The organism is Lacticaseibacillus kribbianus (assembly GCF_020180945.1).
GTDB lineage: Bacteria > Bacillota > Bacilli > Lactobacillales > Lactobacillaceae > Lacticaseibacillus > Lacticaseibacillus kribbianus.
Window position 1 is genome coordinate 346,030 of sequence record NZ_JAIPUL010000002.1, and the last position, 57,408, is coordinate 403,437.

Annotated in this window: 37 protein-coding genes, 30 tRNA genes, 6 rRNA genes, 1 pseudogene, 1 riboswitch and 1 other annotated feature (2 of these 76 cut by a window edge); of the genes and pseudogenes, 62 read left to right on the forward strand and 12 right to left on the reverse strand. The window is 61.3% G+C overall.

The window, feature by feature from the left end; all coding sequences use genetic code 11:
- Positions 1-1,708: the 5' portion of an ABC-F family ATP-binding cassette domain-containing protein gene (locus tag LE416_RS08865; protein WP_225048142.1), read on the reverse strand. 236 nt of this gene lie to the left of the window's left edge; only the first 1,708 of its 1,944 coding nucleotides appear in the window; the start codon lies at positions 1,706-1,708; its stop codon lies beyond the left edge, outside the window.
- A gap of 206 nt (positions 1,709-1,914) precedes the next feature.
- Here LE416_RS08865 and LE416_RS08870 point away from each other — a divergent pair, with 206 nt between their 5' ends.
- The 4 genes from LE416_RS08870 (at position 1,915) to LE416_RS08885 (ending at position 5,472) form a co-directional block, all read left to right on the forward strand.
- Positions 1,915-2,571, forward strand: coding sequence for a redox-sensing transcriptional repressor Rex (locus LE416_RS08870; protein WP_225048143.1), 657 nt, complete (start codon positions 1,915-1,917; stop codon positions 2,569-2,571).
- A 248-nt stretch (positions 2,572-2,819) separates the two neighbouring features.
- Positions 2,820-3,389 carry a hypothetical protein gene (locus tag LE416_RS08875; protein WP_225048144.1) on the forward strand — a complete coding sequence of 190 codons (570 nt, stop codon included), beginning with the start codon at positions 2,820-2,822 and terminating at the stop codon, positions 3,387-3,389.
- Between the two features lie 9 nt (positions 3,390-3,398).
- On the forward strand, positions 3,399-3,791 hold the full coding sequence (locus tag LE416_RS08880; protein WP_225048145.1) for a hypothetical protein: 393 nt from the start codon (positions 3,399-3,401) through the stop codon (positions 3,789-3,791).
- Between the two features lie 169 nt (positions 3,792-3,960).
- Positions 3,961-5,472 (forward strand): flotillin family protein, encoded by a 1,512-nt coding sequence (locus LE416_RS08885; RefSeq protein ID WP_420844382.1) that lies wholly within the window; start codon positions 3,961-3,963, stop codon positions 5,470-5,472.
- A gap of 112 nt (positions 5,473-5,584) precedes the next feature.
- On the opposite strand, the gene LE416_RS08890 is transcribed toward LE416_RS08885, so the two are convergent.
- Both LE416_RS08890 and LE416_RS08895 read right to left on the reverse strand, forming a co-directional pair.
- Positions 5,585-6,652 carry an LCP family protein gene (locus LE416_RS08890; RefSeq protein ID WP_225048146.1) on the reverse strand — a complete coding sequence of 356 codons (1,068 nt, stop codon included), beginning with the start codon at positions 6,650-6,652 and terminating at the stop codon, positions 5,585-5,587.
- A 554-nt stretch (positions 6,653-7,206) separates the two neighbouring features.
- On the reverse strand, positions 7,207-7,833 hold the full coding sequence (locus tag LE416_RS08895; RefSeq protein WP_225048147.1) for a CPBP family intramembrane glutamic endopeptidase: 627 nt from the start codon (positions 7,831-7,833) through the stop codon (positions 7,207-7,209).
- A 152-nt stretch (positions 7,834-7,985) separates the two neighbouring features.
- On the opposite strand from LE416_RS08895, the gene groES reads away from it, so the two are divergent.
- From groES to LE416_RS08920, 5 genes are all read left to right on the forward strand, one after another.
- Positions 7,986-8,270, forward strand: coding sequence for a co-chaperone GroES (groES, locus tag LE416_RS08900; RefSeq protein WP_225048148.1), 285 nt, complete (start codon positions 7,986-7,988; stop codon positions 8,268-8,270).
- 36 nt (positions 8,271-8,306) lie between these two features.
- Positions 8,307-9,935, forward strand: a complete 1,629-nt coding sequence (gene groL / locus LE416_RS08905) for a chaperonin GroEL (RefSeq protein WP_225048149.1) — start codon at positions 8,307-8,309, stop codon at positions 9,933-9,935.
- Between the two features lie 635 nt (positions 9,936-10,570).
- On the forward strand, positions 10,571-11,260 hold the full coding sequence (locus LE416_RS08910) for a YutD family protein (protein ID WP_225048150.1): 690 nt from the start codon (positions 10,571-10,573) through the stop codon (positions 11,258-11,260).
- Positions 11,261-11,273: 13 nt separating this feature from the next.
- Positions 11,274-12,050: a TIGR01457 family HAD-type hydrolase gene (locus LE416_RS08915; RefSeq protein ID WP_225048151.1), complete on the forward strand. Its 777-nt coding sequence runs from the start codon at positions 11,274-11,276 to the stop codon at positions 12,048-12,050.
- Between the two features lies 1 nt (position 12,051).
- Positions 12,052-12,666, forward strand: coding sequence for a TIGR01906 family membrane protein (locus LE416_RS08920; RefSeq protein ID WP_225048152.1), 615 nt, complete (start codon positions 12,052-12,054; stop codon positions 12,664-12,666).
- Between the two features lie 48 nt (positions 12,667-12,714).
- On the opposite strand, the gene LE416_RS08925 is transcribed toward LE416_RS08920, so the two are convergent.
- The 3 genes from LE416_RS08925 to LE416_RS08935 form a co-directional block, all read right to left on the reverse strand.
- A complete protein-coding gene (locus tag LE416_RS08925; protein WP_225048153.1) occupies positions 12,715-13,362 on the reverse strand; it encodes a VTT domain-containing protein in 648 nt (215 codons plus the stop codon).
- Positions 13,363-13,463: 101 nt separating this feature from the next.
- Entirely contained in the window at positions 13,464-13,967 is a 504-nt protein-coding gene (locus LE416_RS08930) for a phosphatidylglycerophosphatase A family protein (protein WP_225048154.1), read from the reverse strand.
- A 241-nt stretch (positions 13,968-14,208) separates the two neighbouring features.
- Positions 14,209-15,192 carry an NAD(P)/FAD-dependent oxidoreductase gene (locus LE416_RS08935; RefSeq protein ID WP_225048195.1) on the reverse strand — a complete coding sequence of 328 codons (984 nt, stop codon included), beginning with the start codon at positions 15,190-15,192 and terminating at the stop codon, positions 14,209-14,211.
- Between the two features lie 161 nt (positions 15,193-15,353).
- Between LE416_RS08935 and LE416_RS08940 the strand changes: the two genes are divergently transcribed.
- The 42 genes from LE416_RS08940 to LE416_RS09145 all read left to right on the forward strand — a co-directional run bounded on the left by LE416_RS08940 (position 15,354) and on the right by LE416_RS09145 (position 36,319).
- Positions 15,354-15,932, forward strand: a complete 579-nt coding sequence (locus tag LE416_RS08940; RefSeq protein ID WP_225048155.1) for a peptidylprolyl isomerase — start codon at positions 15,354-15,356, stop codon at positions 15,930-15,932.
- Between the two features lie 66 nt (positions 15,933-15,998).
- The gene (locus tag LE416_RS08945) at positions 15,999-16,376 is read left to right on the forward strand and encodes a CvfD/Ygs/GSP13 family RNA-binding post-transcriptional regulator (protein ID WP_225048156.1); all 378 of its coding nucleotides are present in this window, start codon (positions 15,999-16,001) and stop codon (positions 16,374-16,376) included.
- Between the two features lie 480 nt (positions 16,377-16,856).
- Positions 16,857-18,424, forward strand: a 16S ribosomal RNA gene (locus LE416_RS08950).
- 201 nt (positions 18,425-18,625) lie between these two features.
- A 23S ribosomal RNA gene (locus LE416_RS08955) occupies positions 18,626-21,542 on the forward strand.
- 81 nt (positions 21,543-21,623) lie between these two features.
- Positions 21,624-21,740: ribosomal RNA gene (gene rrf / locus LE416_RS08960) — 5S ribosomal RNA — on the forward strand.
- The 16S, 23S and 5S rRNA genes sit together here with 23 tRNA genes alongside, the layout of an rRNA operon.
- 9 nt (positions 21,741-21,749) lie before the next feature.
- Positions 21,750-21,822 (forward strand) — tRNA-Val (locus tag LE416_RS08965).
- Positions 21,823-21,853: 31 nt separating this feature from the next.
- Positions 21,854-21,925, forward strand: a tRNA-Gly gene (locus tag LE416_RS08970).
- Positions 21,926-21,951: 26 nt separating this feature from the next.
- A tRNA-Arg gene (locus LE416_RS08975) sits at positions 21,952-22,025 on the forward strand.
- 5 nt (positions 22,026-22,030) lie between these two features.
- Positions 22,031-22,104: transfer RNA gene (locus tag LE416_RS08980), tRNA-Pro, on the forward strand.
- A gap of 38 nt (positions 22,105-22,142) precedes the next feature.
- A tRNA-Met gene (locus LE416_RS08985) sits at positions 22,143-22,216 on the forward strand.
- 7 nt (positions 22,217-22,223) lie between these two features.
- A tRNA-Ile gene (locus LE416_RS08990) sits at positions 22,224-22,297 on the forward strand.
- Between the two features lie 42 nt (positions 22,298-22,339).
- Positions 22,340-22,413, forward strand: a tRNA-Met gene (locus LE416_RS08995).
- A gap of 2 nt (positions 22,414-22,415) precedes the next feature.
- A tRNA-Asp gene (locus LE416_RS09000) sits at positions 22,416-22,489 on the forward strand.
- Between the two features lie 5 nt (positions 22,490-22,494).
- Positions 22,495-22,567: transfer RNA gene (locus LE416_RS09005), tRNA-Phe, on the forward strand.
- Between the two features lie 12 nt (positions 22,568-22,579).
- Positions 22,580-22,650 (forward strand) — tRNA-Gly (locus tag LE416_RS09010).
- A 14-nt stretch (positions 22,651-22,664) separates the two neighbouring features.
- A tRNA-Ile gene (locus tag LE416_RS09015) sits at positions 22,665-22,738 on the forward strand.
- Positions 22,739-22,756: 18 nt separating this feature from the next.
- A tRNA-Ser gene (locus LE416_RS09020) sits at positions 22,757-22,844 on the forward strand.
- 6 nt (positions 22,845-22,850) lie between these two features.
- Positions 22,851-22,922: transfer RNA gene (locus tag LE416_RS09025), tRNA-Glu, on the forward strand.
- An 11-nt stretch (positions 22,923-22,933) separates the two neighbouring features.
- Positions 22,934-23,023, forward strand: a tRNA-Ser gene (locus tag LE416_RS09030).
- A gap of 12 nt (positions 23,024-23,035) precedes the next feature.
- Positions 23,036-23,109: transfer RNA gene (locus LE416_RS09035), tRNA-Met, on the forward strand.
- A gap of 19 nt (positions 23,110-23,128) precedes the next feature.
- Positions 23,129-23,202 (forward strand) — tRNA-Asp (locus LE416_RS09040).
- Between the two features lie 5 nt (positions 23,203-23,207).
- Positions 23,208-23,280 (forward strand) — tRNA-Phe (locus tag LE416_RS09045).
- A gap of 8 nt (positions 23,281-23,288) precedes the next feature.
- Positions 23,289-23,369, forward strand: a tRNA-Tyr gene (locus LE416_RS09050).
- A 5-nt stretch (positions 23,370-23,374) separates the two neighbouring features.
- Positions 23,375-23,445, forward strand: a tRNA-Trp gene (locus LE416_RS09055).
- A 14-nt stretch (positions 23,446-23,459) separates the two neighbouring features.
- Positions 23,460-23,532 (forward strand) — tRNA-His (locus tag LE416_RS09060).
- 6 nt (positions 23,533-23,538) lie between these two features.
- A tRNA-Gln gene (locus tag LE416_RS09065) sits at positions 23,539-23,610 on the forward strand.
- A gap of 7 nt (positions 23,611-23,617) precedes the next feature.
- A tRNA-Cys gene (locus LE416_RS09070) sits at positions 23,618-23,689 on the forward strand.
- A gap of 37 nt (positions 23,690-23,726) precedes the next feature.
- Positions 23,727-23,810 (forward strand) — tRNA-Leu (locus tag LE416_RS09075).
- Between the two features lie 258 nt (positions 23,811-24,068).
- Positions 24,069-25,274: a glycosyltransferase family 4 protein gene (locus tag LE416_RS09080; protein WP_225048157.1), complete on the forward strand. Its 1,206-nt coding sequence runs from the start codon at positions 24,069-24,071 to the stop codon at positions 25,272-25,274.
- 2 nt (positions 25,275-25,276) lie between these two features.
- On the forward strand, positions 25,277-26,314 hold the full coding sequence (locus LE416_RS09085) for a glycosyltransferase family 4 protein (protein ID WP_225048158.1): 1,038 nt from the start codon (positions 25,277-25,279) through the stop codon (positions 26,312-26,314).
- Positions 26,307-27,338 carry a lysylphosphatidylglycerol synthase transmembrane domain-containing protein gene (locus LE416_RS09090; RefSeq protein WP_225048159.1) on the forward strand — a complete coding sequence of 344 codons (1,032 nt, stop codon included), beginning with the start codon at positions 26,307-26,309 and terminating at the stop codon, positions 27,336-27,338. Before LE416_RS09085 ends, LE416_RS09090 begins: the two co-directional genes overlap by 8 nt.
- An 87-nt stretch (positions 27,339-27,425) precedes the next feature.
- Positions 27,426-27,668: a YkuJ family protein gene (locus LE416_RS09095; RefSeq protein ID WP_225048160.1), complete on the forward strand. Its 243-nt coding sequence runs from the start codon at positions 27,426-27,428 to the stop codon at positions 27,666-27,668.
- A gap of 280 nt (positions 27,669-27,948) precedes the next feature.
- Positions 27,949-30,099, forward strand: coding sequence for an LTA synthase family protein (locus LE416_RS09100; RefSeq protein ID WP_225048161.1), 2,151 nt, complete (start codon positions 27,949-27,951; stop codon positions 30,097-30,099).
- A 94-nt stretch (positions 30,100-30,193) separates the two neighbouring features.
- Positions 30,194-30,664: a Fur family transcriptional regulator gene (locus tag LE416_RS09105; RefSeq protein ID WP_225048162.1), complete on the forward strand. Its 471-nt coding sequence runs from the start codon at positions 30,194-30,196 to the stop codon at positions 30,662-30,664.
- A gap of 350 nt (positions 30,665-31,014) precedes the next feature.
- Positions 31,015-32,582, forward strand: a 16S ribosomal RNA gene (locus LE416_RS09110).
- Between the two features lie 201 nt (positions 32,583-32,783).
- Positions 32,784-35,700, forward strand: a 23S ribosomal RNA gene (locus LE416_RS09115).
- Between the two features lie 81 nt (positions 35,701-35,781).
- Positions 35,782-35,898 (forward strand): 5S ribosomal RNA (gene rrf, locus LE416_RS09120).
- A 5-nt stretch (positions 35,899-35,903) separates the two neighbouring features.
- Positions 35,904-35,975 (forward strand) — tRNA-Asn (locus LE416_RS09125).
- Positions 35,976-35,981: 6 nt separating this feature from the next.
- Positions 35,982-36,070 (forward strand) — tRNA-Ser (locus tag LE416_RS09130).
- Positions 36,071-36,079: 9 nt separating this feature from the next.
- A tRNA-Glu gene (locus tag LE416_RS09135) sits at positions 36,080-36,151 on the forward strand.
- A gap of 7 nt (positions 36,152-36,158) precedes the next feature.
- Positions 36,159-36,231 (forward strand) — tRNA-Val (locus tag LE416_RS09140).
- Positions 36,232-36,245: 14 nt separating this feature from the next.
- Positions 36,246-36,319, forward strand: a tRNA-Asp gene (locus tag LE416_RS09145).
- A 30-nt stretch (positions 36,320-36,349) separates the two neighbouring features.
- On the opposite strand, the gene LE416_RS09150 is transcribed toward LE416_RS09145, so the two are convergent.
- Entirely contained in the window at positions 36,350-36,985 is a 636-nt protein-coding gene (locus LE416_RS09150; RefSeq protein WP_225048163.1) for a hypothetical protein, read from the reverse strand.
- A gap of 93 nt (positions 36,986-37,078) precedes the next feature.
- Positions 37,079-37,161, forward strand: a riboswitch (SMK box riboswitch).
- Here LE416_RS09150 and metK point away from each other — a divergent pair.
- Positions 37,159-38,346, forward strand: a complete 1,188-nt coding sequence (gene metK / locus LE416_RS09155; protein WP_225048164.1) for a methionine adenosyltransferase — start codon at positions 37,159-37,161, stop codon at positions 38,344-38,346. (Overlaps the previous riboswitch by 3 nt.)
- A gap of 60 nt (positions 38,347-38,406) precedes the next feature.
- Positions 38,407-39,870, forward strand: coding sequence for an MDR family MFS transporter (locus LE416_RS09160; RefSeq protein ID WP_225048165.1), 1,464 nt, complete (start codon positions 38,407-38,409; stop codon positions 39,868-39,870).
- A gap of 112 nt (positions 39,871-39,982) precedes the next feature.
- Here LE416_RS09160 and LE416_RS09165 read toward each other — a convergent pair whose 3' ends face one another.
- Positions 39,983-40,669, reverse strand: a complete 687-nt coding sequence (locus LE416_RS09165) for a phosphatase PAP2 family protein (protein ID WP_225048166.1) — start codon at positions 40,667-40,669, stop codon at positions 39,983-39,985.
- A gap of 86 nt (positions 40,670-40,755) precedes the next feature.
- Positions 40,756-40,946: a binding site (T-box leader), on the forward strand.
- A 49-nt stretch (positions 40,947-40,995) separates the two neighbouring features.
- Here LE416_RS09165 and leuS point away from each other — a divergent pair.
- The 3 genes from leuS to LE416_RS09180 all read left to right on the forward strand — a co-directional run bounded on the left by leuS (position 40,996) and on the right by LE416_RS09180 (position 46,236).
- Positions 40,996-43,407, forward strand: a complete 2,412-nt coding sequence (gene leuS / locus LE416_RS09170) for a leucine--tRNA ligase (protein ID WP_225048167.1) — start codon at positions 40,996-40,998, stop codon at positions 43,405-43,407.
- A gap of 470 nt (positions 43,408-43,877) precedes the next feature.
- A complete protein-coding gene (locus tag LE416_RS09175; RefSeq protein ID WP_225048168.1) occupies positions 43,878-45,515 on the forward strand; it encodes a putative polysaccharide biosynthesis protein in 1,638 nt (545 codons plus the stop codon).
- Between the two features lie 4 nt (positions 45,516-45,519).
- The gene (locus LE416_RS09180; protein ID WP_225048169.1) at positions 45,520-46,236 is read left to right on the forward strand and encodes a pseudouridine synthase; all 717 of its coding nucleotides are present in this window, start codon (positions 45,520-45,522) and stop codon (positions 46,234-46,236) included.
- A 202-nt stretch (positions 46,237-46,438) separates the two neighbouring features.
- Here LE416_RS09180 and LE416_RS09185 read toward each other — a convergent pair whose 3' ends face one another.
- Positions 46,439-47,269 carry an NAD(P)H-hydrate dehydratase gene (locus LE416_RS09185; protein WP_225048170.1) on the reverse strand — a complete coding sequence of 277 codons (831 nt, stop codon included), beginning with the start codon at positions 47,267-47,269 and terminating at the stop codon, positions 46,439-46,441.
- A 105-nt stretch (positions 47,270-47,374) separates the two neighbouring features.
- On the opposite strand from LE416_RS09185, the gene LE416_RS09190 reads away from it, so the two are divergent.
- From LE416_RS09190 to LE416_RS09210, 5 genes and pseudogenes are all read left to right on the forward strand, one after another.
- A tRNA-Leu gene (locus LE416_RS09190) sits at positions 47,375-47,458 on the forward strand.
- A gap of 441 nt (positions 47,459-47,899) precedes the next feature.
- A tRNA-Leu gene (locus LE416_RS09195) sits at positions 47,900-47,983 on the forward strand.
- A gap of 255 nt (positions 47,984-48,238) precedes the next feature.
- Positions 48,239-49,951 (forward strand): annotated as a pseudogene (locus LE416_RS09200) (ABC transporter ATP-binding protein).
- A 1-nt stretch (position 49,952) separates the two neighbouring features.
- Entirely contained in the window at positions 49,953-51,743 is a 1,791-nt protein-coding gene (locus tag LE416_RS09205) for an ABC transporter ATP-binding protein (protein WP_225048171.1), read from the forward strand.
- Positions 51,744-51,820: 77 nt separating this feature from the next.
- Positions 51,821-52,393, forward strand: a complete 573-nt coding sequence (locus LE416_RS09210) for a PepSY domain-containing protein (RefSeq protein WP_225048172.1) — start codon at positions 51,821-51,823, stop codon at positions 52,391-52,393.
- A 55-nt stretch (positions 52,394-52,448) separates the two neighbouring features.
- On the opposite strand, the gene LE416_RS09215 is transcribed toward LE416_RS09210, so the two are convergent.
- From LE416_RS09215 to rsgA, 3 genes are all read right to left on the reverse strand, one after another.
- Positions 52,449-53,780 (reverse strand): metallophosphoesterase, encoded by a 1,332-nt coding sequence (locus LE416_RS09215; protein ID WP_420844383.1) that lies wholly within the window; start codon positions 53,778-53,780, stop codon positions 52,449-52,451.
- Positions 53,781-53,891: 111 nt separating this feature from the next.
- Positions 53,892-55,586, reverse strand: a complete 1,695-nt coding sequence (locus LE416_RS09220) for an ABC transporter ATP-binding protein (RefSeq protein WP_225048174.1) — start codon at positions 55,584-55,586, stop codon at positions 53,892-53,894.
- On the reverse strand, positions 55,583-56,611 hold the full coding sequence (gene rsgA / locus LE416_RS09225) for a ribosome small subunit-dependent GTPase A (RefSeq protein WP_225048175.1): 1,029 nt from the start codon (positions 56,609-56,611) through the stop codon (positions 55,583-55,585). The genes LE416_RS09220 and rsgA overlap by 4 nt, the downstream gene beginning before the upstream one ends.
- 784 nt (positions 56,612-57,395) lie before the next feature.
- Here rsgA and LE416_RS09230 point away from each other — a divergent pair.
- Positions 57,396-57,408, forward strand: partial view of an ACT domain-containing protein gene (locus LE416_RS09230; RefSeq protein WP_225048176.1) — the beginning only. The gene runs 254 nt beyond the window's last position; only the first 13 of its 267 coding nucleotides appear in the window; it begins with the start codon at positions 57,396-57,398; its stop codon lies off the right edge, out of view.

Genomic DNA, 57,408 nt, shown 5'->3' on the forward strand with positions numbered 1-57,408 from the left:
GGTCGGCCTTGCTCTGCTGGTAGTCGCTCTTGGCGGCGCTGACGGTCGGGGCCGCGACCGAGTCTGCGTTTTCTGCGGCCAGCGCCTTTTTCTCGGCCAGCTTCTCCTGGTAGTAGTCCCAGTTGCCGAGGTAGCGGTCGGCGCCTTCCGGTTGGATGTCGACGATGCTGGTCGCCAGCTCGTTGATGAAGTAGCGGTCGTGGGAGACGAACAGCACGGTGCCGCCAAAATCGGCGAGCGCCTGCTCGAGCACCAGCTTGGAGTTGATGTCCAGGTGGTTGGTCGGCTCGTCGAGCACGAGGAAGTTGTCGTGCTTCAAGGACAGCTTGGTCAGCTCCAGCCGCGCCTTTTGGCCGCCGGAGAGGTCGCCGACGCGCTTTTCGATGTCGTTGGCGTCGAAGAGGAAGGCGGCCAGGGCCGAGCGGATGTCCTTTTCGGCCATGGTCGGGTGGTCGTCCCAGATCTCGGCGATCACGGACTTGTCCCAGTGCAGCTGGTGTTGATCCTGGTCGTAGTAGCCGGTGGTGACGTTGGTGCCGAAGCGCGCGCGGCCGGCCTTGAACGGAATCTGGCCGAGCACGCTCTTGAGCAGGGTGGACTTGCCGACGCCGTTGTGGCCGATGATGGCGATGCGGTCGCCCTTGTTGACCTGAAAATCGATCGGGCCGGCCATGACGGGCCCGTCCGGGTAGCCGACGGACGCGTCGATCACCTGCAGCACCTCGTTGCCCGAGGTCTTCTCAGGGGTGAAGTGGAAGTGCACGGTTTTCTCCGGGCCGTCCGGGCGCGGCAGGCGCTCCATCTTCTCGAGCTGCTTGCGCCGCGCCTGCGCCTGCTTGGTGGAGCTGGCGCGCACGATGTTTTTGGCCACGAAGTCCTCGAGCTTGGCGATCTCCTCTTGCTGCTTCTCGTAGGCTTTCCACGCCAGGGCGCGGTTTTGGTCCTTTTGCCTGAGGTAGCCGGAGTAGTTGGTCGTGTAGTGCACGGCGCGCGTCGGGGTCAGCTCGTAGATCTCAGACACCACGTGGTCCAGGAAGTACTGGTCGTGGCTGACGGTGAGAATCGCGCCGGCGTAAGTCTTGAGGTAGCCTTCAAGCCAGCTGAGCGTGTCGATGTCCAGGTGGTTGGTCGGCTCGTCCAGGATGATGAGGTCGTGGTGCTCAAGCAGAAGCTTGGCCAGCGCCAGCCGCGAGCGCTCGCCGCCGGACAGCGTGTGGATCGGCATCTCCCAGGTGTCTTCCGGGAAGCTGAAGCCGGTCAAAACGCCGCGGATCTCGGCGCGGTAGCCGTAGCCGTTTTGGGCCTCAAAGTCGTGCTGCAGCTGGTCGTACTGCTTCATTACTGCGTCGTACTGGTCGGCGTCCTTGGCGAGCGCGGGGTCGGCGATGGCCGCCTCCAGCTCGTGCATGCGCTTTTCCATGGCGATCTGCGCGGCGAAAATCGTGAGCATCTCGGCGAAGATGTTGCGGGAGGAGTCTAGCCCCGAGTCCTGCGCCAGGTAGCCGATCGACATGTTCTTGCCGGTGGTGACCAGCCCGCCGTCCGCGGGGTCGAGGCCCGCGAGTATGCGCAGCAGGGTGGTTTTGCCGATGCCGTTGGGGCCGACCAAGCCGATGCGCGAGTTGGTCTGGACCTCAAGCGTGATGCCCGTGAATAGGTCGTTGCCGTCGAAGGTGCGGCCAACGCCTTGGGCCTGCATGATGATCATCTTATCGTTCCTTTCGGGAGGTTAATAAGTCCAGTTTACCATAGAAGGAAAGTTCGGGTTGTGAAATTAAATGAGCAAGACTAGCGCCGAAACTTGCAGTCTTCTTGAAAAGCGGTTACTATATTTTGAGAAGCATGCGGAATTTTTCACAATTTCGCGGCAAACTGTGCCGCCGCCTGCGCGCGGCCAACTTAGGAGGCAAATGAATGGCTGAAACGATGATTCCCAAGGCCACGGCGAAGCGCCTGCCGCTCTACTACCGCTACCTGAACTTCCTCGCGAACTCCGGCACCACCAAGGTTTCCTCCACGGAGCTGTCCGAGGCCGTCAAGGTGGACTCGGCGACGATCCGGCGCGACTTCTCGTACTTCGGGGCGCTGGGCAAGCGCGGCTACGGCTACGACGTGATGGACCTGATCAAGTTCTTCAAGAAAATCCTGAACCAGGACCGCCTGACCAACGTCGCGCTGGTCGGCGTCGGGAACCTCGGCCACGCCCTTTTGAACTACAACTTCCGCCAGACCAACAGCATTCGGATCAGCGCGGCCTTCGACGTCAACCCGGACATCGCCGGCACCATCCAGGCCGGCGTGCCCGTGTACCCGATGGCGGAGCTGGTCTCCCAGCTGCGCCAGCAACAGATCGAGATCGTGATCCTGACCGTGCCGATCGACGCGGCCCAGGGCATCACCGACGACCTGGTGAAGGCGGGCATCAAGGGCATCATGAACTTCACGCCGCTGCGCATCTCAGTGCCAAGCTACGTCCGGGTCCAAAACGTCGACCTGGCCACCGAGCTGCAGACGTTGATCTACTTCCTGGAGCACTACGGCCCGACGCTGCAGGAAACCGAGGAAGACTAGGCGAATTGTCGGTTTCGCCGGCGCCCGATTCCGAAAAGGTCGCCGCGCACCGCCCACTGGGGTGGTTGCGCGGCGGCCTTTTTGCGTCCGGTCGGTTTCGCGTGGCGGACTCTGCGCCCGGGGCCCAGCGGCCGGGTGGCGTGAGGCGGCGGCCGATCGTCGCGCCTGGCGCAGGCATGGCCCGCGTGATTGACGTTTACCCCGCAAATTGGTATATTGGCCTCGATTACAAGCGGGGAGGGACAGCCATGAGCCTAGACGGGCAGCGCGGCAGTCAGCTATTGAAGCAGCATCACGTCGGCATCAGCCTGAAGCAGCGGCACGTGCTGCGGCCGGGGCTGGGCCTCGGTCGCCCGGGCATCGCGCTCGGACGCGGCGCCGCGGCAAAGGCGGTGGCCGGCCACGCGCCGACCCCGGGTCAGCGCCAGGAGGCTGCCAAGCCCAAGGCGCTCTCGGCGCCGCGGGCCAACGCGCCACAAGCGGCACGACCAAGCGGCACCGCGCGTCCGGCCGCGGACCAGGGCGCAAATCGCCCGCGCAACGCCGGCGCCCAGCGGTCGCGGCCGACCGGCAGCCAGGCCCAGGCCCCGCGGCAGCCGGCCCGCAACCAGCCGCAGCGCAACGCCAACGCCCAGCGGCGCAAGTCCCAGCCCGAGGCGGAAAGCCAGCGGGTGCGGATGCCAACCGAGTTGCCGCGCCAGACTTCGCCACAACCCAGGCCCGCCCAGCAGCCGACGCAGGCCAAGGGGTCGCCTTGGGCCACGGTGGTGATGATCATCATCGCGGTGGTGCTGATCTGGTATTACATCATGGGATGAGGTGAGACCATGGAGGCATTGTTGAATCAACCCTGGTGGGTGCTGGCGCTGGTCGGCATTCTGGTGGCCATCGTCGGCGGCGCGTTCGTCTGGGCGCTTTTCTCCCTCGTCGCGCTGCCGATCTTGGCCGCGCTCAGCCGGCTGTTTTGCGGTGTGGACAACAGCACCGCCGAAAGCGCCAAGCGCTACCTGGTCGGCACCACCAGCCTGACCATCCCGGTCGGCGGGCTCGGCGAGGTGATGGTCACGGGCAACGGGCGCGCGCGGCAGACCTACGCCGCCCGCGCGTACGACGCCGGGACCCGCATCGCGCAGGGCACCCGCGTCGTGGTTATCGAGCTCAAGGAAGGCGTCGCCTACGTGCAGCCGGCGCAGGGCGCACCGGATAAGGAGTTGGAATAGGGAACTGTCACTGGTCGCTGTGCCGGCCACTCGCAAAACGTGTTCACCGCGGCGACGCGGGTACGTCCAGCTGGTCAGGGTGCTGGGTCCAAGTGCGACCCATCGCCCAGCCTGCGCTGGTCGACCGCTAAGCCCGCCGCGTTCACACTCTACTAAAGGAAGTGTCATGATGGAAAATTACTCTAGCCTGATTGCCATCGGCGTCATCGCCGTCTTGGTCATTTTGTTCTTTGTTTTTCTGGTCACGCACCGCAAGACCGCACTGCCCAACGAGGTGCTGATCATCTCCGGGGCCATGATCGGCGGCAAGCACTCGTACCAAGACACCAACGGCAACAAGGTGAAGCTGATCACCAACGGCGGGGCGTTCATCCTGCCGATCGTCCAGCGCTGGGACGCGCTGTCCCTGAACACCCGCACGATCGAGGTGGCGACCCCCGAGGTTTACACCAAGGCCGGCGTGCCGATCAAGGTCGACGGCACCGTCATTTTGAAGATCGGCTCCTCGCTTGAGGAGATCGCGACGGCCGCCGAGCAGTTCCTGGGCAAGGAGGACGCGCAGATCAACGGCGAGGCCACCGAGATCCTCGAGGGGCACCTGCGCGCCATCCTGGGCACGCTGACCGTCGAGGACACCTACCAGAACCGCGAAGTCTTCGCCGAGAAGGTGCAGGAGGTTGCAAGCTCCGACCTGGCCAAGATGGGCCTGCAGATCGTCTCCTTCACCATCAAGGACATCACCGACAGCAACGGCTACCTCGACAGCCTGGGCAAAAAGCAGATCGCCGAGGTCAAAAAGAACGCGGCGATCGCCGAGGCCGAGGCCGACAAGGAGCGGCGCATCAAGCAGGCCGAGGCCGACCAGCTCGCGCAGGAGGAGGAGATCAAGCGCCAGACGCAGGTCGCCGACTCCAAGCGCGCCCAGGCCGTGCAGGTCGCAGAGTTCGAAAAGGAGCAGCAGATCGCCAAGGCGCAGGCCGACCAGGCGTCCATCGCCGAGCAGATGAAGGCCAAGCAGGTCCAGAAGGAAAAGGACATCGAGCTGGCCCAAAAGGATGCGGACCTGCAGGAAATGACCCTGAACGCGACCGTGCGCAAGCAGGCCGACGCGAACCGCTACCAGGCCGAGCAGGAGGCCGCCGCGCAAAAGGCGGCCAGCATCGCCCAGGCGCAGGCGCAGGCCGAGCAGGTGCGCTTAGCCGCCGAGGCTTCCGCCGAGCAGGTCAAGCTGCAGGCGGCCGCCCAGGCTGAGCAGGTCCGCCAGGCCGCCGACGCCGCGGCCCACCAGGTCGAGGTGCAGGGCCAGGCCGAGGCCAAGGCCACGGAGCTGACCGGTAACGCGACGGCCGCCAAGACCCGCGCCGTCGGGCTGGCGGAGGCCGAGGCCACGGAGAAAAAGGCCGCGGCGCTGGCCAAGATGAACGAGTCCGGGAAGCTGCAGATGGTGCTGGATGTCATGCCAGCGCTGTTCGCCGCCAACGCGGACGCCTACAAGAACGTTGACCATGTGACCCTTTACGGTCAGGGCGACGTCACCGGGCAGTCGGTCGAGAACATGACCAAGCAGCTGACGATGATCCGCCAGATGACCGGCATCGACCTGGAGCAGGTGATCAACAGCACCATCAGCACCAAGGCCGGTACCAAGCCGGTGGCCGACGCGGTCGCGGACAAGGACTAAGTCGCGTCAGTCAGGGCGCATCCCCGTAGTTTTGCGGGGATGCGCCTTTTTCGTGTCGGCGGCCACACTAAAAAAGCCGTGCGCTCCCTGTCGCAGGGGGCGCACGGCAATGTCAACGTCCCAGCTCCGGGTTGTAGATGGTGTACACCTGGGCGTTAGGGTTGTTGAAGTCGAAGGTCTTGTTGGCGTTGTTCTCGCGCACGTTCTGGTTGGCGATGGTCTCGGACTTCAGCCCCAGTGCGGCGCGCAGCTTGTCGGAGACGCGCTGCAGCTCGGCGGTTGCCGGCACCTGGTAGGACGACGGACCCGGGTAGACCCAGGCGTTGTGGCCCTGCACGTGGTCGGTGGTCACCTTGCCGGCCGCGGCGCGGTAGTTGGCGACCAGCGCGGTCAGGTCGGAGAAGCTCAGGTTGGTGCGCATGTTGCCCGAGATGGTCTTGAGCAGGCTGTCAAAATGGGTCAGCGTGTCGGTCGACAGCGCCTTTTTGAGGATGGCGCGAATGACCTGCTGCTGGCGCTTCTGGCGGCCGTAGTCGCCCTCCGGATCCTCGTGACGCATCCGCGCGTAGGCCAGCGCCCACGCGCCGTTCAGGTGCATCGGACCCTTGACGAAGTGCTGCGAGCCGGTGTCCTTGTCGGTGAAGGAGAAGGGCACCTGGACGTCGATGCCGCCGACCGCGTCGACGATTTTCTCCAGCGCCCCCATGTTGACGGTCAGGTAGTAGTTGATCGGCACGTTGACCAGCGACGACACGGTGTCGACGGCCATTTTCGAGCCGCCGATCGAGTAGGCGGCGTTGATCTTTTGCATGTTGAAGGACTTGGTGCCGATCATCTTGGCCGCCGTGTCGCGCGGCACGCTGACCAGCGTCGTCTGCTTCTTCTGCGGATTGACCACCGCCACGATCAGGGTGTCGGAGCGGCCGTTGTCGGTGCGCCCCAGCGCCCCGGAGTCCACGCCAATCAAAAGCGCGGCGAAGGGCTTCTTGTTTTGAATCGTGGGGTTGGCCTTGCTCGAGCCGTCGATGCTGGCGTAGGTCTTGTCAAAGGCGTACTTGGCCTGGCTGTACAGCCGCAGCCCGTAGAGGCCGGCGGCGACCAGCGCAGTGGAAACAATCAAGAGAATCAGTTTGAGCCACGGCCGGCTCGGCCGCTGGTGGCGGTTGGTGCGACTATCCATTCGAATCACTCCTCAGTGCCATTGTACAGGGTTGCGTGCCGCCCGGGCGCCCGGAGCGGTGTTGTTAACGCATCCTTAAGCTCGGGGACGGTTGCGCTGGGTTGCGGCACGAACCGAAGCCTGCAGCAGTGGCTCGTGCGCGCTACGCCATGTGTCCCGCTAAGTGCGCCTTGCTCCGCCCTGGTATCGTCGGGCTCCTCAAGGCAACGGCCACTCGTCTAGCTAAGCCCAGCGCTCGGGGCAAAGTGCGCCCCAAGCGCTGGGCTTACGCTAGCCGGTGGCCTAAGTGCGCCTTGCTCCGCCCTGGTCATCGTTGGGCTCCGCAAGGCAACGCGGGAGCACATAGCTTGCACCGGCACTTGGACCTAAGTGCGGGTCCAAGTGCCGGTGCTACGCTATGTGTCCCGCTCAGTGCGCCTTGCTCCGCCTAGTATCGTCGGGCTCCTCAAGGCAACGGCCACTCGTCTAGCTAAGCCCAGCACTCGGGGCAAAGTGCGCCCCAAGCGCTGGGCTTACGCTATCCGGTGGCCTAAGTGCGCCTTGCTCCGCCCTGGTTAGTGTCCCACGGCGTACATCAGGGTCAGGGCGACGGTGCCGATGTGGGCGATGATCGCCGGCTGGATGCTGCCGGTGCGCTGGTAGAGGAAGGCGTAGGCGAGCCCCGCCAAGGTGCCCATCAGCCAGTGGCTGGGGTTGGTGGCCAGGGCGAACAGCAGGCCGGCGATCAGGGCCGCACCGAACTTGCCGGTGACACCGGCGAGGTTGCCGAACAGGACGCGGCGGAAGGTGAGCTCCTCGAGAATCGGCATCGCGATGATCAGGCTGATCAGGTAGCCGGGAGCGGTGTGAATTGCCGTCAGGGTCTGGTTCAAAGCGCCGGCCCCAGCGAGGCCGAACAGCAGCTGCTCAAGCAGGCTGCCGACGACCTGCGCGGCCAGCACGATGGCAATGCCGGAGACGCCCCACACGGCACGCGACGTCGGGCTTGCGACACCGGGCGCCTCGATGGCGTTGGGCACGACCAGCTTGGCGTCGAAGCGCCAGGCGACCAGCAGGCAGGCCAGGGCCAGCGCCGCGCTGAGCCACAGGCCGAGCGCCCCCAGCCGGGTCAACAGCGTGCCGCCGATCAGGGCGACTAGGTAGCAGCCGATAAGTTCTAGCGCGTGTTTTTGTAATGACATCGGGCACCTCCATGGGAATTCTTGTCACGGTCAGTATAACAGAGAGAGTTGGGGGTTGCATTCAGGCGGCAAACTCGTTATAGTTATGAATGTAGTTAGCACTTGAGACGTAAGAGTGCTAAGCCTAATCAATCATGTATGGAGGGATTGCCTTGTTAAAACCATTAGGAGACCGCGTCGTCGTGTTGGTCGTTGAGGAACAAGAAGAGACTGTTGGGGGCATCGTGCTCGCCAGCAACGCGAAGGAAAAGCCCCAATCCGGCAAGATCGTCGCGGTAGGTGAAGGCACGCGCACGCCGGAAGGCAAGCTTCTGCCGCTCACCGTCAAGGTCGGCGACGTGGTCGTTTACGACAAGTACGCCGGTTCCGAAGTGAAGTACGAAGGCGAGAAGTACCTGGTCCTGCACGAAAAGGACCTCATGGCAATCGCTGAGTAACCAAGTCAAATCTATCATATGAGGTGAAGTAGACACATGGCAAAAGATATTAAGTTCGGCGAGGACGCGCGCCACGCAATGCTGGCCGGCGTCGACAAGTTAGCAAACACGGTCAAGACGACCCTTGGGCCTAAGGGGCGCAACGTCGTTTTGGACAAGTCTTACGGCTCCCCTGAGATCACCAACGATGGTGTGACCATCGCCAAGAACATCGAGCTTGAGGACCACTACGAGAACATGGGCGCCAAGCTGGTGGCCGAGGTCGCAACCAAGACCAACGACATCGCCGGTGACGGCACCACGACCGCGACCGTTCTGGCCCAGTCCATCATCCGCGAAGGCATGAAGAACGTGACCGCCGGTGCCAATCCGGTCGGCATCCGTCGCGGGATCGAAAAGGCCACCAAGGCGGCCGTTGACGAACTGCACAAGATTTCCCACACCGTTTCCGGCAAGAAGGAAATCGCGCAGGTGGCCAGCGTTTCGTCCGCTGACCCTGAAGTCGGCGACCTGATCGCCGACGCGATGGAAAAGGTCGGCCACGACGGCGTCATCACCATCGAGGAAAGCAAGGGGATCCAGACCGAGCTCTCCGTCGTTGAGGGGATGCAGTTCGACCGCGGCTACCTGTCTCAGTACATGGTGACCGACAACGACAAGATGGAAGCGGACCTCGACAACCCGTACATCCTGATCACCGACAAGAAGATCTCCAACATCCAGGACATTTTGCCACTGCTGCAGGAAATCGTGCAGCAGGGTAAGGCCCTCCTGATCATCGCCGACGACGTGGACGGCGAAGCGCTGCCGACCCTTGTTTTGAACAAGATCCGCGGCACCTTCAACGTCGTTGCCGTCAAGGCTCCAGGCTTCGGCGACCGGCGCAAGGCGCAGCTTGAAGACATCGCGATCCTGACCGGCGCCACCGTCATCACCGGCGACCTCGGCCTCGACCTCAAGGACGCCAAGCTCGAACAGCTCGGCCAGGCCGGCAAGGTCACCATCACCAAGGACAACACGACGATCGTCGAAGGCGCAGGCGACAAGGACGCCATCGCCGAGCGTGTGGCCACCATCAAGAAGCAGATCGAGGACACGACCTCTGACTTCGACAAGGAGAAGCTGCAGGAGCGCTTGGCCAAGCTGGCCGGCGGTGTTGCCGTGATCAAGGTCGGTGCTGCAACCGAAACCGAGCTCAAGGAGCGCAAGTACCGCATCGAAGACGCCCTGAACGCGACCCGTGCGGCCGTCGAGGAAGGCTACGTGGCCGGCGGCGGTGTTGCCCTCGTCAACGCGCAAAAGGCCGTTGCCGCCCTCACCGAGGAAGGCGACGTCCAGACCGGGATCAACATCGTGCTGCGCGCCCTTGAGGAACCTGTTCGCCAGATTGCTGAAAACGCGGGCCTGGAAGGCTCCGTCATCGTTGAGCGCATGAAGCACGAAGCCACGGGCTTTGGCTACAACGCCGCAACGGACGTCTGGGAAGACATGGCCGCGGCCGGCATCATCGACCCGACCAAGGTGACCCGCTCCGCGCTGCAAAACGCCGCTTCCGTTTCCGCTTTGATCCTGACCACCGAGGCCGTTGTGGCCGACAAGCCAGAACCGAAGACGGACGCTCCACAGCCAGGTGCCGGCGCACCGGGCATGGGCGGCATGATGTAACCCACGCTTCTTAGACAAGAAGGAAAAAAGATCGGCTGAGGCCGGTCTTTTTTTGCACCAGGGCGGAGCCGAGCGGGCTTAGCCGGTCGGCTAGCGTAAGGCTGGTACTTGGGCCGCACTTTGGCCCGAGTGCCGGCCTTAGCTGGACGAACCGGCGTTGCTCGGCGCAGCCCGACGACGATTCAGGGCGGAGCCGGGCGGGCCTAGGCCACCGGCCAGCGTAAGGTCAGCGCTTGGGCCGTACTCGGCCACCGGCCGGTACGAATAAGAACCGAAAAGCGGTACCGGCGACCGTGTGTCACCAAGACCACGGGAAAATTTCAGAACTACTTTGTAGGGCGGAGGCGCGGACGGGCTACGGCTGCAGGTGGAGGCCCGGGCGAGCCAGCGTGACATTGCAGTTAGTCGGCGGTTTGTGCCGGCTTACTGCAAGGGCGGATCCTGAGACCGCACTCTGGGCTCAGGAGAGCCCCACGCGTTCCGCCGCCCGGGGCGGAACCGGAAGCTGTGGCCCGTCCGTGCCGTAGCCCGGGCCTATCAGTTCCCGCAGCCTGCACCCGCCACACAGCGTCTGGGTTTCGTGCTATACTTAACCAATATCGACCGCACGGCGGTCATCGAAAGCGGGGGAGACCATGACGGAACAAGAGGCAGTGAATCCGGACGAGGAACAGGCGATGCGCGTGGTTCAGGTCGCACCGGACATGGTGACCATCGACGGGCGGCGCTACGCGATTGCGCTGGACCACACGTCTGCGTTTGACCGCGAGAAGTTCGCCGCTCGCTACACCGACATCCTCGACAAGTACGACTACATCGTCGGCGACTGGGGCTACGACCAGCTGCGGCTGCGCGGCTTTTACAACGACGACAACCGCCGCGCCAACAAGGACCAGCTGATTCACAACCTGCAGGACTACCTGCTGGAGTACTGCAATTTCGGCTGCGCCTACTTCGTGCTGTCGCGCCTGGACGCCCCGGACAAGCCGGCCAAAAAGCGGCCGCGCAGCCGCGGTCCACGGCGCCGCACGGACGCCCGCAGAGACGACCCGCAGCCAGCTACCGCGCGCGGGGCAGCGAGCGGTCCCGCGCCCAAGCGCCAGGAAGGCCGCCCGACCAACGGCCGGCGGGATGACGCCAAGGCGGCTGGTTCCCGCACCGGCGGTCGCCGCGGCGGCAACCGGCGGGACGCGGCGCGCAAGCCGTACACCGAGACCCGCAGCAAGCAGGCCCAGGTGACCGGCGGCAAGGCCGAAACCGTGGCGCCGAACCAACCGCGCAAGCGCCACTTCACGATTCACACGCGCGAGACTAACGAGAAATAGGAAGACGAGAATTTTGACATACAAAGGCTACATGATCGATCTGGACGGCACGGTGTACCGCGGCAGGGAACGCATCCCGGAGGCCAAGGCCTTCATCGAGCGCCTGCAGGCCAAGCACCTGCCGTTTCTTTTTCTGACCAACAACACGACGAAGTCCCCGGAGGCGGTGTGCAAAAACCTCGCCGAGAACCACGACATCCACGCGCTGCCCGAGCAGGTGTACACGCCGAGCCTCGCCACCGCGGCCTGGATTCTGGAACAAAACCACGGCGACGTCTCCGGCAAGTCGGTGTACGTGATCGGTGAGCTCGGGCTCAAGCAGGCGCTCTTGGACACCGGGCTGCGCTTCAACGAGTTCGACCCCGATTACGTCGTGGTCGGGCTCGACTACGACGTCACCTACCACAAGTTCGAGCTGGCGACGCTTGCGATTCAGCGCGGCGCCATGTTCATCGGCACCAACGCCGACACCAACCTGCCCAACGAGCGCGGCCACGTGCCCGGCGCCGGCTCCGTCATCGCGCTGGTCGAACGCAGCACCCAGCGGCGCGCCTTTTACATCGGCAAGCCCGAGGCCATCATCATGGAGCAGGGGCTGGCGCGCATGGGCCTGGCCAAAAAGGACGTGGTGATGGTCGGCGACAACTACCACACCGACATCGCCGCGGGCATCAACGCCGGCATCGACCAACTGCTGGTGTACACCGGCATCTCCACGCGCGAGCAGGTCGCGGCCGAGGCGATTCAGCCGACGCACGAGGTGGCAAGCCTCGCGGACTGGGAGGTGTAGCATGCGCTGGCGCTTCCTGGCCCTCTGGCTGTTTCTGATCAGCGCGGCGATCTGGCTGACGATTCTGCTGTCGTTCGCGCTGTTCCCGCTGTTCGTTCACCTCGATCACCTGCAGGACGTGGCGGGGATGGGCATGGGCAAGCTGTACCACAACTACGTGCAGCTGATGGCCTACCTGCACTTCCCGTGGCTCACCCACCTGCACATGAGCGACTTTCCGGTCAGCATGCACGGCGCGCGCCACTTCTCAGACGTCAAGCGCCTGTTTTTGCTGGACATCGTCATCTGCGTGGTCACCGGCCCGATCGCCGTTCGTTTTCTGACCAAGCTGCGCGCGGCCAAGACCCGCTTCGTGCTGGTGCGGCCGTTTCAGATCGGCGCCGTGGCGCCGATCGTGCTCGGCGCGCTGATGTCGATCAACTTCGACGCCGTATTCGTCGCCTTCCACAAGATCATGTTCCGCAACAACGACTGGCTGTTCGACCCGGCGACCGACCCGATCATCCTGGTGCTGCCGGAGGACTTTTTCCTGGCCTGCTTCGCCCTGGCGCTTCTGGCGTTCGAGGCGCTGATGGCGTGGGGAATCGTCACCGGCCGCCGCGACGCGAAGCTGTGAGCGCCAAAAAGGGGTCCCATTCCGTGGAATGGGACCCCTTTTGCGTGATCAGGCCTTGGCACCGGACTTGCGGGCCCGCAGCGCCGTGATGGCGACGGGAATCAGCGAGATGGCGACGATGCCGAGCACGACGACGGAGAAGTGGGCCTTGACGAACGGCTGGTTGCCGAAGAAGAAGCCGGCCACGCAGCACATCGTCACCCAGAGGAAGCCGCCGAGCAGGTTGTAGTGGATGAACTTCGGGTAGTGCATGTTCGACCCGCCGGCGACGAACGGCGCGAAGGTGCGCACCAGCGGCATGAAGCGCGCGATCGCGATGGTTTTGCCCCCGTGCTTGTTGAAAAAGGCCTCGGCCGACTGCAGCTTCTCGCGGTTGATCAGCTTCGTGAACCAGCCGGTGTTGGACGCGGCCAGCCCCAGGTGGCGGCCGATCTCATAGTTGGCCGTGTCGCCGAGCACCGCCGCGGCCAGGAACACCGCGAACAAAAGCCACACGTTCAGGTGGTAGTCGGCGTTGGCGGCCAGCGCGCAGGCGGCAAAGAGCAGCGAGTCCCCTGGCAGGAAGGGGAAAATCACCACGCCGGTTTCGATGAACACCATCGCAAACAGGATCAGGTAGGTCCAGTTGCCGAAGCTGTTCACGATGGTGACGAGGTGCGTGTCGATGTGGAGGATGAAGTCAATCAGTTGCGTCATGGTTGCTCCTTGTGGGGCGCCGAGACCTGTCGGCCGGCGGGATTAGTTTAGGGCCTATTATACTAGCCAAGCCCCGGCGCGGGCCGGGGCTTGGTCAAAGCTTAATAATTGTCGTCCTCAAGCTCGGGGTGGGCGTGGGCCAGCCGGCTGGCGGCCGCCGCCGCGATGGCCCCGACGATGTCGTCCAGGAAGGTGTGGATGATGCCCGGCTCGTGCGCGTTGAGCTTGGCCAGGATGCCCGGCTTCACCCGGTCGATGTAGCCGTAGTTGGTGAAGCCGATTGAGCCGTACACGTTGACGATGGCGAAGGCCAGAATCTCGTCGACGCCGTACAGGCCCTCGTCCTCGGCGATGATGTTTTGCAACGGCTGCTCCAGCTTGCCGGCCTCGGCCGCCTTGTCCAGGTAGATGCCGGTCATCACCGCGTTTTGCACCTCGCGCTTCTTCAGGACGATCAGCGCGTTTTGCGTCGCGGTTTCAAGCGTCAGGTTCGGGATGAACTTCGCCTGCAGGAACATCACGAGCTCGCCGATTGCCTCCGGTGTCACGCCGCGCTCCTGCAAAAGCGCGAGGGTGTGCTCGTACAGCTTGGTTTCGTTGGTCATGGAATGCCTCCTATATGGTGTCAGTGAGGCGCGTCGCTGTGGCGTGCCGAAAAAGGGCGGGTGCGGGTGGCCGTGAATCGGGTGCGGCCCAAGAGCCGGCCAATCCGCGCGGCCCGGGCGCCAGAGCGCGGTTCGGCAGTCGGTGCGCGTGGGTCGAGCGCGCGGGTGGTCGGCCGGCGGTGCCCACGGTCCGGCCTCGCGTGGACTGGTCGTGTCCAACGCCCGGGATGGGCCAGCTCAACTAATGGTAAAGCTGTGTGCTGTGCAACGCCTGCTTGCGCTCCGGGTACAGCCGTGCCAGGGCCGCCGCCACGGCGGTCGGCGCCTCGCCGAAGCCCGAGGCGATCAGCTTGAGCTTGCCCGGGTAGGACGCGACGTCGCCGATGGCGAAAATGCCGGGGATGCTGGTGGCCATCTGGGAGTCGACCGCGATGGCGTTGCCGTCGAGCTCAAGCCCCCAGTTGCGCAGCTGCTTGTTGTCGCTCATGAAGCCGTAGTTGACCAGCAGCCGGTCGACGTCCAGCCGTTCGGTTGCGTCGCCGCGCACCTCCTTGAGGCCGATGTCGAGGCGCGCGTCGTTTTGGTTGACCGCATCGATCAGGTAGGGGGTGTGAAGCGCCACCGTGCTGGCCTTGAGGTCGGCGACGCTGGACTCCAGCCCGCGGAACTGGTTGCGGCGGTGGATCAGGTGCACGCTGTGGGCAATCGGCTCAAGCGCCAGCGCCCAGTCGATCGCCGAGTCGCCGCCGCCGGCGATGGCGACGTCCAGGTCGCGGAAGTCCTCGAGGTTGGTCACGTAGTACAGCACGCTGCTTCCGTCCAGTGCCGGGTCGTAGTCGATCGCCAGCCGTCGCGGCGTGAAGGCGCCGCCGCCGGTCGCGATGATGACGGCCTTGGTGTGGATCGGCTCACGGGTGGTGGTGAGGGTGAAGCCGTCTTCAGTCGGGGTGATGGCGGTGACCGCCGTGGACAGCTGCACGGTCGGCTTGAAGTGGGCGACCTGTTCCTTGAGGTGATCGACCAGGCCCTGGCCGCTGATGCCGGGCATCCCGCCGATGTCGTAGAGAATCTTGGCGGGGTACAGGTTGCCGGTTTGGCCGCCCAGCGCGCTGAGGCTTTCCACCAGCAGCACGTCAGCGGAGCGCAGCCCGGCGTAAAACGCGGCGAACATGCCCACCGGGCCGCCGCCGATCACAGTGATCTCGTAAGTGTGTTCTGACATTATCTCTCCCCATTTCCGGTAACAGACTTAAGGTATCACATTTTGGCGCCGCATGGTAATCGGGCGGCGGCTACGGTAGAATAAACTGAACGAAGCATCGGTGCGGTGTGCCGCACCCGAAACGAAATTGTGGTACGCAGCGCGCGCACCCGAAGGAGGAAACTATGTACCCACAACTTGATCTCGAACACTTCAACGGCCCCAAGGCGACGATGGTGACCAGCCTCGGCACCATCACCCTGGCGCTTTTCCCGGATCAGGCCCCGAAGACCGTTGAGAACTTCATCGGTCTGGCCGAAAAGGGCTACTACAACGGCATCACGTTCCACCGCGTGATCCCGGACTTCATGATTCAGGGCGGCGACCCGACCGGCACCGGCGCCGGCGGCGAAAGCCTCTGGGGCGATAGTTTTGCCGACGAGTTCAACCCGACCGTCTTCAACCTGCAGGGCGCCTTATCGATGGCCAACGCCGGCCCAAACACCAACGGCAGCCAGTTCTTCATCGTCTCCAATGAACACATCAACCAGAACATGCTGAGCCAGATGCCCGGCGCCGGCTACCCGCAGCCGGTGATTGACGCCTACAAGAACGGCGGCACCCCGTGGCTGGACATGCGCCACACCGTTTTCGGCCACGTTTTGGCCGGCCTCGACGTGGTTCAGGCCATCAGTAAGGTCAAGACAACCGCCGACAAGCCGAACACCCCGGTTGTGATCGAGTCCATCACCATCGAAAAGTAGCTGGTCACGTGCGATTTTTCATGTATACTATTAAGGGAAATCGAAAAACAGAAATGAAGTGTCAGCATGGAGTATCGCATCGGAGATATCATTACTGGCAAAGTCACGGGGATTCAGCCGTATGGGGTGTTCGTCCTGCTGGATGAGGACCACCAGGGGCTGATCCACATTTCCGAGTGCCAGCACGGCTTCGTCAAGGCACTCGGGGACCTATTCAAAGTGGGCCAGAGCTTGGCGGTGGTCATCTTGGACATCGACGAGTACTCGGGCAAGATCAGCTTGTCACTGCGGGCGCTGCAGCCGGCGCCGGCGATGACGACTTATCGGCATCGCAAGCACTATTGGACGAACCGGAAGTACCACACCGGGTTTGCCCCGATCGCCAGCCGCCTCGACGGATGGGTCTCGGAGTACTTAAAGGAGTTGGAGAAGGACGCGCCGTGAGCGCGTTCTTTTTTTATCCCGGCGCGCGGGCCCGCGCGTCTTGGGTCACCACTTTGCCCACCCGCGCGCGGGGACGTCCTGTGTCTGACCGAATGAAATTACGTTCGAACGGTGGCTCGTTCGCGAATTACCCGATTGAATATGCATCGACGGGCGGACGTTCGGATTGCATTCGGCTCTTGATTTTTTTCGCTGGAATCGGGCATTTCCTGTTGACGGTAGGGCGGTTTGGCTGGTAAGATAATTGTTGTTGTCGAAGCGGCCGGCTGGTCGCCAGACGGCGGATCTGAATAAATATTCACCGTTGACAACATCGTCGCGATAAGATATACTATCAAAGTTGTCTTAACGACAAGGTAGTCCTTTGAAAACTGAACAAAGTTTCGTAAATGTGATAGGGCTTTTCTTAATTGAAAAGAATTAAACATTGCGAAGTCAATTCGCTAGTAACAACAAATCGAGCTATTCAAACAGCTCATATTACATGAGAGTTTGATCCTGGCTCAGGATGAACGCTGGCGGCGTGCCTAATACATGCAAGTCGAACGAGGTTTTAGTGATTGAAGTCTTCGGACAGATTTCACTGACACCGAGTGGCGGACGGGTGAGTAACACGTGGGTAACCTGCCCTTAAGTGGGGGATAACATTTGGAAACAGATGCTAATACCGCATAAACCCTTGGACCGCATGGTCCGAGGTTGAAAGGCGGTCTTCGGACTGTCGCTTTGGGATGGACCCGCGGCGTATTAGCTAGTTGGTGAGGTAAAGGCCTACCAAGGCAGTGATACGTAGCCGACCTGAGAGGGTGATCGGCCACATTGGGACTGAGACACGGCCCAAACTCCTACGGGAGGCAGCAGTAGGGAATCTTCCACAATGGACGAAAGTCTGATGGAGCAACGCCGCGTGAGTGAAGAAGGTTTTCGGATCGTAAAACTCTGTTGTTGGAGAAGAACGTACGTGAGAGTAACTGTTCACGTAGTGACGGTATCCAACCAGAAAGCCACGGCTAACTACGTGCCAGCAGCCGCGGTAATACGTAGGTGGCAAGCGTTATCCGGATTTATTGGGCGTAAAGCGAGCGCAGGCGGTTTCTTAAGTCTGATGTGAAAGCCCTCGGCTTAACCGAGGAAGTGCATCGGAAACTGGGAAACTTGAGTGCAGAAGAGGACAGTGGAACTCCATGTGTAGCGGTGAAATGCGTAGATATATGGAAGAACACCAGTGGCGAAGGCGGCTGTCTGGTCTGTAACTGACGCTGAGGCTCGAAAGCATGGGTAGCGAACAGGATTAGATACCCTGGTAGTCCATGCCGTAAACGATGAATGCTAGGTGTTGGAGGGTTTCCGCCCTTCAGTGCCGCAGCTAACGCATTAAGCATTCCGCCTGGGGAGTACGACCGCAAGGTTGAAACTCAAAGGAATTGACGGGGGCCCGCACAAGCGGTGGAGCATGTGGTTTAATTCGAAGCAACGCGAAGAACCTTACCAGGTCTTGACATCTTTTGATCACCTGAGAGATCAGGTTTCCCCTTCGGGGGCAAAATGACAGGTGGTGCATGGTTGTCGTCAGCTCGTGTCGTGAGATGTTGGGTTAAGTCCCGCAACGAGCGCAACCCTTATGACTAGTTGCCAGCATTCAGTTGGGCACTCTAGTAAGACTGCCGGTGACAAACCGGAGGAAGGTGGGGACGACGTCAAATCATCATGCCCCTTATGACCTGGGCTACACACGTGCTACAATGGCCGGTACAACGAGTCGCTAACCCGCGAGGGTACGCTAATCTCTTAAAGCCGGTCTCAGTTCGGACTGTAGGCTGCAACTCGCCTACACGAAGTCGGAATCGCTAGTAATCGCGGATCAGCATGCCGCGGTGAATACGTTCCCGGGCCTTGTACACACCGCCCGTCACACCATGAGAGTTTGTAACACCCGAAGCCGGTGGGGTAACCCGTAAGGGAGCTAGCCGTCTAAGGTGGGACAGATGATTAGGGTGAAGTCGTAACAAGGTAGCCGTAGGAGAACCTGCGGCTGGATCACCTCCTTTCTAAGGAATATATCGAAGGCTTCGGCCTGAGATTACGGAAACCTATCACATGAAACTTTGTTTAGTTTTGAGGGGATCACCCTCTAGCTTTGCTCTTTGAAAACTGGATATCATTGTTTTTAGAAATGCCGAGAACACAAGCGTATTTGTTAGAGTTTCGAATAGAAATTCGATCGCTGACCGATCTATTTTGTAGATCAAGGTCAAGTTACAAAGGGCGCACGGTGGATGCCTTGGCACTAGGAGCCGATGAAGGACGGAACTAATACCGATATGCCTCGGGGAGCTATACGTAAGCTTTGATCCGGGGATTTCCGAATGGGGGAACCCAATCACCGTCAGGTGATTATCTTTGTGTGAATACATAGCACAATGAAGGCAGACGTGGGGAACTGAAACATCTAAGTACCCACAGGAAGAGAAAGCAAACGCGATTCCCATAGTAGCGGCGAGCGAAGTGGGAACAGCCCAAACCAAGAGGCTTGCCTCTTGGGGTTGTAGGACTGAACATTGGAGTTACCAAGTTAGCGGATAGACGAAGTCAGCTGGAAAGCTGCGCGAAACAGGGTGAAAGCCCCGTAGTTGAAATCTGTTAGCCTCCGTTCAGGATCCTGAGTACGGCGGAGCACGTGAAATTCCGTCGGAATCCGGGTGGACCATCACCCAAGGCTAAATACTCCCTAGTGACCGATAGTGAACCAGTACCGTGAGGGAAAGGTGAAAAGCACCCCGGGAGGGGAGTGAAATAGTTCCTGAAACCGTGTGCCTACAATTAGTCGGAGCCCGTTAATGGGTGACGGCGTGCCTTTTGTAGAATGAACCGGCGAGTTACGCTAACATGCGAGGTTAAGGTGAAAAGCCGGAGCCGTAGCGAAAGCGAGTCTGAATAGGGCGAGTTAGTATGTTGGTGTAGACCCGAAACCAAGTGACCTACCCATGACCAGGTTGAAGGTGTGGTAAAACACACTGGAGGACCGAACCCGTGTATGTTGAAAAATGCTGGGATGAGTTGTGGGTAGCGGTGAAATTCCAAACGAACTTGGAGATAGCTGGTTCTCTCCGAAATAGCTTTAGGGCTAGCCTCAGAGGATGGATATTGGAGGTAGAGCACTGTTTGGACTAGGGGCCCGTCAAGGGTTACTGAATTCAGATAAACTCCGAATACCAATCATCTTACTCTGGGAGTCAGACAGTGAGCGATAAGGTCCATTGTCGAAAGGGGAACAGCCCAGATCACCAGTTAAGGTCCCTAAATCTATGCTAAGTGGAAAAGGATGTGGCGTTGCACAGACAACTAGGATGTTGGCTCAGAAGCAGCCACCATTTAAAGAGTGCGTAATAGCTCACTAGTCGAGTGACCCTGCGCCGAAAATATACCGGGGCTAAGCATAGTACCGAAACTGTGGATGCGACCGTTAGGTCGTGTGGTAGGAGAGCGTTCCATAGGCGTTGAAGGTCGATCGTGAGGACGGCTGGAGCGTATGGAAGTGAGAATGCCGGCATGAGTAGCGAAAGACAGGTGAGAATCCTGTCCACCGTATGACTAAGGTTTCCTGGGGAAGGCTCGTCCTCCCAGGGTTAGTCGGGACCTAAGGCGAGGCCGAGAGGCGTAGTCGATGGCAAACAGGTTGAGATTCCTGTACTAGATCATTTTGTTTGAACAATGGCGGGACGCAGGAGGCTAAGACAAGCACCCAGCTGGAAACGGGTGTCCAAGCAGTTAGTCTGGTGGTGAGTGAAATGCTTACTGCCTTAAGGATAAGCTGTGATGGGGAGCGAAATTTAAGTAGCGAAGTGTCCGATGTCACACTGCCTAGAAAAGCGTCTAGTTAGAAATGATCTACCCGTACCGCAAACCGACACAGGTAGTCGAGGCGAGTAGCCTCAGGTGAGCGAGCGAACTCTCGTTAAGGAACTCGGCAAAATGACCCCGTAACTTCGGAAGAAGGGGTGCTGACCGCAAGGTCAGCCGCAGTGAATAGGCCCAAACAACTGTTTATCAAAAACACAGGTCTCTGCTAAATCGTAAGATGACGTATAGGGGCTGACACCTGCCCGGTGCTGGAAGGTTAAGAGGATGAGTTAGCGCAAGCGAAGCCCAGAATTGAAGCCCCAGTAAACGGCGGCCGTAACTATAACGGTCCTAAGGTAGCGAAATTCCTTGTCGGGTAAGTTCCGACCCGCACGAAAGGTGTAATGATTTGGGCACTGTCTCAACGAGAGACTCGGTGAAATTATAGTACCCGTGAAGATGCGGGTTACCCGCGACAGGACGGAAAGACCCCATGGAGCTTTACTGTAGCTTGATATTGAGTGTTTGTACCGCTTGTACAGGATAGGTAGGAGCCGTAGAGACCGGAACGCTAGTTTCGGAGGAGGCATTGGTGGGATACTACCCTTGCTGTATGAACACTCTAACCCGCGCCACTAAGCGTGGCGGGAGACAGTGTCAGGTGGGCAGTTTGACTGGGGCGGTCGCCTCCTAAAATGTAACGGAGGCGCCCAAAGGTTCCCTCAGAATGGTTGGAAATCATTCGCAGAGTGTAAAGGTATAAGGGAGCTTGACTGCGAGACTGACAAGTCGAGCAGGGACGAAAGTCGGGCTTAGTGATCCGGTGGTTCCGTATGGAAGGGCCATCGCTCAACGGATAAAAGCTACCCTGGGGATAACAGGCTTATCTCCCCCAAGAGTCCACATCGACGGGGAGGTTTGGCACCTCGATGTCGGCTCATCGCATCCTGGGGCTGTAGTCGGTCCCAAGGGTTGGGCTGTTCGCCCATTAAAGCGGTACGCGAGCTGGGTTCAGAACGTCGTGAGACAGTTCGGTCCCTATCCGTCGCGGGCGCAGGAAATTTGAGAGGAGCTGTCCTTAGTACGAGAGGACCGGGATGGACGTTCCGCTGGTGTACCAGTTGTGCCGCCAGGCGCATCGCTGGGTAGCTATGAATGGAAGGGATAAACGCTGAAAGCATCTAAGTGTGAAGCCCCCCTCGAGATAAGATTTCCCATTCCGTAAGGAAGTAAGACCCCTGAGAGATGATCAGGTAGATAGGCTGGGAGTGGAAGTGCAGCGATGCATGGAGCGGACCAGTACTAATCGGTCGAGGACTTGACCTAAAAGCGTAACAGATACGCGTTCAAGACAAAAAAATAATGATGTCCAGTTTTGAGAGTGCAAAGCTCTCAGTTAAATAGAAGTGCGGTGGCGATAGCGAGAAGGATACACCTGTTCCCATGCCGAACACAGAAGTTAAGCTTCTCAACGCCGAGAGTAGTTGGTGGGTGACTGCCTGCGAGGGTAGGAAGCTGCCGCGCTTCATTTATGGAGGATTAGCTCAGTTGGGAGAGCGTCTGCCCTACAAGCAGAGGGTCACAGGTTCGAGCCCTGTATCCTCCAGTGCCCTTCAGGCATTGGATCACAGTTTCGTGCGGAAGTAGTTCAGTGGTAGAACATCACCTTGCCATGGTGGGGGTCGCGAGTTCGAATCTCGTCTTCCGCTTCGCCCGTAGGCGAACAATGTAATATGCACCCATAGCGCAACTGGATAGAGTGTCTGACTACGAATCAGAAGGTTGTAGGTTCGACTCCTACTGGGTGCAGTGTTCGGGAAATAGCTCAGCTTGGTAGAGCACCTGGTTTGGGACCAGGGGGTCGCAGGTTCGAATCCTGTTTTCCCGATCGGAACGACTTGCTCGTTCTTTTTAATTGAGATTTATCGCGGTGTAGCTCAGCTGGCTAGAGCGTCCGGTTCATACCCGGGAGGTCGAGGGTTCGATCCCCCCCGCCGCGATTGGCCTGGACCTTTAGCTCAGTTGGTTAGAGCAGACGGCTCATAACCGTCCGGTCGTAGGTTCGAGCCCTACAAGGTCCATCCGTTCTAACACGGTGGATCGCATAGGTTTAATACTTTTATCGCGGGATGGAGCAGTCTGGTAGCTCGTCGGGCTCATAACCCGAAGGTCGTTGGTTCAAATCCAGCTCCCGCAATTGGTTCCATGGTCTAGTTGGTTAGGACGCCTGCCTGTCACGCAGGAGATCACGAGTTCGAGTCTCGTTGGAACCGGTGTCGGCTCGGTAGCTCAGTTGGTAGAGCAATGGATTGAAGCTCCATGTGTCGGCAGTTCGATTCTGTCCCGCGCCAGTATCCGCTTATGCGGGTGTAGTTTAGTGGTAAAACCACAGCCTTCCAAGCTGTTGTCGCGAGTTCGATTCTCGTCACCCGCTGGATCGAGATTTATGGGCCTATAGCTCAGCTGGTTAGAGCGCACGCCTGATAAGCGTGAGGTCGATGGTTCAAGTCCATTTAGGCCCAGTGCACCAAGATCATCATGGAGAAGTACTCAAGTGGCTGAAGAGGCGCCCCTGCTAAGGGTGTAGGTCGGGAAACTGGCGCGAGGGTTCAAATCCCTCCTTCTCCGTTCAGCGGCCCGTTGGTCAAGTGGTTAAGACACCGCCCTTTCACGGCGGTAACATGGGTTCAAATCCCGTACGGGTCATTGCCTCATATGGAGAATTACCCAAGTCTGGCTGAAGGGAACGGTCTTGAAAACCGTCAGGTGGGGAAACCCACGCGAGGGTTCGAATCCCTCATTCTCCTTTTATACATTATCGCGGGATGGAGCAGTCTGGTAGCTCGTCGGGCTCATAACCCGAAGGTCGTTGGTTCAAATCCAGCTCCCGCAATTACAATTGAATAATTGTTGGTTCCATGGTCTAGTTGGTTAGGACGCCTGCCTGTCACGCAGGAGATCACGAGTTCGAGTCTCGTTGGAACCGTTAATGGCTCGGTAGCTCAGTTGGTAGAGCAATGGATTGAAGCTCCATGTGTCGGCGGTTCGATTCCGTCCCGCGCCATTTTTTTCGGAGGATTAGCGAAGAGGCTAAACGCGACGGACTGTAAATCCGTTCCTTCGGGTTCCTAGGTTCGAATCCTAGATCCTCCATTTATAGGGATATAGTTTAAAGGTAGAACTACGGTCTCCAAAACCGTCAGTGTGGGTTCAATTCCTACTATCCCTGCTTTTTATATTATGGCGGTATTGGTGAAGTGGTTAACACACTGGTTTGTGGATCCAGCATACGTGGGTTCGATTCCCACATACCGCCCTTGATTGGGGTATAGCCAAGTGGTAAGGCAACGGACTTTGACTCCGTCATGCGCTGGTTCGAATCCAGCTACCCCAATTGTTACGGCGGTGTAGCCAAGTGGTAAGGCAAAGGTCTGCAAAACCTATATGCGTCGGTTCAAATCCGATCACCGCCTTTCTCAGGCATGCGCCGCGAGAAGAAGATAATAGCTCGCCGGCATGGCGGAATTGGCAGACGCGCTGGACTCAAAATCCAGTTCTAGCAATAGAGTATCGGTTCGACCCCGATTGCCGGCAGTGATGGCCTCAGTGATGGGGCTTTTTTTTATGCCCAAGGCGCTGCGTGCCCCGCTGGGGCCTGGCACAACCGGGGGAGGGCGACCCGCCAGCCTCGGCCTTGAAGTCGCGCGGTCGCAGGCAGATATCGGGCTCTGGGTCGAGGCCCGGGGCTAATGATTCTGTTAAAATCGTGACTGTAATGAGCCAAAAATTGAATCGGCCCGGGTTAGCCGATATACTGTAACTAATTGAAGTGGCGCGTTTGGAGGAAGTCTGATGAATATTGGCATTTTTACGGATTCGTATTTTCCGCAGGTCAGTGGCGTGGCGACCTCGATCAAGACGCTGAAGGATGATCTCGAGCGGAAGGGGCACGTGGTGTACATCTTCACCACCACCGACCCGCACGTGCCGGAATCCGCCGTCGAGCCCAACATTTTTCGCTTCACCAGCGTCCCGTTCGTCTCGTTCACGGACCGGCGCATTGCGGTGCGCGGACTGTTTCACGCCTACCAGGTCGCCAAGGAGCTGAAGCTCGACCTGGTGCACACCCAGACCGAGTTTTCGATGGGCTACATCGGCAAGTTCGTCGCGCGGGAGCTCAAGATTCCCGTCGTGCACACGTACCACACCATGTACGAGGACTACCTGCATTACGTGATGAACGGCCACCTGCTGCGACCCTACCACGTCAAGCAGTTCATGCGCGCCTTCCTGTACCACGTCTCCGGGGTGGTGACGCCTTCCGAACGGGCGCACGACTCGCTTGAGGCATACGGCATCAAGATCCCGATGGCCATCATTCCCACCGGGGTCGACCTGACGCAGTTTCGGTCGGCCAAGGACACCGGCGTCCGCGAGCGCCTGGGGCTGAGCCAGGTGCCGGTGCTGCTGTCGCTGTCGCGGGTGGCCTACGAGAAGCGCATCGACAAAATCGTCGCGGCGATGCCCGACATCCTCAAGCAGGTGCCGAACGCGGTGCTTCTGGTCGTCGGCGACGGGCCGGCGCGCGAGGACCTCGCGCAGCAGGCGGAATCGCTTGGCATCGCCGACCACGTGCGCTTCACCGGCGAGGTCGACCACGATGCGGTGCCGGACTACTACCGGGCCGGCGACGTGTTCGTGTCGGCCAGCGACTCGGAGTCGCAGGGGCTGACCTACATCGAGGCGATGGCCGCCGGGCGCAAGGTGGTGGCCTGGGCCGGCGAGTACACGCAGACGCTTTTGGACGACCCGGCGATCGGCACCACCTTCAGCACGACGCCGGAGATGGTTCACCAGGTCTGCGGCTACCTGACGCACCCGCAGGCCTTCAGCGACCCGGCGCCGCGCGCGGCCAAGCTGCAGGCGATTTCGGCCGACCTGTTCGGCGACCGGGTGCTGACATTCTACGATGCGGCGATTGCGCGCTACCAGCAGACGCTTTCCGCCAGTGACGACAAGGCGGCCGTTGAGTCGGAGCGGCCTTCTTTAAAGGGGTAACCATGATCGACATCCACATGTTCTCATCCGCGGACAAAGTCGCGGGCCAGGGCGTCGGCGCCGTGTACACGGAGCTGCTCGCGCTTTTGGACAAGTACTTTCCAGGGGAGTTTCGCATCAGCATCAACAAGTACTCGTCAAGCGTCATCAGCCACTACCACACCATCGACCCGGCGTTTTTCGCCTCCACGTTCTCCAAGCGGCGCGGGCGCAAGATCGGCTACGTCCACTTCCTGCCCGAGACCTTGGACTCAAGCCTGCGCCTGCCCGGCATCGCGCGGGTGACGCTGGACAAGTACGTCGTCGCCTTTTACAAGCGCATGGACCAGCTGGTGGTGGTCAACCCGAACTTCATTCCGCGGCTGGCCGCTTACGGCATCGACCCGCACCGGGTGACCTACATTCCGAACTTCGTCTCCCGGGAGACCTTCTACCCGGCGACGGCTGAAGCCAAAACGGCGCTGCGCCGGCAGTACGGCATTCCGGAGGACGCCTTCGTGGTCTTCGGGGCCGGCCAGGTCCAGGATCGCAAGGGCGTCGACGACTTCATCGCGCTGGCCAAGCGCAACCCGCAGTGGCGCTTCATCTGGGCCGGCGGCTTCTCGTTTGGCATGATCACCAACGGCTACGACCACCTCAAGGCCGCGGTGGCCAACGCGCCGGACAACCTGACCTTCACCGGCATCGTGCCGCGCGAGGACATGGTCGACTACTACAACATGGCCAGTGTGTTCCTGCTGCCGTCCTACGAGGAGCTGTTCCCGATGGCGGTGCTCGAGGCCTTTTCCACCGAGACGCCGGTGATGGTGCGCGACCTGCAGCTGTACGACGAGATCATCGCGCCCTTTGCGCTGAAGGCCAAGGATGTCGACGCGATGAACGACAAGCTGGCAGCCCTTGCGGCGTCGCCCGAGCTGCAGCAGGCGTACGTCAAGAAGAGCCAGGCCGCCGCGGCGACCTACTCGGAGGCGCGCCTGGCGCGGGTGTGGGAGCACTTCTACCGCACCCAGGCCGCCCTGGTTGAGGGCGGTCATGAGTAGAAAAAACAAGCTGGCCGCGGCGGTCATGGTGCTGCTGGGCGTGGGCATCTTCATGTTCGAGATGCGCCACCTCCACTTCCACCAGGTCGCTGCGACCCTGATGAACCTCAACCTCTGGTGGCTGCTCGTGGCCACCCTGGTGATGCTCGGCTCGTGGGCCATCGAGTCGCTGGTCGTGCAGACCTTCGTCGCCCACGACGGCGAGCGCCTGCCGTTCACCTCGGCGGCGCGCGTCACCTTGGTCGAGCAGCTCTTCAACAACATCACCCCCTTTGCCTCCGGCGGCCAGCCGGCGCAGCTGATCGCGCTGATGCAGGCCGGCGTAGAGGGGGGCCGGGCGAGCTCTGTGCTTCTGATGAAGTTCGTGGTCTACCAGTTCATGGTGCTGATCAACTTCGTCTTGACCATCGCCATCGGCTTCCGCCAGGTCGCCGGCCGCCTCGGGCCCCTGGCCTGGTTCATCGTCTTCGGCTTCGTGATCCACGTGGTCGTGATCTGCGGGCTACTGCTTGTGATGTACCACTACCGCTTCACCAAGCGGCTGGTGGCCGTCATGGTCGGGCTGTACGGCCGGTTCGCCGGCCCGGTGCGCCAGGCGACGGTCGCGGCCAAGATGGCCGAGAAGATCGACTCGTTTTACGCCGAAAGCCTGCACCTCAAGCGCGAGAAGACCAAGGTGCTGCGCGCGGCGGGGCTGACCCTGATTCAGCTGCTGCTGTACTACTCCGTGCCGTACTTCGTGCTGCGGAGCTTTGGCGTCGACCACGTCAGCCTGATCGAGATGATGGTGCTGCACGTGATGATCGTGATGATCGTCTCGCTGTTCCCGATTCCCGGCGGCGCCGGCGGGGCGGAGTACAGCTTCAAGACCCTGTTTGCCACCTACGTGCCGGCGGCGTCGCAGCTGGTGCTCGCGATGCTGCTCTGGCGCCTCTTGACCTACTACCTGGGCATGGCGCTGGGGGCCGGGGCGCTGTCGGGTGTGCCGGCCAAAATGGTGCGGCGCGGCCGCGACCAAAAGTGAAAAAACTTTGGCAATCGGGGATTTTTACGGGCACAAAAAGCGTTTTTATGGTACGCTATCACAGAAGTACAGGAAAGGGGCCGTTTCATGAAGAGCTCACAGTTAGTTGCGATCATTAAACGCCTTGAAGCCATGCAGGAAGCAGCGGATGGCGAGGTGCAAACGCGCCGGTTCGAAAAGGACGGCGTTGAAAAAGGCTTGGTGTCTTACGACGCCAAAACCGAGACATTCACGCTTGAAGAGATGGATCAACACCAGAAATTCGACTTCGATGACATCGACCTTGTTGCCATTGAAATCTTTGACCTGCTCGACGATTCTGAAAACTAAGCAGCGCGTGAAAGAGCGGTTGGGCAGATGCCCGGCCGCTCTTTGTCGTTGCGGCGGCGCGCGGGCCTGAGTCAGCGCGGCCGCCCGGCGCCGCCGCAGGGTGGCCCGCCCGCGCCTGCGGAAGGCGTCTGGCCACCGTGAGCCCGGCCCGCGGTCCGTTAAGATGTCGTTAAGCCCCCTTGAAAATCGAGCATGAAAATTGTGTTTTGGCGGGCGTTTGTGTAGACTTACCAGTGTGCACCAATCTCGTGAACGGTAACTCATTAGCTGGAGGAACACCATGAAGCAAATCGGCAGGCGAATTCGCGCGTATTTTAACACCCGGTTCGGGTTTTTCGTGCTCGCCATCGTCTTGTTTTGGCTCAAGACCTACTGGGCCTACAACACCAAGTTCAACCTCGGGGTCAAGGGGGACATGCAGCAGCTGCTTTTGGCCATCAACCCGATTCCCACCACCATTCTGCTGTTCGGCATCGCGCTGTATTTGAGCGGGCACAAGTCCTACATCACCATGCTGATCGTCGACACGCTGACGTCCGTCTGGCTGTTCGCCAACATCCTGTACTACCGCGAGTTCTCGGACTTTCTGACCTTCGCCCTGATCAAGGGCTCGGGCGCCGTGTCCAACAACCTGAGCAAGGGGATCCTGGGCATCATGGATCCCAGCGACTGGTACGTCTTCCTCGACGTGATCGTCTTGATCCTGCTGTTGCTCTTCCGCGTGATCCGCATGAGCACGGCCCCGGTGAAAAAGCGCACGGCCGTCGCCATCTCGGCGCTTGCGGTCTGCCTGATCGGCGCCAACCTCAGCATGGCCTACTCCGATCGCTCGGGGCTTTTGACCCGGACCTTCGACAACAACTACATCGTCAAGTACCTGGGGCTGAACGCCTACACCGTGGTCGACGGGGTCAAAACCGCCAAGACCTCGGCGGCCAAGGCCAACGCCAAGGCCTCGGACCTCGATTCCGTCAAGAAGTTCCTGAAGAACAACCAGGCGACCCCGAACGTCGAGTACACCGGCGTCGCCAAGGGCAAGAACGTCTTTATCATCCACCTGGAGAGCTTCCAGCAGTTCTTGATTGACTTCAAGTGGCAGGGGACGGAAGTGACGCCGAACTTGAACAAGCTCTACCACGAAAGCGACACGCTGAGCTTCGACAACTTCTTCAACCAGGTCGGCCAGGGCAAGACGGCCGACGCGGAGATGATGCTTGAAAACTCGCTGTACGGCACCGCCGAGGGTTCGGCGATGGTCGCGGACGGCACGACCAACACGTTCCAGGCCGCGCCGGCGATCCTCGGTCAGATGGGCTACACCACCGCGGCGTTCCACGGGGATGTTCCGAGCTTTTGGAACCGCGACAACGCGTACCGCTCGTGGGGCTACGACTACTTCATCTCCAAGGCCTACTACCCATCCGGCAAGGGCTTTGAGGTCGGCTACGGGCTGAAGGATAAGATCTTCATGAAGTACTCGACCCAGTACGTCGAGCAGCTGCCGCAGCCGTTTTACGCCAAGCTGATCACCGTCACCAACCACTACCCGTACGAGCTGGACAAGAAGAACCAGTCGATTGCGAAGACCAAGACCGGCGACAAGACCGTCGACGGCTACGTCCAGACGGCCAAGTACCTCGACCAGTCGATCGGCGAGTTCATGGCCTGGCTCAAGACCTCGGGCCTGGAGAAAAACTCCCTGCTGGTCTTTTACGGCGACCACTACGGCATCTCCGGCAACCACAAGAAGGCGATTGCCAAGCTGCTGGGTCGCAGTGACTTCAACGACTTCGACAACGCCCAGTTCCAGCGCGTGCCGCTGATGCTGCACATGCCGGGCCTACGGGGGGGCGTGAACCACACGTACGGCGGCGAGATCGACGTGCTGCCGACGCTTGAGAACCTGCTCGGGGTGAAGTCCAGCAACTACATTCAGTTCGGCAGCGACCTTTTGAGCAAGGACCGCGACCAGACGGTGGCCTTCCGCAACGGTGATTTCGTCACCCCGACCTACACCAAGGTCGGCAGCAGCTACTACGAGACCCAGACCGGGGAGCTGATCCGCAAGCTGACGGCGGAGCAAAAGGACGCCGTCGACACGGCGACCAACCGCGTGACCACCGCGCTGTCCCTGTCGGATCGGGTGCTGAACTCGGATCTGCTGCGATTCTACACGCCGAACGGCTTCACGAAGGTCGACAAGTCCCAGTACAGCTACAACAAGAAGAAGGCCGAAAAGAAGCTGAAGGAAGCCCAGAGTGAAAACACCAGCGTGATGAGCCAAAACAAGGGCGAGTCGCTTCTGGACAAGTACATCACGGACGCCCCCGAGCTTGCGACGGAAGGGGAGACCCAAGACGCCGAATCGTCCTCAAGCGCCAAGAAGGCGGACAGCAAGAAGGCGTCCAGCAGCAAGCAGGATGACAAGTAGGACAGGGGGGACGCGCAAAATTTGCGCGACCCCTTTGCACGCGACTTGATTTAGCGTTAAGCTATGAGAAAAAGTAAGTAGGCGTTGCGCGGTGGTGACCCAACAGGAAAGTGTGTACGATCAGACAATCGCTCGGCTGAAGAAGGCGGGCATTCGAATCACGCCGCAGCGCGTGGCGATCATTCGCTTCATGATCCAAAGCGTCGCCCACCCGACGGCGGAGATGATTTACGCCGCGCTCGCGCCGGCCTTCCCGCACATGAGCGTGGCGACCATCTACAATAACCTCAAGCTCCTGATCGACCAGGGGCTGGTGGAGGAGATGAACGTCGGGGATGTGGCGACGCACTACGACTTCGCCCTGGCCCCGCACTATCACGCCGTGTGCACCAACTGCGGCCGCATCGTCGACTTCGTGTACAGCGGCATGAACGACGTCGAGAACGTGGCGGCCGGCAAGACCGGGTTTGCGGTCAGCGGCCACCACCTGGAGGTCTACGGGCTGTGCCCGGACTGCCAGCGCAAGCTCGCAATGACGAACGGCGGCAAGCAAGCGGTCGAATAATCGAGATAAATCCGAACGGGTATAACTAATAAATATACCCCGTTCGGGTTTATTTTTTTGCGCTGAAACGGCCAATTTTAGGTTGACGGTAGGGCGGTTTGGCTGGTAAGATACTTGTTGTTGTCGAAGCGGCCACTTGGTCGCCAGGCGGTGGATGTGAATAAATATTCACCGTTGACAACATCGTCGCGATAAGATATACTATCAAAGTTGTCTTAACGACAAGGTAGTCCTTTGAAAACTGAACAAAGTTTCGTAAATGTGATAGGGCTTTTCTTAATTGAAAAGAATTAAACATTGCGAAGTCAATTCGCTAGTAACAACAAATCGAGCTATTCAAACAGCTCATATTACATGAGAGTTTGATCCTGGCTCAGGATGAACGCTGGCGGCGTGCCTAATACATGCAAGTCGAACGAGGTTTTAGTGATTGAAGTCTTCGGACAGATTTCACTGACACCGAGTGGCGGACGGGTGAGTAACACGTGGGTAACCTGCCCTTAAGTGGGGGATAACATTTGGAAACAGATGCTAATACCGCATAAACCCTTGGACCGCATGGTCCGAGGTTGAAAGGCGGTCTTCGGACTGTCGCTTTGGGATGGACCCGCGGCGTATTAGCTAGTTGGTGAGGTAAAGGCCTACCAAGGCAGTGATACGTAGCCGACCTGAGAGGGTGATCGGCCACATTGGGACTGAGACACGGCCCAAACTCCTACGGGAGGCAGCAGTAGGGAATCTTCCACAATGGACGAAAGTCTGATGGAGCAACGCCGCGTGAGTGAAGAAGGTTTTCGGATCGTAAAACTCTGTTGTTGGAGAAGAACGTACGTGAGAGTAACTGTTCACGTAGTGACGGTATCCAACCAGAAAGCCACGGCTAACTACGTGCCAGCAGCCGCGGTAATACGTAGGTGGCAAGCGTTATCCGGATTTATTGGGCGTAAAGCGAGCGCAGGCGGTTTCTTAAGTCTGATGTGAAAGCCCTCGGCTTAACCGAGGAAGTGCATCGGAAACTGGGAAACTTGAGTGCAGAAGAGGACAGTGGAACTCCATGTGTAGCGGTGAAATGCGTAGATATATGGAAGAACACCAGTGGCGAAGGCGGCTGTCTGGTCTGTAACTGACGCTGAGGCTCGAAAGCATGGGTAGCGAACAGGATTAGATACCCTGGTAGTCCATGCCGTAAACGATGAATGCTAGGTGTTGGAGGGTTTCCGCCCTTCAGTGCCGCAGCTAACGCATTAAGCATTCCGCCTGGGGAGTACGACCGCAAGGTTGAAACTCAAAGGAATTGACGGGGGCCCGCACAAGCGGTGGAGCATGTGGTTTAATTCGAAGCAACGCGAAGAACCTTACCAGGTCTTGACATCTTTTGATCACCTGAGAGATCAGGTTTCCCCTTCGGGGGCAAAATGACAGGTGGTGCATGGTTGTCGTCAGCTCGTGTCGTGAGATGTTGGGTTAAGTCCCGCAACGAGCGCAACCCTTATGACTAGTTGCCAGCATTCAGTTGGGCACTCTAGTAAGACTGCCGGTGACAAACCGGAGGAAGGTGGGGACGACGTCAAATCATCATGCCCCTTATGACCTGGGCTACACACGTGCTACAATGGCCGGTACAACGAGTCGCTAACCCGCGAGGGTACGCTAATCTCTTAAAGCCGGTCTCAGTTCGGACTGTAGGCTGCAACTCGCCTACACGAAGTCGGAATCGCTAGTAATCGCGGATCAGCATGCCGCGGTGAATACGTTCCCGGGCCTTGTACACACCGCCCGTCACACCATGAGAGTTTGTAACACCCGAAGCCGGTGGGGTAACCCGTAAGGGAGCTAGCCGTCTAAGGTGGGACAGATGATTAGGGTGAAGTCGTAACAAGGTAGCCGTAGGAGAACCTGCGGCTGGATCACCTCCTTTCTAAGGAATATATCGAAGGCTTCGGCCTGAGATTACGGAAACCTATCACATGAAACTTTGTTTAGTTTTGAGGGGATCACCCTCTAGCTTTGCTCTTTGAAAACTGGATATCATTGTTTTTAGAAATGCCGAGAACACAAGCGTATTTGTTAGAGTTTCGAATAGAAATTCGATCGCTGACCGATCTATTTTGTAGATCAAGGTCAAGTTACAAAGGGCGCACGGTGGATGCCTTGGCACTAGGAGCCGATGAAGGACGGAACTAATACCGATATGCCTCGGGGAGCTATACGTAAGCTTTGATCCGGGGATTTCCGAATGGGGGAACCCAATCACCGTCAGGTGATTATCTTTGTGTGAATACATAGCACAATGAAGGCAGACGTGGGGAACTGAAACATCTAAGTACCCACAGGAAGAGAAAGCAAACGCGATTCCCATAGTAGCGGCGAGCGAAGTGGGAACAGCCCAAACCAAGAGGCTTGCCTCTTGGGGTTGTAGGACTGAACATTGGAGTTACCAAGTTAGCGGATAGACGAAGTCAGCTGGAAAGCTGCGCGAAACAGGGTGAAAGCCCCGTAGTTGAAATCTGTTAGCCTCCGTTCAGGATCCTGAGTACGGCGGAGCACGTGAAATTCCGTCGGAATCCGGGTGGACCATCACCCAAGGCTAAATACTCCCTAGTGACCGATAGTGAACCAGTACCGTGAGGGAAAGGTGAAAAGCACCCCGGGAGGGGAGTGAAATAGTTCCTGAAACCGTGTGCCTACAATTAGTCGGAGCCCGTTAATGGGTGACGGCGTGCCTTTTGTAGAATGAACCGGCGAGTTACGCTAACATGCGAGGTTAAGGTGAAAAGCCGGAGCCGTAGCGAAAGCGAGTCTGAATAGGGCGAGTTAGTATGTTGGTGTAGACCCGAAACCAAGTGACCTACCCATGACCAGGTTGAAGGTGTGGTAAAACACACTGGAGGACCGAACCCGTGTATGTTGAAAAATGCTGGGATGAGTTGTGGGTAGCGGTGAAATTCCAAACGAACTTGGAGATAGCTGGTTCTCTCCGAAATAGCTTTAGGGCTAGCCTCAGAGGATGGATATTGGAGGTAGAGCACTGTTTGGACTAGGGGCCCGTCAAGGGTTACTGAATTCAGATAAACTCCGAATACCAATCATCTTACTCTGGGAGTCAGACAGTGAGCGATAAGGTCCATTGTCGAAAGGGGAACAGCCCAGATCACCAGTTAAGGTCCCTAAATCTATGCTAAGTGGAAAAGGATGTGGCGTTGCACAGACAACTAGGATGTTGGCTCAGAAGCAGCCACCATTTAAAGAGTGCGTAATAGCTCACTAGTCGAGTGACCCTGCGCCGAAAATATACCGGGGCTAAGCATAGTACCGAAACTGTGGATGCGACCGTTAGGTCGTGTGGTAGGAGAGCGTTCCATAGGCGTTGAAGGTCGATCGTGAGGACGGCTGGAGCGTATGGAAGTGAGAATGCCGGCATGAGTAGCGAAAGACAGGTGAGAATCCTGTCCACCGTATGACTAAGGTTTCCTGGGGAAGGCTCGTCCTCCCAGGGTTAGTCGGGACCTAAGGCGAGGCCGAGAGGCGTAGTCGATGGCAAACAGGTTGAGATTCCTGTACTAGATCATTTTGTTTGAACAATGGCGGGACGCAGGAGGCTAAGACAAGCACCCAGCTGGAAACGGGTGTCCAAGCAGTTAGTCTGGTGGTGAGTGAAATGCTTACTGCCTTAAGGATAAGCTGTGATGGGGAGCGAAATTTAAGTAGCGAAGTGTCCGATGTCACACTGCCTAGAAAAGCGTCTAGTTAGAAATGATCTACCCGTACCGCAAACCGACACAGGTAGTCGAGGCGAGTAGCCTCAGGTGAGCGAGCGAACTCTCGTTAAGGAACTCGGCAAAATGACCCCGTAACTTCGGAAGAAGGGGTGCTGACCGCAAGGTCAGCCGCAGTGAATAGGCCCAAACAACTGTTTATCAAAAACACAGGTCTCTGCTAAATCGTAAGATGACGTATAGGGGCTGACACCTGCCCGGTGCTGGAAGGTTAAGAGGATGAGTTAGCGCAAGCGAAGCCCAGAATTGAAGCCCCAGTAAACGGCGGCCGTAACTATAACGGTCCTAAGGTAGCGAAATTCCTTGTCGGGTAAGTTCCGACCCGCACGAAAGGTGTAATGATTTGGGCACTGTCTCAACGAGAGACTCGGTGAAATTATAGTACCCGTGAAGATGCGGGTTACCCGCGACAGGACGGAAAGACCCCATGGAGCTTTACTGTAGCTTGATATTGAGTGTTTGTACCGCTTGTACAGGATAGGTAGGAGCCGTAGAGACCGGAACGCTAGTTTCGGAGGAGGCATTGGTGGGATACTACCCTTGCTGTATGAACACTCTAACCCGCGCCACTAAGCGTGGCGGGAGACAGTGTCAGGTGGGCAGTTTGACTGGGGCGGTCGCCTCCTAAAATGTAACGGAGGCGCCCAAAGGTTCCCTCAGAATGGTTGGAAATCATTCGCAGAGTGTAAAGGTATAAGGGAGCTTGACTGCGAGACTGACAAGTCGAGCAGGGACGAAAGTCGGGCTTAGTGATCCGGTGGTTCCGTATGGAAGGGCCATCGCTCAACGGATAAAAGCTACCCTGGGGATAACAGGCTTATCTCCCCCAAGAGTCCACATCGACGGGGAGGTTTGGCACCTCGATGTCGGCTCATCGCATCCTGGGGCTGTAGTCGGTCCCAAGGGTTGGGCTGTTCGCCCATTAAAGCGGTACGCGAGCTGGGTTCAGAACGTCGTGAGACAGTTCGGTCCCTATCCGTCGCGGGCGCAGGAAATTTGAGAGGAGCTGTCCTTAGTACGAGAGGACCGGGATGGACGTTCCGCTGGTGTACCAGTTGTGCCGCCAGGCGCATCGCTGGGTAGCTATGAATGGAAGGGATAAACGCTGAAAGCATCTAAGTGTGAAGCCCCCCTCGAGATAAGATTTCCCATTCCGTAAGGAAGTAAGACCCCTGAGAGATGATCAGGTAGATAGGCTGGGAGTGGAAGTGCAGCGATGCATGGAGCGGACCAGTACTAATCGGTCGAGGACTTGACCTAAAAGCGTAACAGATACGCGTTCAAGACAAAAAAATAATGATGTCCAGTTTTGAGAGTGCAAAGCTCTCAGTTAAATAGAAGTGCGGTGGCGATAGCGAGAAGGATACACCTGTTCCCATGCCGAACACAGAAGTTAAGCTTCTCAACGCCGAGAGTAGTTGGTGGGTGACTGCCTGCGAGGGTAGGAAGCTGCCGCGCTTTATTCCGGATTAGCTCAGTGGTAGAGCACCTGACTGTTAATCAGGGTGTCGTCAGTTCGAGCCTGACATCCGGAGTTCCATGGAGAGTTGTCCGAGAGGCCGAAGGAGCATGGTTGGAAACCATGTATACGGGTTTGCCCGTATCAAGGGTTCGAATCCCTTACTCTCCGTTGCTTTTCGGCCCGTTGGTCAAGTGGTTAAGACACCGCCCTTTCACGGCGGTAACATGGGTTCAAATCCCGTACGGGTCACTTTTATGGAGGATTAGCTCAGTTGGGAGAGCGTCTGCCTTACAAGCAGAGGGTCACAGGTTCGAGCCCTGTATCCTCCATTTTTTTTAATTATGGTTCCATGGTCTAGTTGGTTAGGACGCCTGCCTGTCACGCAGGAGATCACGAGTTCGAGTCTCGTTGGAACCGCTAAAAAACACCGCCGCCGCGGTGTTTTTTTTAACCATGAAACTGGGTGTAGACGTTCAGCAGGGCGAGCAGCAGGGAAAAGGCGCTGTAGGCCCACGCCGGGGACTTGCGCAGGCGCGGATCCAGCAGGATGCCGCCGACCAGAAGCACGGCGGCGGTCGGCAGGGTGAAGACCTGCAACCACACGGTGGCGACGGCCAGGACCGCCTGGACGAGGATCAGGAGCCACAGCGGCCAGGGCCGCGCCCACAGCGCGGCGACGGCCGGCAGGGTGACGGCCAAAACGGCCAGCAGGGTCGCCTGGGTCAGCACCTGATCGAGGCGGGCGAACATCAAAAGCTGCAGGAACGCGGCGACGGTCAGCCAGCCGGTGGTGGTGAGGGCAGCCCCGAGCTGCTGGGTGGTCAAGAGCCAGGCCAGGCCGACCTGGGCCAGCGCCAGCGGCAAAAGCGTTGGGCTGCCCCAGGCGCCGATCACGGCCAGCGGCAGCGCTGCCAACAGCGGCCAGGGGCGCGTCGAGGCCACCGCCGCGGCGAGCACCACGGCCAGGAGGATCAGCGCCCAGGCGCTTGCCGAAAGCGCCTGGGCGCTGCGGCCCAGCATCAGCGGCATGGCCACGGCCTGCGCCGCCATGAGGGCGGTCAGTGCAATATTTTTGGGTGTCATAAGCTTTCCTTTCGTTACCTCCCTATGGTACCCAATGCGGCGGCTCAGGGCAAAAACAAATTTCGGTCGCGCGCCGAAATATGTTATGCTTAATCTCGTTGCAAAGAATTCCCGATGGGATCCGCACTGCGGATATGCCTTGTAACCGAACAACTAATTAGGGGGAAGCACAGATGCAAGAACGTCACTTATTCACCTCGGAGTCCGTCTCCGAGGGCCATCCGGACAAGGTCGCCGACCAGATTTCCGACGCGATCCTGGATGCGCTGCTCACGGAGGATCCAAACGCCCGGGCAGCCGTTGAAACAACCGTCACCACCGGCCTGGTCCTGGTGGTCGGCGAGGTGTCCACCAGCGCCTACGTGGACATTCAAAAGGTCGTGCGCGACACCATTCGCGGCGCCGGCTACACCAAGGAGTCGGGCTTTGATCCCGACTCGGTCGGCGTGCTGGTCGCCCTGGACGAGCAGTCGCCGGACATCGCCATGGGCGTCGACGACTCGCTTGAGGCGCGCAAGGACGGCAGCGACCCGCTGGACCGCATCGGCGCCGGCGATCAGGGCATGATGTTTGGCTATGCGATCAACGAGACGCCGGAGTACATGCCGCTGCCGATCAGCCTGGCGCACCAGCTGATGCGCCGCACCGCGGCGCTGCGCAAGGCGGGCACCATCGCCTACCTGCGCCCGGACGCCAAGGCCCAGGTCACCGTCGAGTACGACGAGCACAACAAGCCGCTGCGCGTCGACACGGTGGTGCTGTCCACGCAGCACGATCCGACCGCAACGCTTGAGCAGATCCGCCAAGACATCGAGCAGCAGGTGATTCGCGCCGTGATTCCGGCCGAGTACCTGGACGCCAACACCAAGATCTACGTGAACCCGACCGGCCGCTTCGTGCTCGGGGGGCCGCGCGCGGACTCCGGGCTGACCGGCCGCAAGATCATCGTCGACACTTACGGCGGCTTCGCCCGCCACGGCGGCGGCGCGTTTTCCGGCAAGGACGCGACCAAGGTGGACCGCTCCGCCTCGTACGCGGCGCGCTACATCGCCAAGAACCTGGTCGCCGCGGGGCTGGCCGACCGCCTGGAGGTCCAGCTGGCCTACGCGATCGGCGTGGCCCAGCCTGTGTCCGTGTCGGTCAACTGCTTCGGGACCAACAAGGTGCCCACTTCAGTGATTACCCAAGCCATCCGGGAGCAGTTCGACCTGCGCCCCGCTGGCATCATCAAAATGCTTGACCTGCGCCGGCCGATCTACAAGCAGACGGCGGCGTACGGTCACTTCGGACGTACAGATGTCGATCTTCCCTGGGAGCACCTCGACCGCGTGGCGGTGCTTGCCAAGTACTTAGAGCGATGAGTTAAGAGGCGGCCTTTACCCTTGGTAGAGGCGCTTTTTTTCGGTCAAGAAAGGATACTTATGCAAAAGTCGCAACACACCAACGTCGTGCTGGTCACGATTGCCATCTTCGTCGCCACGTTCATGACGGCGGTCGAGGGCACCATCGTCTCCACGGCGATGCCGACCATCGTGGGCAGCCTGCACGGCGTCAACCTCATGAACTGGATCATCTCCATCTACCTGCTGACCAACGCGATGGCCACGCCGATCTACGGCAAGTTCGCGGACAAAATCGGCCGCAAGCCGGTGTTTTTGATCGGCCTGACCATCTTCATCGTCGGTTCGGCCTTGTCCGGGCTCGCGCAGTCGATGCCGGTTCTGATCTTTTTCCGCGCGATTCAGGGGGTCGGCGCCGGGGCCATCATGCCGATGACCTTCACCATCATCGCCGACATCTACCCGTACGAAAAGCGTGCCAAGGTGCTCGGCTTCAACGGCTCGGCCTGGGGCATCGCCGCGGTGCTCGCGCCGCTTCTGGGTGGCTTCATCGTCGACCGGCTGTCCTGGCACTGGATCTTTTTCATCAACGTGCCGATCGGGCTGATCACCGTGCTGTTGGTCGCCGTGTTCTTCAAGGAGGACTACCAGCGCCGCAGCCAAGCCGTCGACTACTGGGGCACGGTGTGGCTGGTGCTGACGCTGTTGCTGCTCATGCTCGGCTTCCAAGGGCTGGCCGGGACCAACGGCTGGGTCTGGCTGCTGCTCGCGCTGGCCGGCGCCGCCCTGACGCTTGCGCTGTTCGTGCGGCAGGAGCGGCGCGCGGTTGATCCGATCATCGACCTGGCGCTTTTCACCAACCGCGACTTCGTGATCACCAACGCCGTGGCGGCCCTGATCTCCGGGTTCGTCATCGGCTACGAGGCCTACATGCCGATGTGGGTGCAGGGCATCCTCGGCATGGACGCGTCCTTCGGGGGCTTTGCCATCACACCGTCCAGCCTGATGTGGATCATCGGCTCCTTCGTCGCCGGGCGGCTTTTGACACGCTGGTCCGCGCGGCGCATCCTGGCCTTGGCGATGACCTTGCTGTTGGCCGGCAGCCTGATCCTCGCGCTGGTGCCCGAGGCAACGCCGTACTGGTTCTTCCTAGTGGTCGCCGGCGGCCTGGGCCTGGGCTTTGGCATGGTGATCACCACCACCACGGTGCGGGCGCAGGCGACGGTGGCGGCCAGCGAGGTCGGCGTGGCGACCAGCTTCAACACGCTGTCGCGGACGCTCGGACAGACGCTGATGGTGTCCGTGTACGGGGTGGTGCTCAACCTCCGCATGGCCCAAGGTGTCGCCGCGCACCCCAAGGCGACCATGGGCATGCTCAACCGGCTGATCAACCCGCAGACGGCGGTGAACCTGCCCAAGGCACTGCTGCCGACGCTGCGTGAGATCCTCTACTCCGGGCTGCACAACATCTACTTCTTCTCCGTCATCATCGTCGGCCTGGCGATGGTGATCAACGCCTTCGACAAGGCCAAGGCCGCGGCCTGACCGCATAGACTAAAACGGCGCCGCGCGAGCATTCTCGCGCGGCGCCGTTTTGCGTCCTTGGGATGAGTACGCCCCGGTCCGGCTGGGACGGCGCTGGGCTTGGCAATCCTAGCTAGGACTTGGGCTTGCGGTTGACCCAGCCGGTCGGCGTGGTTGCGGTCAGCCACGGCTGCATCAGCCACCACACCATCATCAGGCCGAACAGCGCCAGGCCGTAGCCGGCCAGCACGTCGGTGGGGTAGTGGACCTGCACGTAGATGCGCGAGTAGCCGGTCAAGACGATCATGCCAAGCGCGATGCCGACGAACCACCGGCGCACCGGGGCGTTGGTGATCAAGGTCAGGCTCAGCAGGATCACGGTGCCCCAAAGCAGCAGGCTGCCGCTGGCATGGCCGCTGGGGAAGCTGTAGCCACCGATGCGGGTCAGCGGCGTGATGGTCGGGTCCTGCACGAACGGGCGCAGGCGGCGAATCGCGTGCTTGACCACGGTGTTGAAGCCGCTCATGCCGACGATGGAAAGCGCCGCGAAGACGGCGTAGCGGCGCCTGCGGTAGTAGGCCAGGATCGCGGCGAGCACCACGCCGAGCAGCGTGACGGCCGCGGGCTCGCCGAGTGCCGTGATGGTCAGCAGGATGTCGGTCAGCCAGGTCGGCCGCGTCGCGGTGACCGCCGCGATGATCGGGTCGTCGATGGCACCGATGAACGCCGCGTGGTGCGCGACCCCCCACAAAAGGGGGATGAAAATCGCGAGGCCGAGCGCCGCCAGCGCCAGGGGGACATTGGAACGATGGGACATCATAACACCTCCGTTAGCAAAATTGTACCAGAGCAGGCGGGCGAAGGCTTGTTTTAGTTAGGGCGATTTGCTATGATGAAGCCAACATCGAACGAACGAAGGACGAGTAGCCCGGCGGCGGGCGCAGAGAGCAGGCGGATGCTGTGAGCCTGTCGAAGCGGCCGGATGAACTGACCTTTTGAGTGCGGCCAAGCCAATGGTCGCCGGCCCTGGCCGTTATCCAGTCAAGCGCTGTCTTCGGGCAGAACTTAGGTGGTACCGCGGCCAAGCCGTCCTATTTTCTTAGGGCGGCTTTTTGTTTGGTTCGACTGACAATCCTAGGAGGCACAATGATGTACGATCACAAGGCGATTGAGAAAAAGTGGCAGAAGCGCTGGCACGAGCACAACACCTTCAACACGACAACCGATCCCAACAAGAAGAACTACTACGCGCTGGACATGTTCCCGTACCCGTCCGGCCAGGGCCTGCACGTCGGCCACCCCGAGGGCTACACGGCCACGGACATCATCGCCCGCATGAAGCGCGCGCAGGGCTACAACGTGCTGCACCCGATGGGCTGGGACGCGTTCGGCCTGCCGGCGGAGCAGTACGCCCTGAACACCGGCCATGACCCGAAGGACTTCACGAAGCAAAACATCGAAAACTTCAAGCGCCAGATCAACTCGCTCGGCTTTTCCTACGACTGGAACCGCGAGATCGCAACCACGGACCCGGGCTACTACAAGTGGACCCAGTGGATCTTCGAGCAGATGTACAAGCGCGGCCTGGCCTACGAGGCCGAGGTCGCGGTCAACTGGAGCCCGGACCTCGGCACCGTGGTCGCCAACGAAGAGGTGATCGACGGCAAGACCGAGCGCGGCGGCTTCCCGGTCATCCGCAAGCCGATGCGCCAGTGGGTCCTGAAGATCACGGCCTACGCCGATCGCCTTTTGGACGGCCTGGACGACCTCGACTGGCCTGAACCGATCAAGCAGATGCAGCGCAACTGGATCGGCCGCTCGGTCGGCGCGCAGGTGACCTTCCAGGTCGCGGACAACGACCTGGCCTTCGACGTGTTCACCACGCGCCCGGACACCCTGTTCGGCGCCAGCTACTGCGTGATGGCCCCGGAGCACGAGCTGGTCGACCAGATCACCACCCCTGAGCAGCGTGAGGCAATCGCCGCCTACAAGAAGGCGATTGCCTCCAAGTCCGACCTCGAGCGCACGGACCTGAACAAGGACAAGACCGGCGTGTGGACCGGCGCGTACGCGATCAACCCGATCAACGGCGAGCGCCTGCCGATCTGGATTTCCGATTACGTGCTGGCCAGCTACGGCACCGGCGCCATCATGGCGGTGCCGGCCCACGACGAGCGCGACTACGCCTTCGCCAAGAAGTTCGGCCTGAAGATCACCCCGGTCATCGAAGGCGGCGACGTCGCAACGGCGGCCTACACCGGCGACGGCCAGCACATCAACTCCGGCTTCCTGAACGGCCTGGACAAGGCCCAGGCGATTGACAAGGCGATCGCCTGGCTCAGCGAGAAGGGCGTCGGCGAAAAGCACGTCAACTACAAGCTGCGCGACTGGGTCTTCTCCCGCCAGCGCTACTGGGGCGAGCCGATTCCCGTCATCCACTGGGAGGACGGCGAGACCACGCTGGTGCCCGAAGACCAGCTGCCGCTGGTGCTGCCCGAAGAGGCGGACATCAAGCCGAGCGGCACCGGCGAGTCCCCGCTGGCCAACCTGGACGACTGGGTGAACGTGGTCGACGCAAACGGCCGCAAGGGGAAGCGCGAGACCAACACGATGCCGCAGTGGGCGGGCTCGTCCTGGTACTTCCTGCGCTTCGTCGACCCGCACAACAAGGAGGCTCTGGCCGATTACGAGAAGCTGCGCCAGTGGACGCCAGTCGACCTGTACATCGGCGGCGCCGAGCACGCCGTTTTGCACCTGCTGTACGCGCGTTTTTGGAACCTTTTCCTCTACGACATCGGCGTGGCGCCTTACAAGGAGCCGTTCCAGCGCCTGTTCAACCAGGGGATGATCCTCGGCGACAACCACGAGAAGATGAGCAAGAGCAAGGGCAACGTCGTCAACCCGGACGACGTGGTCGCCGAGTACGGCGCCGACACCCTGCGCCTCTACGAGATGTTTATGGGCCCGCTTGACGCCGGCATCGCCTGGAGCACCACCGGCCTGGCCGGCGCGCGCAAGTTCCTCGACCGCGTCTACAGCACCTTCGTCGACGACGACGGCAAGATGCGCGACCACATCACCACCATCAACGACGGCAAGCTCGACAAGGTCTACAACGAGACGGTCAAAAAGGTCACCGAGGACTACTCGGCGCTGCACTTCAACACCGCCATCTCCGCGATGATGGTCTTCATCAACGAGGCCCACAAGGTCGACGCGCTTCCTTACGAGTACGTCGAGGGCTTCGTGAAGCTGCTCGCGCCGATCGCGCCGCACCTGATGGAGGAGATCTGGCAGATCCTCGGCCACGAGCACACGCTGACCTACGCCCCATGGCCGACGGTCGACGAAAGCAAGCTGGTGGACACGACGGTCACTATGGTGATCCAGGTCAACGGCAAGCTGCGCGGCAACCTCGAAGTCGCCGTCGACGCCGACCCGGAAGCGGTCAAGGCAGAGGCCAAGGCGCTGGAAAACGTCCAGAAGTTCATCGCGGGCAAGACCATCGTCAAGGAAATCGTGATTCCAAACAAGATCGTGAACATCGTGGTGAAGTAACCCAGAGCGGAGCAAGGCGTTCTTAGCGGGACAGGTAGCGCTAGGCCAGTGCTTGGGCCGCACTTTGGCCCGAGTGCTGGCCTAGGGCTAGACGCTCCCGCGTTGCCTTGCGGAGCTCGACGATGACCCAGAGCGGAGCGCGGCACACTTAGCGGGACGGGTTGCCTAGCCAAGGTGCTTGGGCCGGACTTTGGCCCGAGTGCTGGTCTTAGCTGGAGGAGTGGCCGTTGCCTTGCGGAGCTCGACGATGACCAGAGCGGAGCGCGGCGCACTTAGCGGACGACTTGCCGGGCAGTGCCGCGTGCACCGCAGCCAGTAAATTTTGAATCCAACGAAGGGGTCCCGCCGCGGCGGGGCCCCTTTTTGGAGGCGACAACAACGTAAAGAAACCGTAAGGCCACCGAATCGGTTTGAAAGCGGCGGGTGCGGTGGGTAGAATGGGTGTATATGTCTATTGATGGGAGAAGTGTATGGATAAGCAGAACGTGGCGGCCAAGCCGGAGCGCAGCGCCAAGGAGCTGATGCTGCGCGGCTCGGCTTGGATGACCGCCGGCAGCATTTTGTCTCGGGTGCTGGGCGCCATCTACATCATTCCCTGGCGCATCTGGCTGGGCGCCGCCTACCTGACGGCCAACGCCCTGTTCACCAAGGGGTACCAGATTTACAACATCTTCCTGATCGTGTCGACCGCCGGCGTGCCGGGGGCCATCTCCAAGCAGATTGCGCGCTACAACGCGATGAACGAGTACAAAACGGGGATGCGCCTGTTCTACCACGGCGCCGTGGCGATGTCGATCATGGGCGTCCTGGCCTGCGGGCTCCTGTGGGTGCTGGCCCCGGTTTTGGCGCTCAAAGACGCCGCGTTGACCCAGGTCTTTCGCACCCTGGCGTGGCCGCTGCTCTTGATCCCACTGCTGTCCGTGATGCGCGGGTTCTTCCAGGGCTACAACGAGATGGCGCCGAGCGCCTTGAGCCAGTTCATCGAGCAGGTCGCGCGCGTCATCTATATGCTGCTCATGACCTACACCATCATGGTGATCGGCAACCACAACTACGTGGACGCCGTGGCGCAGTCGACCTTTGCGGCCTTCGTCGGCGCGGTGTTCGGCCTGCTGCTGTTGGTCCTGCACTTCTTCCGCCAGCGCGGCCGCTTCGCCGAGCTCGCCGCGTCGAGCGCCGGCAACGTGCACATCTCGACCAAGCGCATTTTGCTTGAAATCGCCCAGCAGGCGTTCCCGTTCATCGTGATGGGCGCGGCGACCAACCTCTACTACATCATCGACCAGTACACCTTCGACCCGATGATGCTGACGCACTACATCGTCTCCAAGCACGCGCTGAGCGAGCTGTACGCGCTGTTCGCCGGCAACGCCAACAAGCTGATCATGATCGTCGTCTCCCTGGCGGTGGCGATGGCCTCAACGGCGCTGCCGCTTCTGGCTGCGGCCAAAACGCGCGGCGTGGGCAAGGAGATTGCCGACAACATCACCAACATCCTGCAGCTGTTCTTCATCGTGATGATTCCAAGCGCCCTGGGGATGGCCGCAGTGTCGCAGCCGCTTTACGTCGTGTTCTTCGGCTACGACAAGCTCGGCATCTCGGTGATGGAGCTGTCGTCGTTTCTGGCCGTGTTCTTCGGCCTGTTCACGGTGCTGGCCTCGGTTTTGCAGGGGCTGTTCCACAACCGCCTGGCGATGAAAATCATGGTGGTCGGTGTTCTCGTCAAGTTCATCTTCCAGTGGCCGTTAATCGTGTTGTTCAACGTGTACGGCCCGACGCTGGCCACGATGCTGGGCATGGCGGCGTCGATTGCGCTGATGCTGTGGCAGCTGCAGACGCTGTACCACTTCCGGGCCCGCCAGACGTTGCGGCGGCTGATCGGCATCACCACCTTTTCCGTTGTGATGGCCGTCGTCGTGCGCGCGCTGGTGTGGGCGCTGTCGCTCGTGCTGAACCCGGCCAGCGGGATGCAGAGCATGCTGATGCTCGCCATCGCGCTGCCGGTCGGCGTCGCCATCTACGCTTACGCGGTGCTCAAGACGCGCCTGGCCGATCTGATCATCGGTCGGCGCATCGGCAGCATTCGCCAGAAGCTGCACATCGGGTGAGCGCATGAGACTAGACCGCTACTTGAGCAACCTGCAGTACGGCAGCCGCAAGGAGGTGCGCCGCATCATCAAGGCAGCGCGCGTCACCGTCGCCGGTGCGCTGCAACGCGACCCGGGCTTTGACGTGCCAAAAGGGGCCGCCGTCGCCCTCGACGGGGTGGTGCTGGACCAGGACTTCGCCGTCTACTACCTGCTGAACAAGCCGGCCGGCGTGGTGACCGCCAACCGCGACGACCACGACCGCACCGTGATGGACCTGATCGCGCCGGGCGACGTGCGCCCCGGCCTGTACCCGGTCGGGCGGCTGGACAAGGACACCACCGGGCTCTTGCTTTTGACCAACGACGGCACGCTCGGCCACAACCTGCTGGCGCCCGGCCGCCACGTGCCCAAGACCTACCGCGCAACGCTGGCGCAGCCGTTCACTTTGGTTCAGCGCGGGCCGCTTGAGGCCGGGATCGCCTTCAAGGACTTCACCAGCCAGCCGGCGACCGTGGCCGTGGTGCCGGGCACCGACGCGCGCCAGGTCGAGTTGACCATCGGCGAGGGCAAGTACCACCAAGTCAAGCGGATGTTTCTGGCCGTCGGTAACGAGGTGGTTGCGCTGCACCGCGTGGCCATGGGCCCGCTGACGCTGCCGGCCGACCTGCCTGCCGGGCAGTACCGCTCGCTTGAGCCGGCCGAGCTGGCCGCGCTCAAGGCGCTACTGCCCAAGCGGTAGGGCGCAGGGAAAACTGATTGGACGCTAAAACAGGCGCCGTCTTCGCTAATCTTGCGAAGACGGCGCCCGTTTGTTGGGCTCGCGGGGCAGCCGGCAGCCGGCTGCCGCTTGGCGCGCACGGCCCCGACTGGTGGCATTCGTCGATTCGGTGGCGGTCGGTGGCGTTACAAGTGGTATGTGGCCGTCACTGGTGGTTGGGCCGTTACAGCCGGTTGGCCGCGGCGCGCGCCATGTAGGTCGGCAGCGCCGCAATCACCCGGGTTGGCAGGGCGACGTACTGCGTGGCAGCCAGCTCCTCGGCGATTGCGCTGTGCGTGTACACCGCGGCGTTGATCGCGGCGGTGGTGTAGCCGAACTGGCCGATGAAGGCGGCGAGGATGCCGACCAGGGTATCGCCCGTGCCGCCGGTCGCCTGCGCCGGGGTGCCGATTGGGTTGACGAAGCTGGCCTCCGGGGCGTGAATCTGGGTGCGGTGGCTTTTGACCACGACGGTGCCGGGGAGGGTTCGGGCGGCGCTTGCGTTGGCCGCCGGCGTCTGATCGGCGATGGCAAGGCCGGACAGGCGCTGCCACTCCATCTGGTGCGGCGTCCAGACGGTCTTGCGGTGGGTGACGCGCAGGCCGGTTTGCGCAATCATCGTCAGCGCGGAGCCGTCCAGGATCAGCGCCTGCGTCGCGGTCAGGTTGGCCAGGGTGACGGCGAGAATCTCCTGCGCGGTTTCGTTGGTGCCAAGGCCCGGGCCGATGGCGACGACGTCCGCCTCGGGCACGGTGTGGCGCAGGCGGGCGCCGTCGTACGGCAGCACCATCGCCTCGGGCAGGCGCGCGTGCAGCGCCGCGTGGTTGCAGGGCGCGCAGGCGACGGTGGTCAGCCCGGCCCCGGCGTGCACGGCGGCGCTTGCGGCCATGATGGCGGCGCCGCCGAAATGCTCGTTGCCGCCGATAATCAGGATGCGCCCGAACTGGCCCTTGTGGCTGTCCGCCGGGCGCGGCGCGATGACCTGCGTGACGCAGGCCGAAGTCAGAGTTTCCATTCAATCACCTCTGCTTCAGTTTACCGCACTGGCCGCCCGCCGGGAAAAAAATCGCGCAGGGCCTTGGCAAACGCGTGGGGTTTTGCTATTATAATATCTGTTGTTGCCGCAATGGCGGAATTGGCAGACGCGCAGTGTTCAGGTCGCTGTATGGTTATCCATGTGCAGGTTCGACTCCTGTTTGCGGCATTAGCAATAACGAGTGACACGTCGAGAGATCGGCGTGTTTTTTTGTGCCCAGGGCGGAGCTAGGCGAACTTAGGCAACCGCGCAGCGTAAGGGTAGCGCTTGGGGCGGGCTTTGCCCCGAGTGCCACCCTTAGCTGAGCGCGTCGCCGTTGCCTAGCGCAGCCCGACGATGGCCCAAGGCGGAGCTAGGCGAACTTAGGCAACCGGCTAGCGTAAGGCGAGGACTGGGGGCGGTCTTTGCCCCGAGTCCTCGCCTTAGCTGGACGAGTGGCCGTTGTCTAGCGCAGCCCGACGATGGCCAGGACGCAGCGAGGCGGGCTTTGCGGGACGCACCTGAGCGCGGCAATCGCTCGGACACGTTCGCCAGCGCGAATAATTTTGATCCCGCGGCAAATAGGGGTTGGCAAACCCCCGACTTCTTGATATACTAACTTCTGTTGTTGCCGCAATGGCGGAATTGGCAGACGCGCAGTGTTCAGGTCGCTGTATGGTTATCCATGTGCAGGTTCGACTCCTGTTTGCGGCATTAGCAATAACGAGTGACACGTCGAGAGATCGGCGTGTTTTTTTGTGCCCAGGGCGAAGCAAGGTGCACTCAGCAGCCCGATGTCCTTGTGGTCAGCCATACGGCCCCAGCCGACACCGCGGACATTTGACTTGCCAGATTGCGATTCCGGCGTTAGACTAATCGCAACGGATTACACATAGGCGTCACGGATTCTTAGTCCTTACTAGGCTGAGGGTTCGTGACGCTTTTTTGAGTCACGCGAGGAGGGATTGCATGTTTGGAATCGTGATGCGACACACGCACGGCGCCGCCCGGTTCAGCTTTTTCCTAGCACCCCTGGTGATGCTCGGGGAGGTGTTCAGCGACTTGCAGCAGCCGACTTTGATGGCCGGCATCATCGACCACGGGCTTGCGCGCGGCGACATGAGCTACGTCGTGCACCAGGCGGGGCTGATGGCGATGTTTGCCGTGTTCGGGCTGATGTGCGGCGCGGGGTGCGGCGTGCTCGGCAGCTAAGCCTCTTTGAACATGGGGGCCAAGCTGCGCGAGCGGATGCTCGCCATCGCGTTGGCGGACCGCTTGCCGGGCGGCCTGGCGCCGGCCACCCTGATCACGCGCATCACCAACGACGTGACGCAGATGCAAAACCTCGTGATGATGATCACCCGGGGGATGGTGCGCTCGCCGATGCTGATGATCGGCGGCATCGTGATGTCTGTGCTGGTCTGCCCGGCGCTTGCGCCGATCCTGTTCGTCGCGCTGCCGCTTTTGGTGATTTTCATGGCGGTGGTGGTGCGGCGCAGCCTGCCCAAGTACCTGGCGATGCAGGAGCAGGTGGACGGCATGAACCGCGTGATGCAGGAGAACCTGCAGGGCGCCAAGACCATCAAGGCCTACGTGCTGGAGCCTCACCAGCTCGGCCAGTTCAAGGCGGCCAACCGCACGCTGACCGGCAGCTCGCTTGACGCGGCGATGGCGACGGTGTGGCTGGCGCCGGTGATCCAGCTGGTGCTGAACCTCGGCGTCGTGGTGGCGCTGGGCTACGGCGGCAAGCTGGCCATCGCCGGCAGCATCTCCAGCGGCCAGATCATCGCCTTCGTCAACTACATGATCCAGATCACCACCGCGATGATCGGCACGGTCAACATCATCACGGCCTTCTCGCGCGCGATCACCTCGGCCGGGCGGGTGCAGGCGGTGCTGGACGCTTCGGTGCCGGCGCCAACGGCTGCCGCGGATGCGCCGGCACCGGCGGACGCCGCCGTCGCGTTCGAGCACGTGACCTTCGGCTACTCGACCGCCAAGCCGATTCTCGAAGACATCAGCTTCACGGTGCCGGACGGGCAGTGGCTGGGCATCATCGGCACCACCGGCAGAGGCAAAACCAGCCTGATCAACCTGCTGACGCGGGTCTACGACGACTACGACGGGCGCATCACCCTCGGCGGCGTGGAGGTGCGCGACCTCAGCCTGACCGCGGTGCACCAGCGCGTCCGCGTGGCGATGCAAGACGCGCTGCTGTTCTCCGGCACAGTGGCCGACAACCTGGCTTACGGCGCGCCGGCCGCCGATTCGGCCGCGCTGGTGGCCGGGGCCACGGTGGCCAACGCCGACGAGTTCCTGACGCCGCTGCCCGAAGCCCTCGGCAACACGGTGCAGCAGGGCGGCAAGAACTTCTCCGGCGGCCAAAGGCAGCGGCTGAACATCGCCCGCGCGGTGGTGCCGGATTCGCCGGTGCTGGTGATGGACGACGCGACCAGCGCCGTCGACCAGGTGACCAACGCACGGATCCAAAACCGCCTGGTGGCCGCGCGGCGCCACCGCACCACGGTGATCATCTCTCAGCGCGTCAGCAACATCCGCCACGCCGACCAGATCCTGGTGATGGAGGGCGGCCGCATCACGGCGCGCGGCACGCACGAGGAACTAATCGAAAGCTCGCCGTTTTACCGGCGGCTGGTCCAAACCCAGTTGGGGGGAATCTGAGATGCAGATGATGATGCGCCGCGGGCCGCGCAACCCGCACCGCCAAAAAGTTGAGCTGCACGACGTCAGGGCCATCCTGCGTCGGATCGCCGGGTACCTGGGCGACTACCGCAAATCCCTTGTTGTGGTCTTTTTGCTGACCGTGTTCACCACCCTGAGCACCATCGTCGGCAACCGCGTCAACGGCATCGTGGTCGACCGCTACATCGCCCGCGGCCGGCTGCAGGCCCTGTTGACCGTGTGCGCGCTGCTGGCGGCGATGTACGTGGTGTCAAGCGTCTGCACCTACTTCCAGAGTGCCTTGATGATTAAGGCCGCGCAGCGCACCGCCGCCGCGATTCGCGAGGATGTGTTCGCCAACCTGCAGCGGCTGCCGATGCGCTACTTCGACCGCCACGACAACGGCGACATCATGAGCCGCCTGACCAACGACGTCGACAACATCAACACGGCGCTGATGCAAAGCTTCGTCCAGCTGTTCACCGGGGTGATCGCGGTGCTCGGGATGGGGGCGGCGATGCTGATCCTCTCGCCGGTGCTGACTCTGATTGCGCTTTTGGCCACGGTGATGACCTACACCTTTTCCAAGGCGGTCGCACGCATCACCCAGGCCGCCTTCACCACGCAGCAGCAGGCGCTCGGGGCCCTGAACACGCAGATTGAAGAAAGCGTGTCGGGCAAGCGCGTCGTGCAGCTGTTCGACCACGGGCCGAGCACGGAGGCCACGTTCGCGAAGACCAACGCGGCGTACACACGGGCGGCCTTCATCGCCCAGGCCTTCTCCAGCGCGATGGGGCCGTTCAACAACATGACCAACAACGTCGCGTACCTGCTGATCACGGCGGTCGGCGCCGTCTCGATCCTCAATGGCTCGCACACCGTGACGGTCGGGGTGATCTTCACCTTCCTGATCTACCTGCGCAACTTCACCGGGCCGATCAACAACGTGCTGGACCTGATCAACACGCTGCAGCTGTCTTTGGCCTCGGCGCAGCGCGTGTTCGCGCTGATCGACGAGCAGCCGGAGCAGGATCTGCCGGACGCCGCGCCGCTTGCGGCGACGACTGGGCACGTGGTGTTTGACCACGTCGATTTTGCCTACGACACCCGGCCGATCCTTCAAGACGTCAACCTGACCGCGGAACCGGGCACGGTGGTCGCGCTGGTCGGCCCGACCGGCGCGGGCAAGACCACCATCATGAACCTGCTGACCAACCTCTACCCGCTGAAGAGCGGGCGGGTGCTGCTCGACGGGGTCGACGTCACGACGCTTCGGCGCCGGGACCTGCGGCGGCTGGTGACGGTCGTGCAGCAGGAGCCGTTCATGTTTCAGCAGACCATCCGCGAAAACATTCGCCTGGGCCGGCCGGACGCAACCGATGCGGAGGTTGAGCTGGCCGCTCGCGAGGCCAACGCCCACGGCTTCATCACCCAGCTGCCGGAAGGCTACGACACCCTTTTGACCGCCAACGCCAGCGGCATCTCCCAGGGCCAGCGGCAGCTTCTGAGCATCGCGCGCGCCTTCATCACCCAGGCGCCGGTGCTGGTGCTGGACGAGGCGACGGCCGCCATCGACTCCAACACCGAGGCCGTCGTGCAGGAAGCGATGACCGCCCTGATGCGCGGCAAGACCAGCTTCGTGATCGCCCACCGGCTATCCACGATTCAAAACGCCGACCAGATTCTGGTGATCTCAGGCGGGCGGGTCGTCGAGTCCGGCCGACACAAGGACCTGCTGGCGCGCGGCGGGGCCTACGCGGCGCTTTACAACAGCCAGTTCGATCAGGCGTGACATTGTCAAAATAACGGCCCACACCGCGGCGCAGTCTGGTACACTTGACTTATCAGACATGAATCGAGGGGCCGAACATGAAAAAACTGGGACTGCTGATTTTGACCATCATTGGCGTGGGCCTTGCGGGCTGTGCGAAGCAAAGCCAGACGCCGACCAGCGCGCCGATCGTGCAGGAAACCGGCACGAAGACGCTGCACAAGTACGTCAAGGTGCCGCTGCAAAAGGCCTGGACCACGTTTTTGACCGAGCAGCCCGGCACCGTGGTCACCGGCATCGCGCTCAAGCAGGCCAAGGCCGGCTACGCCTACCACGTGACGGGCGTGGACGACGACCACCAGTACGTCCTGACCATCAACGCCAAGAGCGGCAAGGTGACCAAGACCACGGAGACGGCGCTTGACGCCAAGGATGCCGGCGGCGCCAGCAAGGACGCGGACGGCTTCTCGCGCTCCGGCCTGCAGAGCCTGACGGCGGTGACGGAGCTTGCGGAAAGCCAGATCGGCGGCGGCGACGCCTACGAGTGGCGGCTGGAAAAAGACGACGGCAGCACGGTCTGGAACGTCACGGTCACGGCCGACAAGAAGGTCACCATCGTCACCATCGACGCGTACGGCGGCGAGATCCTCAAGACTCAGGCGGCCAAGTAGGTCCGCACAAACAGGGCGCCCCTTCGAAAGAAGGGGCGCCCTGTTTGTGTGTGACTTACCTTGCGATGGTCGTGTGGTAGTGCAGGTCGTTGAGGTTGTGGTCTTGAAGGATGGTGTCGATGTAGCGGCGCAGGCTTGGCACCTTGTAGGCGATGCGGTAGCCCGCAGTCTGCCTGAGCTTGGCGAGCTCGGCCTTGTCCGGGCTGTCCTCGCCGGCGAAGAAGCGGCGGTTCAGCTCGCCGAGAAAATCGGCGGCGGCGACCAGCTGCTTGTCGGTGATGTCCTTGCGCTGGTAGAGGCTTTCGACCGCCAGGCGCGCGCCGTTGCCGGAAAACAGGCCGCGCAGGTAGCGCTGATAGTGGACCAGGTCGGGGTTTTTGCGCTCGGCCTTGGTCAACACCGGCGTCAGGTTCACGGCGTGGCGCCGGTAGTCCAGGCTGGTCGGCGTCAGGGAGACGACGCCGTAGCCGCCCGGCGTCACCGAGAAGCTGCCGCTGACGATCTCGGTGGTGGCGCAGTGGCCGGCGGGGTCCGCGGCGATGTCTTGGGCGTGAATGTGCCCGGAGAACAGCACCGGCACCCGGTAGCGGGTCAAGAGCTTCTGGAGGGCTTCGGTGTTGTTGAGCACGTAGCCGTGGTGCACCACGCGGTTGTGCACGTACAGGTTGTGGTGCATGAACACCAGGCTGGTGCGCCCGGCCTTTTGCCCCGCTTGAAGCTGGCGGTCAAGCCAGCTCAGGGTCTTGTCGCTGAGCTCGCCGCCGGTGTTCGGGTTGGTCGCCGACGCCTGCACCGGGTAGATGTTGGAGTCGAGCATCACCAGCTGGTAGTCGTGGTTCAGGGCGACCACGTAGCTCAGCGAGTCCGGATCGGTGGCGCGGGCGTGGGCGTAGCTTTCGCTGAAAACGTCGCGCCAGTCGTCGGGGCCGATCTGCGGCGTGCGCAGCTGCTCCTTGCCCTGGTACTTGCGCGCCCAGCCGTCGTAGATGTCGTGGTTGCCCGGGATCACCAGCAGGGGGATGCCGGCCTTTGAAAGCGGTGCGAACCTGCGCACCAGCGACTTGGCCGAAATCAGCTCGCCGTTGAAGGTGACGTCGCCGGTGATGATCACCGCCGTGGGCTTGGACTTGAGCGCCGCGTGGACGAAGGCCCGCAGCGCCACCGGCTGGTAGTTCAAGTCCTTGCCGGCCGCGCTTTGCTTGATCTCGGTGAAGGCCTTCTTGCCGTCGTGCAGGCTGGGGGCGATGAAGTGGGTGTCGGACATGACCCACAGGCGGGGGCTGGCGCTTGCGGTCAGGGCGCCGGGGGTGCTCGCCTTGCGCGGGGCCAGCGCGACCAGCCCCCAGGCGATGCCGGTCATGGCCGCCAGGGCCATGACACTTGCGATGAGACGTTTCATAATCATCCTCACTTATCCACAAGATGTTGTGGATACTGGGGATAAAATCGCCTGCTGCCACAAAATGTTGTAGTGATCTTGGCCGGATGGCCGATTACATTATACCGCGTTTGGCGCGGGCGTGCCGGTCAATTCCGGGCCGGCCGCAGGCGTTGGGCTTCCAGGCTGCGGCGCGGCGGCCGCGGCGGGTTCGAGGTGGATCACGCCGTCCAGTTGCGCCGCCACCGCCGGCGTCAGGTGGTGGGTGACCCAGATCTGGGTGCGGTCGGGCAGTGCCAGCAGTGCCGACTCGATAGCCCGGGTGCTGGCCGGGTCCAGGTTGGCCAGCGCCTCGTCCAGCAGCAGGATCGGCCGCCCGGACACCAGCGCACGCGTCAGCGCCAGCCGCTGCTTTTGGCCGCCGGACAGGTTGCCGCCGTTCAGGTCGAGCACCGTGTCCAGCCCGGTAGGAAGCGCCGCAACCACCGCGTCAAGCCCGGTGGCGGCCAGCGCCTGCGCCAGCGCGGATTCGGCCACCGGCTGGCCGAGCGTCAGGTTCTCGCGCAGCGTCAGGTTGAACAGGACCGGCTGCTGCGAGACGACGGCGATCTGCTGGTGCAGGGACGCCGGGGCGACGGTGGCGACGTCCTGGCCGTCAAAGCGGTAGCGGCCGGTGGCCGGCGTTTTCTGCCCCGCCAGAATCGCCAGCAGGGTGGACTTACCGGCACCGCTGGGGCCGACGATCGCGTAGCGGCCGCCCGCCGCGAAGCGGGCGCCAAAGCCCTGAAGCACCGGGGCGTCTGCGTCGGGGTAGGTGTAGCCGATGCCGTCCAGCACCAGCGCGTCCTGCAGCGGGCCGGCCAGCGGCGCGGTGGGCAGCTGCGGGCGCGGCACCGCGCGGAACTTCGCGAGGATCGGGCCAGTGGTGTCGAGCTCGGCGACGTTGGCGACCAGCCCGGTCAGGCTTGAAAACATCGTGCCGGCCAGCTGCTGGGCCGTGACGAAGACGCCGAGCGGGACGCGGTGGCGCAGAAACAGCCAGCCGGTCAGCGCCAGAATGGCCAGCTGGCACAGGAAGCTGACGCCGTTGGTGACGGCGAACATCCGCCCCTCCGCCCTGGCGTAGGCGACCCGCGCCGCCGCCAGGTGTTTGGACTGCGCGGCGGCCGTGGCGGCCAGCTGCTCGGTCTGGTTCAGCATGTCGAGCTGGTCGAAGCCGCTCAGCCGGTCGCTCATCGCGGTGGTCAGCGCCTCATTGGCCGTGGTGGTCGCCAGATTCGTGCGGGCCATCGCCTGCGTCAGCGGCCGCGGCGCGACCAGCATGACGAAGGTCAACGCGACGCCGGCAAGCGCGAGCAGCCAGTGGTAGTGCCACAGCGTGACGGTCGCCAGCACCACCGCCAGCGCCTGCCAGGCGGCCATCCAGAAGTTTTCCAGCCCGTACTCCTGAATCGTGGTGACGTCATTGGTCAGCCAGGACAGGTAGGTCGGCACCCCGTGGCGGTGAAAAAGCTGCGGCGTGGTCCGACCCAGCCGGCGGGCGAGGGCGGCGCGCAGGCCGCCTGCGACCTGCTCGTTGACTTGCGCCTGGGTGACCGTGGTGGCAAAGCGCTGCCAGGCAAACCCGGCCAGCACCAGCAGCGTCAGGCCCAGCGCCACCAGGAAGCCGCGCGCGTCTTGTCGCGACAGCGCGGTCAGGGTGTTGCCCGAGGTGACGGTGTACAGCGTGTTCAAAATGGCGGAGATCAGCACCCAGGCGGTCGCCCGCAGGCTGAGGCCGGGATGCTGGCGGAGCAACAGCAAAACGTTTTTCATCGGCGGCCTCCCTTGCCGCCGCGCGGGGACTTGCCGGTGAGGCCGCGGTCCAGGGACTTGCGCCGCTTGGCCTGCTTGACCATCCGGCTCATCGCCTTGGCCTGCGTGCGGTCGGCCTTGGTCGGCGCTTTGGTCATCGCGGCCTGAAACTGGGTGAAGGCCGCAAAGGTCGCTTCGTCAAGCGTGCCGGCTTTCAGCGCCGCCTGCACGGCGCAGCCCGGCTCCGTCTGGTGGCGGCAGTCGCTGAAGCGGCACTGGGCGGCCAGCGCCGTGACGGCCGCAAACTGCGCCTCAAGCCCGCTGCCGGCGGATTCGACGCCGATGGCGCGCATGCCCGGGGTGTCGATCACCACGGTGCCGCTGGGCAGCACGAAGGCCTGCCGAGCGGTGGTGGCGTGGCGGCCGTGGCTGTCGTCCTCGCGAATCGTGCGCGTGGCCAGGGTCAACCCCAGCAGCTTGGCCAAAAGGGTGGACTTGCCGACGCCGCTGGAGCCGACGAAGGCCAGCACGCTGTGCGGGGTCAAAAGCGGCGCCAGGGCGACTTGGGGATCCATCGCCTGGTTGATGGTCAACACCGGGGTGCCCGGCAGCGTGGCTTCGATTTGGGCGGCAATGGTCGCCAGCGTGGCCGCGTCGACCAGGTCCGTTTTGCTGATCAGCACCACCGGCTCGGCGCCGCTTGCGGCCGCGATGCCATGGAAGCGGCGCAGGCGGTTGAGGTTGAAGTCGTGGTTGGCCGACGTCACGATGACGACGTGGGTGAGGTTGGCCGCGATGCCCTGCTGCGAATCGGTGAAGCGGTTCGAGTCGCGGACCAAAAAGGTGGTGCGGGGCTGCAGCGCGTCGATCAGAAAGGTCGCGTCGGTCAGTTCGCCCTGCACGCGGTCGCCGACCACCAGCGCGGTGCGGTCCTGCTGAAGCTGGTAGCGCAGGCGGCCGCGCAGGGTCGCCGGGTAGGTCCGACCGTCGACGCTGACGCGGTAGCGGTCCTGGGACTGAAACAAAAGGGTTGCAAGTTGAGTCAATTGATTTCCTCCATCTGGGGTGACAGGCAATGCACCGGCTGCGATTCGCGCAGGTCAGCGGTGGTTGCATGAGGGTCCAGGAGGGGCGAGAGCGTCGCTCTGGTCGTCGGGCTCCGCAAGGCAACGCGGGCGCGTCTAGCTACGCCGTGGCACTCGGGGCCAAGTGCGGGCCCCAAGCGCCACGGCTAGCCTAGCCGTCCCGCTAAAAGCGCCTTGCTCCGCCCTGGTTCGTCGGGCTCCGCCGCGCAACGGCGATTCGTCCAGCTAAGGCTGGTCACTGAGCCAAAGTGCGGCTCACTGTCCAGCCTTACGCTAGCCGATCGCCTAAGTGCGCGCGGCTCCGCCCTGGTTCGTCGGGCTACGCAAGGCAACGCGGACGCGTCTAGCTACGCCGTGGCACTTGGGACCAAGTGCGGGCCCCGAGCACCACGGCTAGGCTAGCCGTCCCGCTAAGAGCGCCTTGCTCCGCCCTAGTTCTCCTGGACACAAAAAAAGCAAGCGTCTGCGCGCTTGCCGGATGAAGGAATGGTGAAGAGACCCCTGTCAGTGCAGGGCAGTCCCCTCGGGTTGTGGGCTCAAGGCGACACCAAATTCCGCATCCGCCAAGCGGCGAATTACTACCGATGTTGTGATTGCTTCTTGCATGCGATTTGGTCCTCCTTTTCCAGAGCCGATTGATTCGGTTCGATGAGCCAAGAATAACCGGTTTCTGTCGCGAATGCAAGCCATTTTTGGCCGCGGGTATGGTAAAATGGGCGAAACACAAGACGAAAGCAGGGATCTTATGCAAGTGATCA

Bases quoted from the DNA above. Each gene is read 5' to 3' on its own strand.
- LE416_RS08895 (WP_225048147.1), bottom strand. From the start codon at position 7,833: ATGTCATTACAAAAACACGCGCTAGAACTTATCGGCTGCTACCTAGTC.
- LE416_RS09180 (WP_225048169.1), top strand. From the start codon at position 45,520: ATGAGACTAGACCGCTACTTGAGCAACCTGCAGTACGGCAGCCGCAAG.
- LE416_RS09100 (WP_225048161.1), top strand. From the start codon at position 27,949: ATGAAGCAAATCGGCAGGCGAATTCGCGCGTATTTTAACACCCGGTTC.
- metK (WP_225048164.1), top strand. From the start codon at position 37,159: ATGCAAGAACGTCACTTATTCACCTCGGAGTCCGTCTCCGAGGGCCAT.
- LE416_RS08930 (WP_225048154.1), bottom strand. From the start codon at position 13,967: ATGACCAACGAAACCAAGCTGTACGAGCACACCCTCGCGCTTTTGCAG.
- LE416_RS08885 (WP_420844382.1), top strand. From the start codon at position 3,961: ATGGAAAATTACTCTAGCCTGATTGCCATCGGCGTCATCGCCGTCTTG.
- LE416_RS09085 (WP_225048158.1), top strand. From the start codon at position 25,277: ATGATCGACATCCACATGTTCTCATCCGCGGACAAAGTCGCGGGCCAG.
- LE416_RS09160 (WP_225048165.1), top strand. From the start codon at position 38,407: ATGCAAAAGTCGCAACACACCAACGTCGTGCTGGTCACGATTGCCATC.
- LE416_RS09080 (WP_225048157.1), top strand. From the start codon at position 24,069: ATGAATATTGGCATTTTTACGGATTCGTATTTTCCGCAGGTCAGTGGC.
- LE416_RS09220 (WP_225048174.1), bottom strand. From the start codon at position 55,586: ATGAAAAACGTTTTGCTGTTGCTCCGCCAGCATCCCGGCCTCAGCCTG.
- LE416_RS08880 (WP_225048145.1), top strand. From the start codon at position 3,399: ATGGAGGCATTGTTGAATCAACCCTGGTGGGTGCTGGCGCTGGTCGGC.
- LE416_RS08875 (WP_225048144.1), top strand. From the start codon at position 2,820: ATGAGCCTAGACGGGCAGCGCGGCAGTCAGCTATTGAAGCAGCATCAC.
- groL (WP_225048149.1), top strand. From the start codon at position 8,307: ATGGCAAAAGATATTAAGTTCGGCGAGGACGCGCGCCACGCAATGCTG.
- LE416_RS08910 (WP_225048150.1), top strand. From the start codon at position 10,571: ATGACGGAACAAGAGGCAGTGAATCCGGACGAGGAACAGGCGATGCGC.
- LE416_RS08890 (WP_225048146.1), bottom strand. From the start codon at position 6,652: ATGGATAGTCGCACCAACCGCCACCAGCGGCCGAGCCGGCCGTGGCTC.
- LE416_RS09205 (WP_225048171.1), top strand. From the start codon at position 49,953: ATGCAGATGATGATGCGCCGCGGGCCGCGCAACCCGCACCGCCAAAAA.
- LE416_RS08920 (WP_225048152.1), top strand. From the start codon at position 12,052: ATGCGCTGGCGCTTCCTGGCCCTCTGGCTGTTTCTGATCAGCGCGGCG.
- LE416_RS09185 (WP_225048170.1), bottom strand. From the start codon at position 47,269: ATGGAAACTCTGACTTCGGCCTGCGTCACGCAGGTCATCGCGCCGCGC.
- LE416_RS08870 (WP_225048143.1), top strand. From the start codon at position 1,915: ATGGCTGAAACGATGATTCCCAAGGCCACGGCGAAGCGCCTGCCGCTC.
- LE416_RS09210 (WP_225048172.1), top strand. From the start codon at position 51,821: ATGAAAAAACTGGGACTGCTGATTTTGACCATCATTGGCGTGGGCCTT.
- LE416_RS09150 (WP_225048163.1), bottom strand. From the start codon at position 36,985: ATGACACCCAAAAATATTGCACTGACCGCCCTCATGGCGGCGCAGGCC.
- leuS (WP_225048167.1), top strand. From the start codon at position 40,996: ATGATGTACGATCACAAGGCGATTGAGAAAAAGTGGCAGAAGCGCTGG.
- LE416_RS09165 (WP_225048166.1), bottom strand. From the start codon at position 40,669: ATGATGTCCCATCGTTCCAATGTCCCCCTGGCGCTGGCGGCGCTCGGC.
- LE416_RS08945 (WP_225048156.1), top strand. From the start codon at position 15,999: ATGGAGTATCGCATCGGAGATATCATTACTGGCAAAGTCACGGGGATT.
- LE416_RS08925 (WP_225048153.1), bottom strand. From the start codon at position 13,362: ATGACGCAACTGATTGACTTCATCCTCCACATCGACACGCACCTCGTC.
- LE416_RS09095 (WP_225048160.1), top strand. From the start codon at position 27,426: ATGAAGAGCTCACAGTTAGTTGCGATCATTAAACGCCTTGAAGCCATG.
- LE416_RS08940 (WP_225048155.1), top strand. From the start codon at position 15,354: ATGTACCCACAACTTGATCTCGAACACTTCAACGGCCCCAAGGCGACG.
- LE416_RS09090 (WP_225048159.1), top strand. From the start codon at position 26,307: ATGAGTAGAAAAAACAAGCTGGCCGCGGCGGTCATGGTGCTGCTGGGC.
- LE416_RS09175 (WP_225048168.1), top strand. From the start codon at position 43,878: ATGGATAAGCAGAACGTGGCGGCCAAGCCGGAGCGCAGCGCCAAGGAG.